56 protein-coding genes and 2 pseudogenes (1 of these 58 cut by a window edge) are annotated in these 54,487 nt (G+C 62.8%); 30 read left to right on the top strand and 28 right to left on the bottom strand.

What is annotated here, in order from left to right; all coding sequences use genetic code 11:
- Positions 1-105, top strand: a pseudogene (locus G7025_RS04750) (L-arabinose ABC transporter permease AraH); the annotation flags it as partial.
- 462 nt (positions 106-567) lie between these two features.
- On the opposite strand, the gene G7025_RS04755 reads toward G7025_RS04750, so the two are convergent.
- A complete protein-coding gene (locus tag G7025_RS04755) occupies positions 568-1,716 on the bottom strand; it encodes an aldose epimerase family protein (protein ID WP_181076971.1) in 1,149 nt (382 codons plus the stop codon).
- Between the two features lie 136 nt (positions 1,717-1,852).
- Here G7025_RS04755 and G7025_RS04760 point away from each other — a divergent pair, with 136 nt between their 5' ends.
- Positions 1,853-2,620 carry an SDR family NAD(P)-dependent oxidoreductase gene (locus G7025_RS04760; protein WP_181076972.1) on the top strand — a complete coding sequence of 256 codons (768 nt, stop codon included), beginning with the start codon at positions 1,853-1,855 and terminating at the stop codon, positions 2,618-2,620.
- 77 nt (positions 2,621-2,697) lie between these two features.
- On the opposite strand, the gene G7025_RS04765 is transcribed toward G7025_RS04760, so the two are convergent.
- Together G7025_RS04765 and G7025_RS04770 are read right to left on the bottom strand one after the other, a co-directional pair.
- Positions 2,698-3,294 carry a glutathione S-transferase family protein gene (locus G7025_RS04765; RefSeq protein WP_181076974.1) on the bottom strand — a complete coding sequence of 199 codons (597 nt, stop codon included), beginning with the start codon at positions 3,292-3,294 and terminating at the stop codon, positions 2,698-2,700.
- Positions 3,295-3,407: 113 nt separating this feature from the next.
- Positions 3,408-4,370, bottom strand: coding sequence for an AraC family transcriptional regulator (locus G7025_RS04770; protein WP_181076976.1), 963 nt, complete (start codon positions 4,368-4,370; stop codon positions 3,408-3,410).
- A 100-nt stretch (positions 4,371-4,470) separates the two neighbouring features.
- On the opposite strand from G7025_RS04770, the gene G7025_RS04775 reads away from it, so the two are divergent.
- Positions 4,471-5,706: an MFS transporter gene (locus G7025_RS04775; RefSeq protein WP_181076977.1), complete on the top strand. Its 1,236-nt coding sequence runs from the start codon at positions 4,471-4,473 to the stop codon at positions 5,704-5,706.
- Positions 5,707-5,750: 44 nt separating this feature from the next.
- On the top strand, positions 5,751-6,584 hold the full coding sequence (gene yghU, locus G7025_RS04780) for a glutathione-dependent disulfide-bond oxidoreductase (protein ID WP_181076979.1): 834 nt from the start codon (positions 5,751-5,753) through the stop codon (positions 6,582-6,584).
- Between the two features lie 506 nt (positions 6,585-7,090).
- On the opposite strand, the pseudogene G7025_RS04785 reads toward yghU, so the two are convergent.
- Positions 7,091-7,363: pseudogene (locus G7025_RS04785) on the bottom strand (undecaprenyl-diphosphate phosphatase); the annotation flags it as partial.
- Positions 7,364-7,634: 271 nt separating this feature from the next.
- Positions 7,635-8,507: an undecaprenyl-diphosphate phosphatase gene (locus tag G7025_RS04790; protein WP_181076981.1), complete on the bottom strand. Its 873-nt coding sequence runs from the start codon at positions 8,505-8,507 to the stop codon at positions 7,635-7,637.
- A gap of 177 nt (positions 8,508-8,684) precedes the next feature.
- Here G7025_RS04790 and G7025_RS04795 point away from each other — a divergent pair, with 177 nt between their 5' ends.
- On the top strand, positions 8,685-9,191 hold the full coding sequence (locus G7025_RS04795; RefSeq protein WP_181076982.1) for a GNAT family N-acetyltransferase: 507 nt from the start codon (positions 8,685-8,687) through the stop codon (positions 9,189-9,191).
- Here the strand turns inward: G7025_RS04795 and G7025_RS04800 are convergent.
- Entirely contained in the window at positions 9,169-10,113 is a 945-nt protein-coding gene (locus G7025_RS04800) for a GlxA family transcriptional regulator (RefSeq protein ID WP_181076984.1), read from the bottom strand. The genes G7025_RS04795 and G7025_RS04800 overlap by 23 nt on opposite strands.
- 173 nt (positions 10,114-10,286) lie before the next feature.
- Here G7025_RS04800 and G7025_RS04805 point away from each other — a divergent pair, with 173 nt between their 5' ends.
- The 3 genes from G7025_RS04805 to G7025_RS04815 all read left to right on the top strand — a co-directional run bounded on the left by G7025_RS04805 (position 10,287) and on the right by G7025_RS04815 (position 12,797).
- The gene (locus G7025_RS04805; protein ID WP_181076986.1) at positions 10,287-10,916 is read left to right on the top strand and encodes a TetR/AcrR family transcriptional regulator; all 630 of its coding nucleotides are present in this window, start codon (positions 10,287-10,289) and stop codon (positions 10,914-10,916) included.
- Positions 10,913-11,590: a type 1 glutamine amidotransferase domain-containing protein gene (locus tag G7025_RS04810; RefSeq protein ID WP_181076988.1), complete on the top strand. Its 678-nt coding sequence runs from the start codon at positions 10,913-10,915 to the stop codon at positions 11,588-11,590. The genes G7025_RS04805 and G7025_RS04810 overlap by 4 nt, the downstream gene beginning before the upstream one ends.
- An 82-nt stretch (positions 11,591-11,672) precedes the next feature.
- Positions 11,673-12,797: an alkene reductase gene (locus G7025_RS04815; protein WP_181076990.1), complete on the top strand. Its 1,125-nt coding sequence runs from the start codon at positions 11,673-11,675 to the stop codon at positions 12,795-12,797.
- Between the two features lie 61 nt (positions 12,798-12,858).
- Here G7025_RS04815 and G7025_RS04820 read toward each other — a convergent pair whose 3' ends face one another.
- Together G7025_RS04820 and G7025_RS04825 are read right to left on the bottom strand one after the other, a co-directional pair.
- The gene (locus G7025_RS04820) at positions 12,859-13,857 is read right to left on the bottom strand and encodes an NAD(P)H-quinone oxidoreductase (RefSeq protein WP_181076991.1); all 999 of its coding nucleotides are present in this window, start codon (positions 13,855-13,857) and stop codon (positions 12,859-12,861) included.
- Complete coding sequence (locus tag G7025_RS04825) at positions 13,854-15,086, bottom strand: YbfB/YjiJ family MFS transporter (RefSeq protein WP_181076993.1); 1,233 nt, start codon at positions 15,084-15,086, stop codon at positions 13,854-13,856. The genes G7025_RS04820 and G7025_RS04825 overlap by 4 nt, the downstream gene beginning before the upstream one ends.
- Positions 15,087-15,196: 110 nt before the next feature.
- Here G7025_RS04825 and G7025_RS04830 point away from each other — a divergent pair, with 110 nt between their 5' ends.
- Together G7025_RS04830 and G7025_RS04835 are read left to right on the top strand one after the other, a co-directional pair.
- The gene (locus G7025_RS04830; protein ID WP_181076994.1) at positions 15,197-16,072 is read left to right on the top strand and encodes a LysR family transcriptional regulator; all 876 of its coding nucleotides are present in this window, start codon (positions 15,197-15,199) and stop codon (positions 16,070-16,072) included.
- 79 nt (positions 16,073-16,151) lie between these two features.
- Positions 16,152-16,538 carry a DoxX family protein gene (locus tag G7025_RS04835; RefSeq protein WP_181076996.1) on the top strand — a complete coding sequence of 129 codons (387 nt, stop codon included), beginning with the start codon at positions 16,152-16,154 and terminating at the stop codon, positions 16,536-16,538.
- Positions 16,539-16,643: 105 nt separating this feature from the next.
- Here the strand turns inward: G7025_RS04835 and G7025_RS04840 are convergent, their stop codons facing one another.
- The 3 genes from G7025_RS04840 to G7025_RS04850 all read right to left on the bottom strand — a co-directional run bounded on the left by G7025_RS04840 (position 16,644) and on the right by G7025_RS04850 (position 19,836).
- Positions 16,644-17,462: an alpha/beta fold hydrolase gene (locus G7025_RS04840; RefSeq protein WP_181076998.1), complete on the bottom strand. Its 819-nt coding sequence runs from the start codon at positions 17,460-17,462 to the stop codon at positions 16,644-16,646.
- An 89-nt stretch (positions 17,463-17,551) separates the two neighbouring features.
- Positions 17,552-18,943 carry an alginate export family protein gene (locus G7025_RS04845; RefSeq protein ID WP_181077000.1) on the bottom strand — a complete coding sequence of 464 codons (1,392 nt, stop codon included), beginning with the start codon at positions 18,941-18,943 and terminating at the stop codon, positions 17,552-17,554.
- On the bottom strand, positions 18,940-19,836 hold the full coding sequence (locus G7025_RS04850) for a VOC family protein (RefSeq protein WP_181077002.1): 897 nt from the start codon (positions 19,834-19,836) through the stop codon (positions 18,940-18,942). Before G7025_RS04850 ends, G7025_RS04845 begins: the two co-directional genes overlap by 4 nt.
- Before the next feature lie 144 nt (positions 19,837-19,980).
- Here G7025_RS04850 and G7025_RS04855 point away from each other — a divergent pair, with 144 nt between their 5' ends.
- The 4 genes from G7025_RS04855 to G7025_RS04870 all read left to right on the top strand — a co-directional run bounded on the left by G7025_RS04855 (position 19,981) and on the right by G7025_RS04870 (position 23,232).
- Entirely contained in the window at positions 19,981-21,048 is a 1,068-nt protein-coding gene (locus G7025_RS04855; RefSeq protein WP_181077004.1) for an NAD(P)-dependent alcohol dehydrogenase, read from the top strand.
- Positions 21,049-21,145: 97 nt separating this feature from the next.
- Entirely contained in the window at positions 21,146-21,700 is a 555-nt protein-coding gene (locus G7025_RS04860) for a histidine phosphatase family protein (protein WP_181077006.1), read from the top strand.
- Between the two features lie 45 nt (positions 21,701-21,745).
- Positions 21,746-22,501 carry a precorrin-6A synthase (deacetylating) gene (cobF, locus tag G7025_RS04865; protein ID WP_181077008.1) on the top strand — a complete coding sequence of 252 codons (756 nt, stop codon included), beginning with the start codon at positions 21,746-21,748 and terminating at the stop codon, positions 22,499-22,501.
- 11 nt (positions 22,502-22,512) lie between these two features.
- A complete protein-coding gene (locus tag G7025_RS04870) occupies positions 22,513-23,232 on the top strand; it encodes an alpha/beta hydrolase (RefSeq protein WP_181077010.1) in 720 nt (239 codons plus the stop codon).
- A gap of 135 nt (positions 23,233-23,367) precedes the next feature.
- On the opposite strand, the gene G7025_RS04875 is transcribed toward G7025_RS04870, so the two are convergent.
- Together G7025_RS04875 and G7025_RS04880 are read right to left on the bottom strand one after the other, a co-directional pair.
- Complete coding sequence (locus G7025_RS04875) at positions 23,368-23,922, bottom strand: hypothetical protein (protein ID WP_181077012.1); 555 nt, start codon at positions 23,920-23,922, stop codon at positions 23,368-23,370.
- Positions 23,923-23,994: 72 nt separating this feature from the next.
- On the bottom strand, positions 23,995-25,803 hold the full coding sequence (locus G7025_RS04880) for a monovalent cation:proton antiporter-2 (CPA2) family protein (protein ID WP_181077014.1): 1,809 nt from the start codon (positions 25,801-25,803) through the stop codon (positions 23,995-23,997).
- A 293-nt stretch (positions 25,804-26,096) separates the two neighbouring features.
- Here G7025_RS04880 and G7025_RS04885 point away from each other — a divergent pair, with 293 nt between their 5' ends.
- Both G7025_RS04885 and G7025_RS04890 read left to right on the top strand, forming a co-directional pair.
- Positions 26,097-27,650, top strand: a complete 1,554-nt coding sequence (locus tag G7025_RS04885; RefSeq protein ID WP_181077016.1) for a DUF726 domain-containing protein — start codon at positions 26,097-26,099, stop codon at positions 27,648-27,650.
- A gap of 41 nt (positions 27,651-27,691) precedes the next feature.
- Entirely contained in the window at positions 27,692-29,011 is a 1,320-nt protein-coding gene (locus tag G7025_RS04890; protein ID WP_181077018.1) for an Nramp family divalent metal transporter, read from the top strand.
- Position 29,012: 1 nt separating this feature from the next.
- Here the strand turns inward: G7025_RS04890 and G7025_RS04895 are convergent, their stop codons facing one another.
- Positions 29,013-29,945 (bottom strand): LysR family transcriptional regulator, encoded by a 933-nt coding sequence (locus G7025_RS04895; RefSeq protein WP_181077020.1) that lies wholly within the window; start codon positions 29,943-29,945, stop codon positions 29,013-29,015.
- 117 nt (positions 29,946-30,062) lie between these two features.
- Here G7025_RS04895 and G7025_RS04900 point away from each other — a divergent pair, with 117 nt between their 5' ends.
- The 3 genes from G7025_RS04900 (at position 30,063) to G7025_RS04910 (ending at position 31,268) form a co-directional block, all read left to right on the top strand.
- Positions 30,063-30,551 carry a DMT family transporter gene (locus G7025_RS04900; RefSeq protein ID WP_181077022.1) on the top strand — a complete coding sequence of 163 codons (489 nt, stop codon included), beginning with the start codon at positions 30,063-30,065 and terminating at the stop codon, positions 30,549-30,551.
- Between the two features lie 4 nt (positions 30,552-30,555).
- Positions 30,556-31,008: a DMT family transporter gene (locus tag G7025_RS04905; RefSeq protein WP_181077024.1), complete on the top strand. Its 453-nt coding sequence runs from the start codon at positions 30,556-30,558 to the stop codon at positions 31,006-31,008.
- Positions 31,009-31,097: 89 nt separating this feature from the next.
- A complete protein-coding gene (locus G7025_RS04910) occupies positions 31,098-31,268 on the top strand; it encodes a metallothionein (RefSeq protein ID WP_181077026.1) in 171 nt (56 codons plus the stop codon).
- Between the two features lie 63 nt (positions 31,269-31,331).
- On the opposite strand, the gene G7025_RS04915 is transcribed toward G7025_RS04910, so the two are convergent.
- Both G7025_RS04915 and G7025_RS04920 read right to left on the bottom strand, forming a co-directional pair.
- Positions 31,332-31,604 (bottom strand): hypothetical protein, encoded by a 273-nt coding sequence (locus G7025_RS04915; RefSeq protein WP_181077028.1) that lies wholly within the window; start codon positions 31,602-31,604, stop codon positions 31,332-31,334.
- Between the two features lie 16 nt (positions 31,605-31,620).
- Positions 31,621-31,863, bottom strand: a complete 243-nt coding sequence (locus G7025_RS04920) for a DUF6555 family protein (RefSeq protein ID WP_181077030.1) — start codon at positions 31,861-31,863, stop codon at positions 31,621-31,623.
- A gap of 115 nt (positions 31,864-31,978) precedes the next feature.
- On the opposite strand from G7025_RS04920, the gene G7025_RS04925 reads away from it, so the two are divergent.
- The 3 genes from G7025_RS04925 to G7025_RS04935 all read left to right on the top strand — a co-directional run bounded on the left by G7025_RS04925 (position 31,979) and on the right by G7025_RS04935 (position 33,993).
- Entirely contained in the window at positions 31,979-32,743 is a 765-nt protein-coding gene (locus G7025_RS04925) for an AraC family transcriptional regulator (protein WP_181077032.1), read from the top strand.
- Between the two features lie 89 nt (positions 32,744-32,832).
- Positions 32,833-33,006, top strand: coding sequence for a DUF1427 family protein (locus G7025_RS04930; RefSeq protein WP_181077033.1), 174 nt, complete (start codon positions 32,833-32,835; stop codon positions 33,004-33,006).
- Between the two features lie 27 nt (positions 33,007-33,033).
- Positions 33,034-33,993 carry a quinone oxidoreductase family protein gene (locus G7025_RS04935; RefSeq protein WP_181077035.1) on the top strand — a complete coding sequence of 320 codons (960 nt, stop codon included), beginning with the start codon at positions 33,034-33,036 and terminating at the stop codon, positions 33,991-33,993.
- Positions 33,994-34,051: 58 nt separating this feature from the next.
- On the opposite strand, the gene G7025_RS04940 is transcribed toward G7025_RS04935, so the two are convergent.
- The 3 genes from G7025_RS04940 to G7025_RS04950 form a co-directional block, all read right to left on the bottom strand.
- Entirely contained in the window at positions 34,052-35,074 is a 1,023-nt protein-coding gene (locus G7025_RS04940) for a purine-nucleoside phosphorylase (protein WP_181077037.1), read from the bottom strand.
- Positions 35,075-35,088: 14 nt separating this feature from the next.
- A complete protein-coding gene (locus G7025_RS04945) occupies positions 35,089-36,036 on the bottom strand; it encodes a nucleoside-specific channel-forming protein Tsx (protein WP_181077039.1) in 948 nt (315 codons plus the stop codon).
- A gap of 172 nt (positions 36,037-36,208) precedes the next feature.
- Complete coding sequence (locus G7025_RS04950; protein WP_181077040.1) at positions 36,209-37,129, bottom strand: AraC family transcriptional regulator; 921 nt, start codon at positions 37,127-37,129, stop codon at positions 36,209-36,211.
- Between the two features lie 209 nt (positions 37,130-37,338).
- On the opposite strand from G7025_RS04950, the gene G7025_RS04955 reads away from it, so the two are divergent.
- Positions 37,339-38,664, top strand: a complete 1,326-nt coding sequence (locus G7025_RS04955) for an ABC transporter substrate-binding protein (RefSeq protein WP_181077042.1) — start codon at positions 37,339-37,341, stop codon at positions 38,662-38,664.
- Between the two features lie 16 nt (positions 38,665-38,680).
- On the top strand, positions 38,681-39,454 hold the full coding sequence (locus G7025_RS04960) for an L-iditol 2-dehydrogenase (protein ID WP_181077044.1): 774 nt from the start codon (positions 38,681-38,683) through the stop codon (positions 39,452-39,454).
- Between the two features lie 19 nt (positions 39,455-39,473).
- Here the strand turns inward: G7025_RS04960 and G7025_RS04965 are convergent, their stop codons facing one another.
- The gene (locus tag G7025_RS04965) at positions 39,474-40,166 is read right to left on the bottom strand and encodes an NUDIX hydrolase (protein ID WP_181077046.1); all 693 of its coding nucleotides are present in this window, start codon (positions 40,164-40,166) and stop codon (positions 39,474-39,476) included.
- A gap of 145 nt (positions 40,167-40,311) precedes the next feature.
- On the opposite strand from G7025_RS04965, the gene G7025_RS04970 reads away from it, so the two are divergent.
- Genes G7025_RS04970 through nadE form a run of 3 tightly spaced genes read left to right on the top strand, consistent with a single transcriptional unit; the run spans position 40,312 to position 43,005 of the window.
- Positions 40,312-40,959 carry a nicotinamidase gene (locus G7025_RS04970; protein WP_181077047.1) on the top strand — a complete coding sequence of 216 codons (648 nt, stop codon included), beginning with the start codon at positions 40,312-40,314 and terminating at the stop codon, positions 40,957-40,959.
- 11 nt (positions 40,960-40,970) lie between these two features.
- Positions 40,971-42,188 carry a nicotinate phosphoribosyltransferase gene (gene pncB / locus G7025_RS04975; protein ID WP_181077049.1) on the top strand — a complete coding sequence of 406 codons (1,218 nt, stop codon included), beginning with the start codon at positions 40,971-40,973 and terminating at the stop codon, positions 42,186-42,188.
- 1 nt (position 42,189) lies between these two features.
- On the top strand, positions 42,190-43,005 hold the full coding sequence (gene nadE, locus G7025_RS04980) for an ammonia-dependent NAD(+) synthetase (protein ID WP_181077051.1): 816 nt from the start codon (positions 42,190-42,192) through the stop codon (positions 43,003-43,005).
- Positions 43,006-43,634: 629 nt separating this feature from the next.
- Here nadE and G7025_RS04985 read toward each other — a convergent pair.
- Genes G7025_RS04985 through G7025_RS05015 form a run of 7 tightly spaced genes read right to left on the bottom strand, consistent with a single transcriptional unit; the run spans position 43,635 to position 50,071 of the window.
- The gene (locus G7025_RS04985) at positions 43,635-44,666 is read right to left on the bottom strand and encodes an ABC transporter substrate-binding protein (RefSeq protein WP_181077053.1); all 1,032 of its coding nucleotides are present in this window, start codon (positions 44,664-44,666) and stop codon (positions 43,635-43,637) included.
- 11 nt (positions 44,667-44,677) lie between these two features.
- Entirely contained in the window at positions 44,678-45,775 is a 1,098-nt protein-coding gene (locus tag G7025_RS04990; protein WP_181077055.1) for an NAD(P)/FAD-dependent oxidoreductase, read from the bottom strand.
- Positions 45,772-47,115 carry an FAD/NAD(P)-dependent oxidoreductase gene (locus G7025_RS04995; RefSeq protein WP_181077057.1) on the bottom strand — a complete coding sequence of 448 codons (1,344 nt, stop codon included), beginning with the start codon at positions 47,113-47,115 and terminating at the stop codon, positions 45,772-45,774. Before G7025_RS04995 ends, G7025_RS04990 begins: the two co-directional genes overlap by 4 nt.
- Positions 47,112-47,402: a (2Fe-2S)-binding protein gene (locus tag G7025_RS05000; protein ID WP_181077059.1), complete on the bottom strand. Its 291-nt coding sequence runs from the start codon at positions 47,400-47,402 to the stop codon at positions 47,112-47,114. Before G7025_RS05000 ends, G7025_RS04995 begins: the two co-directional genes overlap by 4 nt.
- A complete protein-coding gene (locus tag G7025_RS05005) occupies positions 47,402-48,196 on the bottom strand; it encodes an ABC transporter permease (protein WP_181077061.1) in 795 nt (264 codons plus the stop codon). The genes G7025_RS05000 and G7025_RS05005 overlap by 1 nt, the downstream gene beginning before the upstream one ends.
- Before the next feature lie 4 nt (positions 48,197-48,200).
- A complete protein-coding gene (locus G7025_RS05010) occupies positions 48,201-49,046 on the bottom strand; it encodes an ABC transporter permease (RefSeq protein WP_181077063.1) in 846 nt (281 codons plus the stop codon).
- Positions 49,043-50,071: an ABC transporter ATP-binding protein gene (locus G7025_RS05015; RefSeq protein ID WP_181077065.1), complete on the bottom strand. Its 1,029-nt coding sequence runs from the start codon at positions 50,069-50,071 to the stop codon at positions 49,043-49,045. The genes G7025_RS05010 and G7025_RS05015 overlap by 4 nt, the downstream gene beginning before the upstream one ends.
- 243 nt (positions 50,072-50,314) lie before the next feature.
- On the opposite strand from G7025_RS05015, the gene G7025_RS05020 reads away from it, so the two are divergent.
- From G7025_RS05020 to G7025_RS05030, 3 genes are all read left to right on the top strand, one after another.
- Positions 50,315-51,145, top strand: coding sequence for an IclR family transcriptional regulator (locus G7025_RS05020; RefSeq protein WP_181077066.1), 831 nt, complete (start codon positions 50,315-50,317; stop codon positions 51,143-51,145).
- Between the two features lie 223 nt (positions 51,146-51,368).
- Positions 51,369-52,568, top strand: a complete 1,200-nt coding sequence (locus G7025_RS05025; RefSeq protein ID WP_181077067.1) for a hypothetical protein — start codon at positions 51,369-51,371, stop codon at positions 52,566-52,568.
- 150 nt (positions 52,569-52,718) lie between these two features.
- The gene (locus tag G7025_RS05030) at positions 52,719-54,074 is read left to right on the top strand and encodes an MATE family efflux transporter (protein ID WP_181077068.1); all 1,356 of its coding nucleotides are present in this window, start codon (positions 52,719-52,721) and stop codon (positions 54,072-54,074) included.
- 148 nt (positions 54,075-54,222) lie between these two features.
- Here G7025_RS05030 and G7025_RS05035 read toward each other — a convergent pair whose 3' ends face one another.
- Positions 54,223-54,487 carry the 3' portion of a type II toxin-antitoxin system HicB family antitoxin gene (locus G7025_RS05035; protein WP_181077070.1) on the bottom strand. 98 nt of this gene lie beyond the right edge of the window, so the window shows 265 of its 363 coding nt (coding positions 99-363); its start codon lies off the right edge, out of view; it ends in the stop codon at positions 54,223-54,225.

Here is a 54,487-nt window from a genome sequence, read left to right on the forward strand (position 1 = left end):
GAGAACGCGATGAACCTGAAGAACATCGACACCTTCTACCAATATGTGATTCGAGGTTCGATCCTGCTGCTGGCCGTGGTCATCGACCGCATGAAACAACGCTGACTCCAGGCCATGTGAGGACTGAATGTGGGGGGCGCTTGCCCCCGATAGCGGTGTATCAGAGCAAAAATTGCAGCCTGACACTCCGTAATCGGGGGCAAGCCCCCTCCCACAGTAAGGCGGTTCGATGTGGTTGCTGGCAGCGGTGATTGAGTCCATGAAACAAAGCTGAGCCCTGGTCATGTGAAATCAAAAGGTGGGAGGGGGCTTGCCCCCGATAGCGGTGTATCAGAAGCAAAAATTGCAGCCTGACACTCCGTAATCGGGGGCAAGCCCCCTCCCACAGTACTGCGGTTCGATGCTGGTGCGGCAGCGGTGATCGAGCACATGAAACAAAGCTGAGCCCTGGTCATGTGAAATCAAAAGGTGGGAGGGGGCTTGCCCCCGATAGCGGTGTATCAGAAGCAAAAATGCAGACTGACACTCCGTAATCGGGGGCAAGCCCCCTGCCACGGTAAGGCGGTTTTAATCAGCGCTGAACTTGAAGACGGTGTTCTGGGTATACGTCTGCCCCGGATTCAGACGGGTCGAGGCAAACTTGGGCTGGTTAGGTGCGTCCGGAAAGTGCTGAGTCTCCAGGGTAAACCCACTCCAGTGCAGGTAGGTCTTGCCGGCCTTGCCCTTCACCGAACCGTCGAGGAAGTTGCTGGTGTAGAACTGCACGCCCGGTTCGCTGGTGTACAGCTGCAGGCGTCGGCCGGATTCGGGGTCGTGTACCTCGGCGGCCAGTTGTTTAACGTCACCCTTGTTGTCCAACGCCCAGTTGAAGTCAAAGCCGCCTTGTTTCGGCTCGGCGAATTTGAGTTGCGGATGGTCTTCCTTGATGTGCTCACCGATAGGTGTCGGTTTCAGGAAATCCATCGGCGTGCCTTTGACCGGTGCCAGTTCACCGGTAGGAATCAACGTGGCGTTCACCGGGGTGTAGTGGCTGGCGTGCAAGGTCGCGACCTGCTTGAGAATGTCGCCATTGCCCGCGCCGGCGAGGTTGAAGTAGCTGTGGTTGGTGAGGTTGAGCACCGTCGGTTTGTCGGTGCTGGCCTTGTAGTCGATGTGCAGTTCGTTCTTGTCGTTGAGGCGGTAAGTGACCTCGGTGGTCAGGTTACCGGGGAAGCCCATCTCACCGTCCTTGGACAAGTAGCTGAGCTTCACACCGACCGAGTCCTTGTCCTTGACCGATTCGGCTTTCCACACCTGCTTATCGAAACCCTGGGCGCCGCCATGCAGCGAGTTGGGGCCGTCGTTGAGGGGCACTTGGTAGCGCTTGCCGTCCAGTTCGAAAGCACCGCCGGCCAGGCGATTGCCGAAGCGTCCGATGGTGGCGCCGAAAAACGCGGTACCGCTCTGATAGCCTTGCACGTCGTCGAAGCCCAGCACCACGTCATCGACCTTGCCATGCTTGTCCGGCACTTTGAGCGATTGCAGCACGCCACCGTAGGTAATCACCGTGGCTTGCATACCGTGGTTGTTGCGCAGGATGTACTGTTCGACCGGCGTGCCGTCGTTGGTTTTACCGAAAGGTTTGTGCTCGCTGGACAAGCCGGTCGCCTGAGCGCCGCCACTGGCAATCAGCATCGACAGCGCCAGGCCGGAGAGCAGGTATCGAGGGTGCTTCATGATCGAACTTCCTTTTGTTGTTTTGAGTGGAATAGTTCTACTAATAGCGATATTTTGTCGTTGTGACAGCGAATTTATAGCCTTTAACCATCGTTTCGTAAAATAAAATAAGACTAATTAAGCGAGGCATCACTGTATGAGTACTGAGCACGCCGTTTACCCCGACCTCAAGGGCAAGACTGTACTGGTGTCTGGAGGTGCCTCGGGGATCGGCGAATTCATGGTGCGTGCGTTTGCCGCACAGGGCGCCAGGGTAGGTTTTGTGGACCGCGCGCAAAGCCAGGGCGAACGCCTGGCGGCGCTGTTGAGTTCACGCGGGCATGCGGTGGAGTTCGTCTGCTGTGACATTACCGACGAGATCGCCTACAAGGCCGCCATCGGTCGCTTTGAACAGTCCCTCGGCCCGATCACTGTGTTGGTCAACAACGCCGCCAACGATGTGCGCCATACCCTGGAAGAAGTCGACTCGGACACCTTCGACCGACTCATCGCGGTCAACCTCAAGCACGCGTTTTTCGCGGCCAAGGCCGTGGTGCCGATGATGAAAAGCGCAGGCGGCGGCTCGATCATCAACCTGGGTTCGGTGGGTTGGATGATGGCCTCCGCCGGTTACCCGGTATACGCCGCCAGCAAGGCCGCCGCCCACGGTATGACCCGCGCCCTGGCCCGCGAACTGGGCCCGAACCGCATCCGCGTCAACACGTTGGTGCCGGGCTGGGTGATGACCGAAAAGCAACTGGCCATGTGGGTCGATGACGCCGCCAAGGACCTGATCGCGCGCAGCCAGTGCCTGCCCGGCAGCGTACTGCCCGAACACATCGCCAATATGGCGTTGTTCCTGGCCTCCGACGCGTCGGCGATGTGTTCGGCGCAGAACTTTATTGTCGATGGCGGCTGGGTCTGAGCCGAACACCTTCAGTTCAGGCAGCCCAGATTAATGTGGGAGGGGGCAAGCCCCCTCTCACATTTGAACTGCGGCGCTTAGGCGATCGGGTAACGCTTGAACGCCGGATGCTGCTCCAAGCGCTCGGCATGCCGTTGCAGATGGGGAAACGCATCCGCCTTGACCACCGAGGCCACAGTGAACTGACTGAACGACCAGGCGACGGCGGCTGTGATCGACGCCTGGGTCAGCGCTTCGCTGTCGCCCAACTGTTTGTCCAGCAACCCATAGGCCGCGAGCAACTGCCCGCTGACGCGTTCAAGCCACGGCGCGTGCAGTTTCTCGGCCGGGCGCAAGTTGTGCTCATAAACGATCTGCACGCTTTTCTCACAAGCTGCCAGGGCCAAGCCAAGGATGTGCAGGTCGCGGGCAAGTGCGCCAGGCTTCTGGGGCAACAGCTTCCTGTCGGCAGGGGCCAGGGTTTCGAGGTATTCCAGGATCAGGCTGGAGTCCATCAACACCGTGCCATCGTCCAGCACCAGGGTCGGCGCCTTGGCCACCGGGTTGATCTGCGCGAATTCATCGAAGGTGCGGAACACGGACAAGGGCTCGTGCACAAAATCCACCCCATATAACTCCAGGGAAATAGCCACGCGGCGCACGTAGGGCGAGTCCAGCATGCCGATCAGTTTCATGAAGCCTCCATTGCTGTCAGGGTGAGGGATTCAGAGATTAAGGTTCCTCGGTCGCGCCGCGCAATGGCTGATCGGCCTCTATCCACCGCTCAACAGCTCGACGGGTCGGGCCTTTATGCCGGGCTTCTGAATCCCTGGCGGCTGGCGCCCGGCGGTTGCCCGGTGATGCGTTTGTAGGCGCGGCTGAAAGCGGCCTGTGAGGTGTAGCCGAGGCGGTACGCCACTTCCTCGATGGGCAGGCGCTCCAGGGTCAGCCACTGGCTGGCCAGGCGCATGCGCAGCTCGGTCACGTAACGCAGCGGTGGCACCCCCAGGGTGGCCTGGAAACGATCGGCGAACACCGAGCGCGAGGTATGACAGTGCGCCGCCAGTTCGGCCACGCTCCAGTCGCGGCCCGGTTGCTGGTGCAGGGCGAGCAGGGCGCCCGCCAGGCGGTTGTCGCGCAAGGCGGCCGCCAGGCCCGACGCGTTGGCGCAAGCGCATTCGACCCAGCCGCGCACGATCATCGCCGCCACCACATCGGCCAGACGCGCCAGGATGCCGGCATACCCGACGCGCGCGCTGGAGACTTCGCGTTCCATCACCGCCAGGATCGGCATCAGGCCGGGGTAACGCTGGCCTCCCGCGTCGATCAGCATCAAGGCCGGCATCAGGTTGCCCAGGCCCTGGATACTGTCGAGTTCGAACTCCATGCAGGCGCTGAACAGCAGGGTATTGGCAGGCTCGTCGGGCGAGGCATTCACGGCACACACGGTATCGCCCAGCGGCGCGGCGTCGAAGCTGGCGATGTCCTGCACGGGGTCAGCCGGTTTGGATAACAGCGCATGCGCGCCACCGTGGGCGATAAACACCGCGTTTCCCGCCGACAGCTCAAAGAGGCTGCCGTCTTCCATTCGCAAGGTCGCGCAGCCGGCAGCCAGGAAATGGAAATACGCATGGCCCGGCTTGGCCGCAAAGCCGATGCCGAACACCGGCCCGGCCTGGATGCGCCGGTACTGCACGCCGCGCAGGCGCATGCTGCGCAGCAGTTCGTTGATCAGTTCAGAAGACAGCGTGAACGCAGTGTCGGTTGGCATGCTCGGGGTTTCAGTCAAAAACTCAAGGGTTTGAATCATAGATCATCCAGGTAGTGAAACCTAGACTGGCCGTCACGCTAATACCTGAGGATGGTTTGTGATGAATGATTGTGTGTGCCATGCCCCTGCCCATGACAGGGTCGAGCCGACCACCCCGGCCTGGATGGCGGTGTTTTCCCTGGCGATGGGCGTGTTCGGCCTGCTCACGGCCGAATACCTGCCGGCCAGCCTGCTGACACCGATGGCCCTGGACCTGGGCGTATCGGAAGCGCTGGCCGGCCAAGCCGTCACGGTCACGGCGGTGGTGGCCTTGTTCGCCGGGTTGCTGGTGCCCGGCCTGACGCGCGGCATCGACCGGCGCCTGGTGCTGTTGGGGTTCTCCACGCTGATGATTGCGTCCAACCTGCTGGTGGCGTTCTCGTCCAGCCTCGTGGTGCTGTTGTTGATGCGCATCCTGCTGGGCATTGCCCTTGGCGGTTTCTGGAGCATGGCGGCGGCCGTTGCCATGCGCCTGGTGCCGGCGGCGTCGCTGCCACGGGCGCTGTCGATTATCTTCAGCGGCATTGCAGTGGGTACCGTCGTCGCGGTGCCGCTGGGCAGCTACCTCGGCGGCCTGTATGGCTGGCGCAGCGCCTTCGTGGCTGCGGCCGCCGTCGGCGTGGTGACCCTGGCGTTCCAGCTGTTCACGCTGCCGCGCCTGGCACCCAGCGGCACCGCGCGGCTGCGCACCGTGCTGGACGTACTGCTGCGCCCCGGCATTGCCATTGGCATGTTCGGCTGCGTGCTGGTGCACACCGGGCACTTCGCGCTGTTTACCTACATTCGTCCGTTTCTGGAAAGCACCACCGGGGTCGGTACTGAAGGCCTGGCCCTGATGCTGCTGGGGTTCGGCGCGGCGAATTTTGTCGGCACGCTGTTGGCCGGCTGGTGGCTGGTGCGCAACCCGCGCGGCACGTTGGTGTTGATGCCGGCATTGGTGGGGGCGGCGGCGTTGGCCCTGGTGTTGCTGCCCGCGTCGCTGCCGGGCCAGGCATTGCTCCTGGCGTTGTGGGGCATGGCGTTTGGCGGCGTGCCGGTGGCGTGGTCGAACTGGGTGGCTCGTGCAGTGCCGGATCAGGCGGAAAGTGCCGGTGGCATGGTGGTGGCGTCGGTGCAATCGGCCATCGCGGCGGGTGCGGCCGGCGGGGGCGCGATGTTCAGTGCCACGGGCATCGACGGAGTGTTCCTGGGCGCAGGGTGCCTGATGCTGCTGGCGGCACTGTTGATCGCGCTGCGTGTGCAGGTGCCTCGGCATACGTCGGCAGGGAGTGTGACGCACGCCCGGTCTTTGGTTTAGTCTGAAGCGCTCAGCTGTTCGCAAACGCCTCTGGAGTAGTAAGCATGACCGATTACGTACCCCCTAAAGTCTGGACCTGGGACACCGAAAGCGGCGGCACCTTCGCCAGCATCAACCGGCCGATTGCCGGCCCCACACACGACAAGGCGCTGCCGGTTGGCAAGCATCCGTTGCAGCTGTACTCCCTGGCCACGCCCAATGGGCAGAAGGTCACGATCCTGCTCGAAGAACTGCTGGCCCTGGGGCACACCGGTGCGGAATACGATGCCTGGTTGATCAAGATCGGCGACGGCGACCAGTTCGGCAGTGGCTTTGTCGACGTCAACCCGAACTCGAAAATCCCGGCCCTGATGGACCACAGCGGCGCCACGCCGATTCGGGTGTTCGAGTCCGGCGCGATCCTGCAGTACCTGGCCGAGAAATTCGGCGCGTTCTTCCCCACCGAACCGGCGGCCCGCGCAGAGTGTTTGTCATGGTTGTTCTGGCAGATGGGCAGCGCGCCGTACCTGGGCGGTGGTTTCGGGCATTTCTATGCGTATGCGCCAAGCAAGATGGAATACCCGATCAATCGCTTTGCCATGGAGACCAAACGCCAGCTGGATGTGCTGGATAAGCGCCTGGCCGTGAGCGAGTACATTGCCGGGGACGAATACACCATCGCCGACATCGCCATCTGGCCCTGGTACGGTGGGTTGGTCAAAGGCCGCTTGTATGGGGCGGCCGAGTTTCTGGCGGTGCACGAGTACCCGCACGTACAGCGCTGGGCCGAGGCGATTGAAGCACGCCCGGCAGTGCAGCGTGGGCGGCGGGTGAACCGGGTCTCGGGCGAGCCCCATGAGCAGTTGGCTGAGCGGCATGACGCAAGTGATCTGGATTGAACCGCCGATGATCGTTCCCACGCTCTGCGTGGAAACGCCTCCTGGGACGCTCTGCGTCCCGCCGGCCGCTGCAAGTCTTGGCGGCTGCGCACAGGTGACGCAGAGCGTCACGGGCTGCATTCCCACGCGGGAGCGTGGGAACGATCTTTGATAGCGGTGGATCAGTCACAGATGTATCAACTGACCCACCCTTATCGGGGGCAAGCCTCCTCCAACATTGTCTAACCGTGCTTCAGGCAGTTGATAGAGCGATCCACCGTGGTCTTGATCGTTCCCACGCTCTGCGTGGAAACGCCTCCTGGGACGCTCTGCGTCCCGCCGGCCGCTGCAAGTCTTGACGGCTGCGCACAGGTGACGCAGAGCGTCACGGGCTGCATTCCCACGCGGGAGCGTGGGAACGATCTTTGATAGCGGTGGATCAGTCACAGATGTATCAACTGACCCACCCTCATCGGGGGCAAGCCTCCTCCCACAGGAGATTTATGCAGGTTTTAGAACGAGTTATATCAACTCAGCAGCCCGGTGCTGACCGCCACGATCAGGAACACCCCCAGCAGCGCGCGGTAGATCACGAAGGGCCAGGTGGAGAAGCGCTCCAGGAATTTCATCAGGCCCCAGATGGCAAAGAACGCCGAGACGCTGGCTACCACCAGGCCAAACAGCAGATGTGACCAGGCGTGGGCGGGCAGGTCGGCGTGCAACAACACCCACAGCTCCTTCAAACCGGCAAGGGCGATGGCGGGTAACCCCAGCAGGAAGGAAAAGCGTGCGGCTTCTTTGATCGTTCCCACGCTCTGCGTGGAAACGCCTCCTGGGACGCTCTGCGTCCCGCCGGCCGCTGCAAGTCTTGGCGGCTGCGCACAGGTGACGCGGAGCGTCACGGGCTGCATTCCCACGCGGGAGCGTGGGAACGATCTTTGAACGTCCTGCAATTAAAAGGGACCGGCCTTGCTGGCCCTTTACAAAGCATGACAAAACGCCACCCACCCAACAATGGAACGCGGTCAATGTGGGAACAGGAGATTTATGCAGGTTTTAGAACGAGTTATATCAACTCAGCAGCCCGGTGCTGACCGCCACGATCAGGAACACCCCCAGCAGCGCGCGGTAGATCACGAAGGGCCAGGTGGAGAACCGCTCCAGGAATTTCATCAGGCCCCAGATGGCAAAGAACGCCGAGACGCTGGCTACCACCAGGCCAAACAGCAGATGTGGCCAGGCGTGGGCGGGCAGGTCGGCGTGCAACAACACCCACAGCTCCTTCAAGCCGGCAAGGGCAATGGCGGGTAACCCCAGCAGGAAGGAAAAGCGTGCGGCTTCTTCGCGTTTAAAGTTGAGGAACAGCGCGGCGGTCAAGGTAGAACCGGAACGTGATACGCCTGGAATCAAAGCGCCAATCTGTGCGACGCCCACGATCAACGCATCACGCAGGCGCATCTGGCTGACCTCGCGGGTATGCCGCGCACGCAACTCGGCTACCGCCAGCAACACCGCCATGACGACGCAGGAAATACCAATCACCGTCAACCCGCGCAATGGTGAGTTGCAGGTATTCAGTGTCGACGACAAGGCCAGCCCGGCAATCCCTATCGGGATGGTCGCCAATACAATCGCCACGGCCAGCTTGAACCATTGATCGTTATAGTCACCCCGGCGCACCGCATCGATGCTGCCCGTGGTCACCTGGCGCACATCGCGCCAGAAATAACTCACCACCGCTGCCAGCGCCGCCAGCTGCATGGCTGCCGAAAATGCCGAGCCGGGGTCCTGCCAGCCGAGCAGGGCGGGTATTACGCGCATATGGGCGGTGGAGGAGACCGGCAACAGTTCAGTAATGCCCTGGATCACGCCCAGGATGAAGATCTGCAGGTAATCCAGGGAGGCGAAGCCCACATCCAGGCCGGCGGTACAGACGTTGCTCAAAGTGCGTGTCCTTGAAAAAGTGGCGAACCGGCGAAGTTTATTCGAAATGTTTCAAGAATTCGGCCGAGGCCATGGCTAACTGCAATCCGTTCAGCCAGTAGAAAGGTTCGCCGCGCTCTTGGCCGCTGCCGGTGTTTTGTGAACAATGGCGCCCTGTTTTTTCTGATCGAGCGCCCCATGCCTGAAACCACCGTGGAATTGATCCAGACCGGCCCCGAAGAAGCCGAGCTGATCCGCAATCTCTACCAGTACTACGCCTATGAGTCTTCGGACTGGGAGCAGGAAGACGTCGAGGCCGACGGCCGCTTCTACATCCACGACGAACACCTGGCCCGCTACTGGCAAGACCCGCAATGGAGCGCCAACCTGCTGCTGGTCGACGGCTATATCGCCGGCTTCCTGCTGATCGAAGGGTGTGAGTTACCGGGCATCGAGGCCCTGGAACTGGCCGACCTGTTTATCCTCAAGCGCTACCGCCGCAAAGGCATCGGGCGCGCCATTGCCACCCAGGTGCTGTGCAGCGGCGAGGCGGATTGGCTGGTGCGGTTTTATGATCAGGACGAAGTGTCCCAGGCGTTCTGGCGCGTGGTGCTGGATAACCTGCCGCGTCCGGTGCAAGCCCTGGAGCTGGCGGATGATCCGCAGTTGATGAGTTACCGGGTTACGCGGGCGGTGCTGCATTAAACGTTTGTTGCATCACCTGCGGCGGCTGTCCGAACGCCCTTAGAAATGCCTGGCGCATGCGCTCGCGATCACCGAAGCCGGTCTCGCGCGCCACCACTTCCACCGGGTGCCGGCTGGTTTCCATCATTGCCCGGGCGGCTTCCACCCGCAGAGCTTCGATGGCCTTGGCCGGGGTTTGCCCGGTTTCCTCGCGGAACACCCGACTGAACTGACGCGGGCTCAACCGTGCAACCTCGGCCAACGCCTCCACGGACAGGTCGTGGGTCAGGTTCTCGCGGGCGTAGGCCAGGGCCAGTTGCACGCGGTCGGATTTGGGGTCCAGTTCCAGCAGCGCCGACAACTGCGACTGCTCGCTGCCACGGCGCTGGGCGATCACCAGCTTGCGTGCGATGCGCCGGGCGAGGTCGACGCCCAGATCGTTCTCCACCATGGCCAGGGCCATGTCGACGCCGGCGCTCATGCCGGCGCCGGTCCAGACCTGGCCGTCCACTACAAACAGTTTGTCGTCTTCCAGGCGGATGTCCGGGTAGCGTTTGCGAAAGGCCGGCGCGTGAATCCAGTGCGTGGTGGTGCGCTTGCCCGCCAGCAGGCCGGCCTCGGCCAGCACGAAGATGCCCATGCACAGCGAGGCCACGCGCCGCGATTGCGCGGACGCGGCCTTGACCATGTCCAGCAGATTGGCCTCCGGCAGACGGAATTCCAGATAACCGCTGACGATCAGCGTGTCGTAGCCCTGTGCCCGAATCGGCGAGGTATTTACCGAAAACCCCTGGGAGGTCATCACCGCGCCGCCGCTTTCCGATACCAGATGAAATTCATAGGCCGGCTCGCCGCGCAGCAGGTTCGCGCACTCGAACACCGAGCCCAGGCTGAGGCTCAGGGACTGGAAGTTCGGGTAAACCATCAGCGCAACGCTGTGCATCGTTATTTCTCCAAGGGGCGCGGGAGGTGGGATTGTCGGCGTGTGCCGGGTAAACGGCAACTGGCGCAGCGCTATGTCCGAAATCCTTGCGGATCTGACATTGTGAGCCGCCGGCCCGCCTCCTACCATGGCTCCACGCACTAGACGACTGGTCTAATCGCAAGGAGCCAAGCATGCACAACCCAAGTAAAAGCGCGCGCCGCACGATTCTGGAGACCGCGCAAGCGATCGTCGGCCGTAAGGGTTTTTCCGCGGTTGGGCTCAATGAAATCCTGCAGAGCGCCGACGTGCCCAAAGGCTCGTTCTACCACTACTTCGGCTCCAAGGACGCGTTCGGCGTGGTGTTGCTCGACACCTACTTCGACCACTACGTGCACGGCATGCAGCAGTTATTCGACCAGCCGGGGCTTAGCCAGCACGCCAAATTGATGCGCTATTGGCAAGCCTGGATCGACAACCAGACCGGCTGCACCGATGCGGGCAAATGCCTTGCGGTCAAACTCGGCGCCGAGGTGTCAGACCTGTCAGAGCCGATGCGCCTGGCGTTGCAACGTGGCACGTCACGCACCATCGCGTTGCTGGCGGTGGCGCTGCAACGCGGGATTGACGACGGCTCCCTGAGTTTCACACAGCCCCCGCAGCACCTGGCCCAGCGTCTTTATGCGCTGTGGTTGGGCAGCAGCGTCATGAGCAAGATCACCCGTACACCGGCGCCGTTCGACGAGGCGCTCTGGCTGACCCAACAGCTGTTGGGCGGCCCCGAACACACCGATAACCACACCGATCGAGGCACTGGAAAATGAAAGTATTAATGGTACTGACCTCCCACGACCAGCTCGGCGATACCGGGCGCAAGACCGGCTTCTGGCTCGAAGAGTTTGCTGCGCCGTATTACGTGTTCAAGGACGCCGGCGCCGAGCTGGTGCTGGCATCCCCAGCCGGTGGCCAGCCGCCGCTGGACCCGGTCAGCGATGCGCCGGATGCACAAACCGAGCAGACCCGCCGCTTCGCCGCCGACCCCGCCGCCCAACAGGCGCTGGCCAACACGGTCAAGCTGGACTCGGTCAATGCCGCCGACTTCGACACGGTGTTCTACCCAGGCGGCCACGGCCCGCTGTGGGACCTGGCGGAGTCGCCGACCTCCATCGCGCTGATCGAGGCCTTCGAGCGCGCCGGCAAGCCCATCGGGTTCGTCTGCCATGCGCCGGGTGCGTTGCGCCACGTCAAGGCAGTCAATGGCGAGCCGCTGGTCAAGGGGCGTCGCGTCACCGGTTTCTCCAACTCCGAAGAAGCTGCCGTGGGCTTGACCGAGGTGGTGCCGTTCCTGATTGAAGATGATTTCAAGAAGCTCGGCGGCCGCTACGAGAAGGGGGCCGACTGGTCATCCTTCGTGCTTGAAGACGGCCTGTTGATCACCGGCCAGAACCCGGCCAGCTCCGCCGATGTGGCCAAGGCCCTGCTGAAACTCACCGCTTAAGTTAACCCCCCTCACGCTGTATTCATTGGCGACTCCAACGAGTCGCCAATGTTTGTGTTCGCCTTGAATTTGGAATATCGCAATGACTGACAGTCTCTTGAACACCCCGGTAAAGCTCGGGCATCACACGTTGAACAACCGCGTCGTGCTGCCGCCCCTGACCCGCCAGCGCAGCGCGCAACCCGGCGACATTCCCACCGCGCTGATGGCCGAATATTACCGCCAGCGTGCCGGCGCCGGATTCATGGTCAGCGAAGGCACCCAGATCGAACCACGCGGCCAGGGCTATGCGTGGACGCCGGGTATCTACTCACCGGCCCAGATCGATGGTTGGCGCAAGGTGACCGATGCGGTGCATGCCGACGGCGGGGTGATCTTCGCCCAACTGTGGCATGTAGGGCGTGTGTCCCATAACGCCTTGCAGCCGGACGGTGCGGCTCCGGTGGCCCCGTCCGCGCTGCCGGCCTTGCAGGCCAAAGCCTTTATCGAAACCGCGCCGGGCGTCGGCGAGCTGAAGCAACCGCCGGTGCCGCGCGCCTTGAGCGTGCTGGAAATCGAAGCGTTGGTCGGCCAGTACGCCCAGGCTGCGCGCAACGCGCTGGATGCCGGTTTTGATGGGGTGGAGATCCACTCGGCCAACGGTTACCTGGTCAACCAGTTCATCTCGGCCCATTCCAACACCCGTGACGACGAATACGGCGGTTCGCTGCACAACCGCCTGCGCTTCCTGCGCGAGATCGTCGAAGCAGTGTGCAAAGTCGTCGGCCCGCAACGCCTGGGCGTGCGTTTTTCGCCACTGTTCAGCGGCACCGATCAAGACCGTGTGTACATCGGCCTGGTGGAAGAGGATCCGCATCACACCTACATCGAAGCGATCAAGGTGCTGGAAGAGTCGGGGATTGCCTACGTGTCCATCGCCGAAGCCGACTGGGACAACGCGCCGGACCTGCCTGACACGTTTCGTGAGGCGGTGCGCAGCACCTTCAGCGGCCGCATCATCTACGCCGGGCGCTACACCGCCGAACGCGGCGAGCGCCTGGTGCAGGCGGGGCTGGCGGATTTGATTGCGTTCGGGCGGCCATTCATTGCCAACCCGGACCTGCCCCAGCGCCTGTTCAATGGCTGGCCGTTGAACCCGCTGCGGGAAGAGGGGATGTACGGTGGCGGTGAGGCGGGCTATATCGACTATCCCACCTATTGCGAATAATCACGCAATCAATGTGGGAGGGGGCAAGCCCCCTCCCACATTGATTTGTAGTGTTTTTGAATCAGGCGACCTGCAACACGATCTTGCCGATATGATCGCCGCCTTCCATCCGCGCATGGGCCTGGGCGGCGTCGGTGTAGGGGTAGACCTTGTCGATGATCGGCAGGCAACGCCCGGCGCTCAGGACCGGCCAGATGTATTCACGCAGTTGGTCGGCAATGGCGGCTTTTTCGGCCCCGGTGCGCGCGCGCAGCAGCGAGCCGGTGATCACCGCGCGCTTGCTGAGGATGCTCAGCAGGTCGACATCATGGGCCTTGCCGCCGCCAAGGAAACCGAGCATCACCAGGTGCCCGTCCATGGCCAGTGACTTGAGGTTATTGTTCAGGTACGAGGCGCCCATGATGTCCAGGATCACATCCACGCCATGGCCGTCGGTCTGCTCGGCGATGACGTCGGCAAAGTCCTGTTCGCGATAGTTGATCGGTTCGCCGCCGAGTGTGGCGATGGCCGCGCATTTATCGGCGCTGCCGGCGGTGGCGAAGGCCTGGATGCCGAACTCGCGGCACAGCATCAGCGCGGTGGTGCCGATGCCGCTGGTGCCGCCGTGGATCAGCACACGCTGGCCGGTGTGGGCGTCGCCCAGGCCGAACAGATTGGCCCAGACGGTAAAAAAGGTTTCCGGTACGGCGGCGGCCTGGATCCAGTCCATGCCTTCGGGGATCGGCAAGGCCTGGCCGGCCGGCACGGCGCAGAACTGCGCATAACCGCCGCCGTTGGTCAGGGCACAGACCCTGTCGCCCAAGGCGTATTCGGTCACGCCGTCACCCAGGGCGGCCACTTCACCGGCCACTTCCAGGCCTGGGAGCGGATTCATGCCGGGTTTCATCGGGTACTTGCCGGCGCGTTGCAGGGCATCGGGGCGGTTGACCCCGGCCGCGTGCACGCGAATCAGAATCTCGCCGGGGCCAGCCACCGGCACCGCCGCCTGGCGTGGTTGCAGCACCTCGGGGCCTCCGGGGGTGGTGATTTCGATAAGGGTCATTTCGGTGGGAAGCGTCATTTGAAGTTACCTGCAACGATGAGCGTATGGGTTGGGACCGCATCAGGCGGTTTGCGGTTCAGCAGGAGCATGCCAAGTTCCAGCAGCAACGCGATCACAATGGCGCCGGCGGCGATCGTGAACAGCACTGCATGTTGACCGCCGCTGGCGTTGAACAGCGCGGAATAGGCAAACCCCGCGACCGCCTGGAACGTCGCGAAGGACACCGTAGCACGGCTCCACGCTACCTGTTGTTGGTGATGAGTGGGGATCAGTTCGTGAACCCGCGCCAGCGCCAGCGGCACGATACCCGGCGGGAATGAGCCGAGGATCACGGCCAGTACGGCCAGCGCCGTAAACGAACTGGAGACGGCCAGCAAGCCGACGGCAATCGCCTGCACTGCCAGCACCAGGCGGATACTCACCCGAGCACCGAGCTTGTCGGCCAGGAAACCGTACGTGACCGGTCCCACAATCGAGCCCAGGCCGTACATCACCCAGATCATCGCACCTATATGGGCCCCGGCGCCCAGCCCTCGGGCGACGTAATCCACCAGAAAGACCATGGCCGGTACCAGGCCCGCGGCCATAAAAGCGTATTGAGCAAACAACAGGTACACCCCCGGCGGCGTTGGCACCGCCGTGGCCGATTGCGCCGGGGCTTCGTACAGCGTGCCTGTGGGCCAGGCAAACCAGCTGGCGGCGGTCAGCCCCAGCGCCAGCAGGCCCAGGCCGAACCAGGTCTGTTGCAGGCCCAGGCTCAACAGGGGCGGCACCAGGGTGCCGGAACCGGCGATGCCCAGCCCGATACCGAGGAAAATCGCACCACTGGCCACGCCTCGACGCGCGGCCGGAACATGGGGCAACACGGTCGCCGCCACCAGCACCATGATTGCGCCACCGGCTATCCCCGACAGCAGGCGCCAGATGAAGAACCACACCACCGACAGCGGGAAGCCGCAGGCAAAGAACGCCAGGGTCACCGCCACCATCATGCCGCGCAGCGCCGTCGTGTTCGAGGTGTGCCGGGCGAGGGGCCGCCCGATCAGCGCGCCGACCAGGTAACCCACAAGATTGGCCGCACCGAGGTACACCACGTCATTGGCGCTGAACCAGTGCGCCTGGATCAGCGACGGAATCAGCGGCGTGTAGGCAAACCGCGCGAGGCCGATACTGACCAGGCTGGCACACAGGCCGGCGAAAATCGCCAGCCATGAAGGGCTGCGGGAGGGAAGGTGAGTGTCGAGCATGATGACAATCCTGGGTATTTTGTCCGGCGCCCAGCATATCCAGATTTATCGATGCAATAATGCAGCGATTACACGTCATAATGATGCATATATGCAGCATGGGAGCGCACATGAATTGGGATGATGCACGCGTGTTCCTCGCGGTCTGCCGTGAGTCGACCCTTCGCGCAGCCGCGCGGGTACTGGGTGTCGACCAGGCCACCGTGGGGCGCCGGGTCAATGCCCTGGAAAAATCCCTGGGTGCAACCCTGTTCCTGCGCACCTCGGAAGGCTATGCCCTGACCGCCGTTGGCGAGGCCGCCTTGCACTCGGTGGAAAAAATGGAGCGCTCGGCCCTGGAGCTGGAGCGTCAGATCCAGGGCCTGGATGATCGCCTGACCGGCACCGTGCGGGTCAGCACCACCGACTCCCTGGCGATCGATTTCCTGATCCCGGCGATTGCGCGGCTGCACGACCGGCACCCGGATGTGCGCGTGCAGCTGGACGCGTCTACCCAGCTCCTGAGCCTGGCCAAACGTGAAACCGATATCGCCGTGCGCAACACGCGCCCGGACAACCCCGACCTGATCGCTCGTCGCATTGCACGCTGGCCGGTGGGGCTGTTTGCTTCCCAGGCTTATATCGATCGTCATGGCTCGCCGCAGCCGGGCGGCCTGTTTGAAGGGCATGACCTGGTGGTCTATCAACCGTACCTGCACAGCCAGAAAGACATGACCCTGGTCTGCGAACCCCTGGGCCGTGGGCGCATCGTCGCGTCCCTGAGTTCCAGCCTGTTGGTACGTCGCTCCATCGCCGCCGGGATCGGCATCGGCGAGATCCCCATCCTCACCGGCGAGCGCGACGGGCTGGTGCGGTTGTGGCCGGAGCGCACCCGGCCGCTGCCCTACGATGTCTGGCTGGTGACCCACGCCGACCTGCGTCACACCGCGCGCGTGCGGGCGGTGATCGATGAAATTGTCGTGGGGTTTGCGGGAACGGGAGACTAGTCAGCACAGGCTTGCAAGCGTGCGTGCAGCGCTGCCCGGACAATGGATGGCGTTAGAGGCCATCCAACAGGGAGCACGCATGAACGAATCAAAATGTCAGGATTTGGGGCTGTTGTTTTTGCGCGGCAGCGGGGCGCTGTTCCTGCTGTGGGTGCATGGTTTGCCCAAACTGCTCGACTACAGCGGGCAATTGAAGCTGATCGAAGACCCGTTTCACCTGGGGGGCCAGGTCACTTTGCTGCTGGCGATTTTTGCCGAGGTGCTGTGCCCGCTGCTGATCATTGCCGGCGTGTTGGTGCGCCTGGCGTGCCTGCCGATCCTGGCGGTGCTGTTGATCGCCATGGTGGTGGTGCATCCGGAGTGGACGTTGTTTGAGGGGCAGTTCGGTTGGCTGCTGCTGGTCATTTTTTCCAGCGTGCTGATCGCAGGGCCTGGGCGCTTGGTGCTGAGCCGGCGTTTTGCCTGAGCAAAAAAACGGCCGGGCAAGCCCGGCCAAAATAAGGAGAGGGTGATTCACGGGTGATGATCGCTTGCACGCAGAACGTGCAAGCGATCATCAGGTGCGGGTGTTTCAGCGATTCAGGAAGGCCAACAGGTCTTCGTTCAACTGCTGGGTATGGGTGGCCGCGAAGCCGTGAGGTGCATCCTTGTACACCTTCAGTTCAGCGCCCTTGATCATCTCGGCCGCCACCTTGCCGGTGGTTTCGAACGGCACGATCTGGTCGCCGTCGCCGTGGATCACCAGGGTCGGTACATCGATCTTGGCCATGTCCGGGCGGAAGTCGGTTTCGGAGAACGCGGTGACGCAGTCGACCGTTGCCTTGAGGGAGGCCAGCAGGGCGATTTGCAAGGTCTGGGTCTGCACGCCTGCGGATACGCTCTGGCCCTTGTTGAGGCCATAGAACGGCGTATTGAAATCGCTGATGAATTGCGCGCGATCCTTGAGCAGTTCGGCTTTGAAACCGGCGAACACGTCGAGCGGTACGCCCTGCGGGTAATCGGACTGCTGGCCGAAGATCGGCGTCACGGCGCCCAGCAACACCAGGCCGGCCACCCGTGCGCTGCCGTGGCGTGCGATGTAGCGCGCGACGTCTCCGCCACCCATGGAGAAACCCACCAGGGTCACGTCCTTGAGGTCCAGGTGCTCGATCAACTGCGCGATGTCGTCGGCAAAGGTGTCGTAGTCGTTGCCGGTCCACGGCTGGTCCGAACGGCCAAACCCGCGACGGTCGAAGGCGATGGTGCGAAAGCCGCGGCTGCTGAGGTACTCCATCTGGTATTCCCACATGTCGGCGTCCAGCGGCCAGCCGTGGCTGAACAGCACGGGCTTGCCGCTGCCCCAATCCTTGAAGTAGATCTGGGTACCGTCTTTGGCAACGAATGTGCTCATTGAAAACTCCTTGATTGAGGGACTGAAAAACCCGCCTCACTATTGCCCGAAACCGGGCCTGGGGCTTGTACGGGTGTGCTTGCCTGGGTTCACCAGCTGAACTTGAGTTCCACCCCCAGGTAATTGCTGTCATCGCCGCCGGCGTCGCGCAAGGTACGGCCCACGGCGTAATGCACTGCTTCAACGGCGCCGGTGAGGTTCGGTGTAAACACATAGTCGGTACGTAGCTGACCATAGGCACCGGTCCAGCGTTCACCCTGGCCTGCGGTGCCGGCGACCGGCAGATTCGGTTGCGTGTACACCGCGTCGCTGGTGGTCTGGCGCCACAGCAGACCGACGGCGGTCTGCACGCTGAGCTTGTCGATGGGCTTGACGGTGATCGACGGTTTGACGTGAATCAGGTTGCTGTAGCCCGTATAGCCGGCCAGGGAAAAGTAGTAGCCGTTGGGGAACAGCGGATTGAACGTGCCGACTGTGCCGTCCCCGGTTTTGCGGTCGCCCGAGGCGATGTCCAGTTGCAGGCCGATGCGCGGTTTCCAGGCCAGGCTGTCGAAGGTGTAGCCGGTGCGACTGCCGCCGGCCCAGGCGCGAATGTCCTTGCTGCCCACCGAGCCGCTTTGCAGCATCGTTTCGATGTCCCAGTCAAAACCCATGGCCGCGCCGCCCAGGCGTGCGTCGAACAGGTGGCGGGTCTCGTCGCCGTCTGCATCCAGATAGTGCGCGGCGCTGCGTTCATACACACCGTAGTAGGCCGACAACTCGTTCTTGCCGCCCACCAGGCGCTCGACCCTCAGCATATGGAAGCGCGCGTCACTGTTGGACTTGTCGTCGAAATGCCGGCCGTCCTGATACTGCACCGGTTGGCTGGCGATCCCGATAAAGCGCCAGTCAGACGTCTCCCAGTCGGCCCACAACGCATCGAATGACTGACGCACATTCGGCCCGTCGCGCGATGAGATGAAGCGCTGCAGGTCGAAGGCGAAATCCTGGCGCCCCGCGCGGGCCTTGAGCGTGCCGCTGTCGAAGGTGTTGACGTACTCGGCGAACGCCAGACGCAGATCGACACGGTTCTGGTCAGCGCCGCCGACCGTGGTCTTGTCGTAGGCGCGCACGTCCTCAAGCTGGGTGAACACCCGCCAGTGCTCGTTCAGGTGCAGGTCGGCGTGGACCTGCAAGCGCTGGATCAGGTAACGATCACGGTCCACGTTCTTCACACCGAAGCCACTGGCGTCGTTCATTTCGAAGCGCTCGCGCAAGGTCGCTCCCAACGACAGATAGGTGAACGGGTTGGCGCTGGACAACGGCAGGTACTTGAGGTTGTCCAGCGGCTGCGTGCGCAGCGCCGGGTCCTTGAGTACCGACCAGTCTTCCTGCCAGCGATTGGCCTTGATGGACGGGCGCGTCCGCTGCTCGTCGGCGTGGACGCCGCCTACGAGCAGCGGCCACAGCACGGCCAGGCTCCAGCCTGTGCAACGAATCATTGGGCCGCGTTGAGTTGGTGGATCTCGGCGACGTAACCGCCGGGGAATTCAACCAATGCACTGCGACGGCCCTTGCTGTCGAACGTCGGCACCAGCACTTTGGCCCCTGAGCCGGTGGCCTTGCCCAGGGTGGCGTTCAGGTCGGCGACCTGGTAGCCGGTGGTTTCATGGCCGAAGGGGTAGGGCAGTTGACCGTTGGTGACCAGCACGGCCATGCGGCCGAACGAAGACTCGATGTCCACGCGACGGTAGGTGCCATTGCCTTGCCCTACGTCCACGCCGGGTGCCTGTTGGTTGTCGGCCAGGATTTTGCCGTGGGAAAACCCCAGGAAGGCCTTGATAAACGCATCGGCGCGGTCGGCTGACAGGTACACGCGGTTTTCCGGCACGGTCTGGAACGCGGCGTAGTCCGGGGTCTTGGTGTGCCAGTAGAGCTGCATGTTCACACCGCCCGGCCATTGCACCACCGCATCGCGCCCGATGGGGTCGGGGAAGTCGCTGACGATCACCGCCGCGCCATTTTCGCGGGCGGCCTTGAGCGCCACGTCCATATCCTTGACCAGATAGCCGTTACGTTCCTGGCCGAACGGGTGCGGGATCGGCGTGGTAAAGCCGAACAGCGACACGGTGCCGGCCGGCGTCTGCAGCAATTGCGAGGTGGTGCTGCTCGGCACCGGCAACACGTTGACCACCACCTGGGGTGTACTTTTGCCGCCAAAGGTAGCGAGGAAACTCTGGGCAAACCGGTCGACATCCGCCGGAGCGACATACACGTGGCTGGTGTCGTACTGCGGGGCCACCGCTACGCTCGGTGTCGCCGCGACTGCAGTGCCCATCACCGCGCCGGCCAGCAGCGTCACTGCCAGGCTTACCCTGATTGCTCTGTTAACCATGCCTGCTCTCCGTGTTCCAGATGATCGAAAGTCGTGAGGTTAGGCGGCGTGGCGCGAGGGGAATTGTACGGGCGTGCTCGGTTGAACGTTTCAGCGTCTATGCTGGTCCACTGACCTCAACGTCAGATCACACAGGTGAACGAAATGGCCAAGACTTACAGCTACGCCGCTCGGGACTCCAAGGACTCGCTCAAGCCCTTTACCTTCGAGCGCCGCACCCCAGGGGCGGATGACGTACAAATCGACATTCTGTATTGCGGCGTCTGCCACTCCGATTTGCATACCGCGCGCAACGAGTGGAACAACACCCTTTATCCATCGGTGCCGGGGCACGAAATCGTCGGCCGCGTAACGGCGGTGGGCGCCAATGTGAAGAAATTCAAGGTCGGCGACCTGGCCGGCGTCGGTTGCATGGTCGACAGTTGCCAGCACTGCGCGTCATGTGCCGAGGGCGAAGAGCAGTACTGCGAGAACGGCTTTACCGGCACCTACAACGGCCCGGTGTTCGGCGGTGAAAACACCTACGGCGGGTACTCGGACAACATCGTAGTCAAGGAGAAGTTCGTGCTGCGCATCTCCCACGATGACAGCAACCTGGCCGCGGTGGCGCCGCTGCTGTGCGCCGGCATCACCACCTATTCGCCGCTGCATCACTGGAAGGTCGGGCCGGGCAAGAAAGTCGGCGTAGTCGGCCTTGGCGGCCTGGGCCATATGGCGGTGAAAATCGCCCATGCCATGGGCGCCCATGTGACCTTGTTCACCACCTCGCCCAACAAGCGCGAAGACGGCCTGCGCCTGGGCGCCGACCAGGTCGTGGTGTCGAAGAACCCGGATGAAATGGCCAAGGTTGCCAACAGCCTGGATTTCATCCTCAACACGGTCGCCGCGCCCCACGACCTGGATGCGTTTCTCAACCTGCTCAAGCGCGACGGCACCATGACCCTGGTCGGTGCCCCCGACAGCCCGCACCCATCGCCCACGGTATTCAACCTGATCTTCAAGCGCCGCAGCCTGGCCGGTTCGCTGATCGGCGGCATCCAGGAGACCCAGGATATGCTGGACTTCTGCGCCAGACACGGGATCGTCTCGGACGTGGAAATGATCGACATCCAGGGCATCAATGAAGCCTACGAGCGCATGCTCAAGGGCGACGTGAAGTACCGCTTCGTGATCGATATGGACAGCTTGAAGAAAGAAAGCCACGCGGCCTGACGCCGGGCGGTGTGAGGGTGGCTTTGTCAGGCGTTGCATCGTTGCGCCAACTGCGCCAGGCTTACGGGCCTCGACTGCTGCGTTGGAGCGACCTGCGATGCGGGCCACCCGTTTGACCCTGATCTGCCATGCCGTCACGCCCCTGCAAAAGCAGGGGCGTTTTGCCGATGACGAATCGGTAGCGATGGACTGGCAGGGCGCCGCGCTGTCACTGGCCGCTCGTTACAAGCCAGGCGCGCGGCTGCTGAGCGGGCCGGAGGCGCGGACCCGGCAAACGGCGCGGTTGTTCGGCGCCCATGCCGAGATCGACGAGACGCTGCGCGACATTGACCTGGGCCAATGGCGGGGGCGCGATATCCGCACACTCGACCCTGCCGCGCTGGACCGCTGGCGTGCCGACAGCGCCAGTTCGCCCCACGGTGGCGAGTCGGTCGATCAGCTCTGCGCCCGTGTCGCGTTGTGGGTGAAGTCTCTTGAGTGCCAGCCGGGCCATAGCGTGGCGATCACTCATCCTTTTGTGATCCGTGCGGCGATGCTGTGCGTCATGCAGTTTCCGGCGGCGATGTTCTACCGCATAGACGTGGAGCCGCTGTCCGCCGTCGAGTTGCGCTTCAACCAGGTGTGGCGCCTGCGCCTGGAAACTCACGCTTGAGTGGGTGAACATGGCAAAATCCACGGCCCGCACTGAGAGCACCCCATGAAACGCATCCTGATCATCGGCATTGGCGCCGGCAACCCTGACTACATCACGATGCAGGCCGTAAAGGCGCTGAACTGCACCGACGTGTTTTTCCTGATGGATAAGGGCCAAAGCAAAGACAAGTTGATCGACCTGCGCCGCGAGATCTGCCAGACCTACATCACCAGGCCCGGCTACCGCTTTGTCGAGGCCGATTGCCCCGAGCGCGTGCGCGGCGATATCGACTACACCACCGCCGTGCAAGACCTCAACCGCGACAAGCAAGCCACCTTCGAACGCATGATCAACGAGGAAATGGCTGACGGCGAAGTCGGTGCGTTCCTGGCCTGGGGCGACCCGGCGTTGTACGACAGCACCATTCGCATCCTGCAGGCGATCCTGGCCAGTGGCCGTTGCGTGTTTGAATTCGAAGTGATCCCCGGCATCACCAGCGTGCAGGCCCTGGCGGCCCAGCATAAGGTCGCGTTGAATCGCATCGGCAAGTCTGTCGAGATCACCACCGGGCGCCGTCTGGCGGCAGGGCAGGCCGGCGACGCCGATACCCTGGTGGTGATGCTGGATGCTGAAGATTCCTACCGCAGCGTGGCCGATCAAGACCTGGAGATCTACTGGGGCGCTTATTTGGGCACGCCGGATGAAATACTGATCAGCGGCAAGGTCGCCGAAGTCGCGGACGATATCCAGCGCGTACGCAAGGCGGCGCGCCAGGCCAATGGCTGGATCATGGATACTTATTTGCTGCGCAAACCCTGAGGTAACGCCTGATGTTCAAATGGTTCGCTCTGACGCTGACACTGGTGGCGGGTGCCGCGCATGCCGACACTGCGTTGCACACTGATTTGCCGCTGGCCTACCTGGAGCAGGCCCGGAGCGAGTCGCGTAACCAGCCGCTGGTGATCTTCCTGCATGGGTTCGGCAGCGACGAGCAAGACTTGTTCGGCATCAAGGACGCGCTGCCGTCGACCTGGACCTACCTGTCCGCACGCGCCCCGATGCCGGTGGCGCCCAGCGGTTACCGCTGGTTCACCAAGACCCCGGGGGATGGCGAATACGACGGCGAGCCCGCCGACCTGCAGCGCAGTGCCGGGTTGATCAAAGACTTTGTGAGCCAAGCCACCACCAAATACCACACCCGCAGTGACCGGGTGTTCCTGGTCGGGTTCAGCCAGGGCGCGATCATGACGTACGAAGTAGCGTTGCGTGACCCGCAACTCGTACGGGGCATCGCGGCGTTGAGCGGCAGCGTTTTGCCGGCGCTCAAGGCCGAGCTGAAACCGGATCCGCGCTTGAATCAGCTGGCGATCTTTATCGGCCACGGCACCCTGGATCAGGCGCTGCCGTACGCATCGGCGACGCGGGCGAACGAGGTGTTGAGCGGGTTGGGGCTTGAACCGACGTTTCATGGCTATCCGGGGATGCCGCATACCATCAGCGAAGCAGAAGTGCAGGACATTAAGGTTTGGTTGGAAGACAGCCTGAAGTAATGCCTGATCCAACTTTTGGGGCGCAATTCACACCGCCATCGGGGGCAAGCCCACTCCCACGGTAGACCGGAAATGTGGGAGGGGGCTTGCCCCCGATGGGTCGATACTCATCTTCTGCACAACTAGCGAGTCGGGTTATCTGCCGCCGGTAATCTGCTTGACCAGCGCCGCGTGACCCTTGACATCGTCCGCCCGCGAGATGGCCTGGATCACCAGCAAGTGATTGCCTGAACCGCCAAGGAACGTGGAGTTAAGCGTCTTGCCGCCGCCCTGGGTGGCGGTGCTGTCGACCTGGCGCAGGCCGAGGCCCTTGAAGGTGAGTTTTTTCTCGCTCAGTTTCTTGAAGTCGGGCAGGGCGGCGCTCTGATCCTTGACGAAACCGGCCACGGCGCCATCAAGGAACTGCGCGTCGTTGTCCTGGACGTCGATGCCATCGTTGCGCACGGTTTCGGCGACGATCACCACACTTTTGCTGGTCTGGTTGGCGTACATCGTGCCTTGGGTGACACCGGTGCCGTCCTGGGCCTTGTCGACCGGCAGGGTGTCGGCGACGTAGGCCTTGGGCAGCGTGAAGTTGAATTTGCCGCCCAGGGTGGTGATGGTTTGCGTGGTCGGCTTGGCGGCGGCGAATACGCTGCCGGCGGTAAGCGCAAGGGCCAGCAGGATGGCGGTCTTGGTGAAGGTGGCCATGAAGCGCTCCAGGGATAAACGAAATTGCGCCGTATTCTGTCAGAAATTTCGCAATATCGTTCATCCCTTACCTCACACCTTGTCGGACTCTTCCTCAAGTCGGTCCATCTCAAACAACCGCGCCAGCTCCGTCCGAGCTTCCTGGGCGGTCTGCATCACTTTGGCGGCGTCGTCGTACACCGCGTGTTGGGCGGCGAGCACTTGCTGGTCGTGGTTCTTGAAGCGCGTGATGCGTGCATCGGCCTGAGCCTGGCTGAGCCCCAGGCCGACCAGGGCGCGGCGGCTCATTTCCAGGCTGGAGTAGAAGGTCTCGCGCACCGGCGAGGCGTCCAGGTCCACCAGGCGATGGACGTGCTGACGGTTTCGGGCGCGGGCGATGATCTTCATGTGCGGGTAGAGGTTGCGTACCAGCTCGGCGGTCTTGATGTTGATCTCCGGGTCATCCATGGCGATCACGAAGAATTCGGCCTGATCCACCTTGGCCGCGTGCAGGATTTCCGGGCGCTGCGGGTCGCCGTAAAACACCGGCATGCCGCCGAAGCTGCGGGTCAGCTCGATGGTTTCCACCGAGGTGTCGAGGGCAATGAAGGAGATGTTCTGTGCACGCAGGATACGGGCCACGATCTGGCCCATGCGGCCCATGCCGGCGATCACCACGCGCGGCGCGTCGCTTTCGATGGCGCGGTACTCTTCGGGCACTTCCACCGGTTTGACCTTGGGCCTGAACAGCTTCGGGCACACCAGTAGCAAGAGCGGCGTGACGGCCATGGACAAGGTGATGGTCAGCACCAGCACATCGTAGAGGTGCGGCTCGAACAGGCCTTGGTCGCGGCCGATCTTGAACACCACGAACGCGAACTCACCGCCGGCCGCCAGCACGACGCCCAGGCGCAGGGCGCTTTCGCGATTGAGATCGCCCACCAGCCGACCGACTGCGTAAAGCAGCGGCAATTTCAGACCGATCAACAGCAGGGTCAACCCGATCACGATCAACGGCGAACTGAGCAGCAGACTGAGGTTGGCACCCATGCCCACGCTGATAAAGAACAGCCCCAGCAGCAGGCCCTTGAACGGTTCGATCTGCGCTTCCAGTTCGTGGCGGTATTCCGAGTCCGCCAGCAGCAGGCCGGCGAGGAACGCGCCGAGGGCCATCGACACGCCCGCCAGCTCCATCAGCCACGCGGTGCCGATCACCACCAGCAGCGCGGTGGCGGTGGACACTTCGCGCAAGCCGGTCTTGGCGACGATGCGAAACACCGGCCGCAGCAGATAGCGTCCGCCGATGATTACCACGGCGATGCTGCCCAGGATCTGCAACACATGCTGCAGGCCCTGAGCTTCGGTAGTGGGGTGATCGCTGCCGGCCAGCAGCGGCACCATGGCGATCAGAGGGATCGCGGCGATGTCCTGGAACAGCAGGATCGCGAAAGCCAGACGACCGTGGGGCTGGTTCAGCTCCTTGCGTTCGGCCAGGCTCTGCAGGCCGAACGCGGTGGACGACAGCGCCAGGCCCAGGCCCAGCACGATTGCGCTGTTCCACGGCTGGCCAAATAGCCACAGTGCCACCACGCCCATCACCAGGCCGGTCAACAGCACCTGAGCCAGGCCTACGCCGAACACCGCCTTGCGCATCACCCATAACCGCTTGGGCGACAGTTCCAGGCCGATGATAAACAGCAGCAGCACCACCCCCAGTTCCGAAAACTGCGCCACGCTTTGCGGATTGCCGATCAGGCCCAGCACCGACGGGCCGATGATCACCCCGGCGAACAGATAGCCCAACACCGCGCCCAACTGCAGGCGCTTGGCCAGGGGCACGGTGAGCACGGCCGCCAGCAGAAACACCACGGCCGCTTGTAACAGGTTGCCTTCATGGGGCATTGCGAACTCCAAAATCTTCAAAGCCAATCAACAGGCGGGTATTAGAGCGCTTTTTACAGGATGAGAATTGTGTTTTTGCTGCGTGGCAGGTCGCGATCTTCCCCGACGGGCAGGTGAAAATCGATAACTTCGCCGGTTGAGCGTTTTGCCATCGCCCGAGCCTGTCTCGGGCTTATGCGTTGAGGCCGAGCATTATGCCTTTACCTGGAGACTGCCACGCCGGTCAGGATTCACCTTGCCGTCGCTCACAGTTTGTTACTATCGGCGTCCCTCGTTACCCGGAGTCCTTGCCCATGCAGCACCAGTGGGATGATATGCACCGCACCCGCAAGCCCACGTTTCTGCTGTGCGGCGAACCCCAGGGCGAGGTGCTCAATCTCTACGTGCATGGGTATTCGGCATTCTTCAACCGGCAGCAATTGGGCAATTTCAAGCAGCAGTTGGCCGGTATCGAAGGCTCGACCAACCTGATGCTGTTCTGGCCGGCGGGGCATTTTCTGGAAAACCTGTTTGCGCCATTCAAGGACGTGATCGCGGCCATGCTCGGCGGCGGCAGCCTGGGCGCGGCGACGGTTGGGGTGGGTAAGGCAATCGCCTATTTCCTCGACCACTACAAAAGTGTCGAAGCGCGGGTCGATGAAGTGGCCAAGACCTTGCTGCCCGAATTGACCAGCTACCTGCGGCAGGAGTCGCTGCCGGTGCGACGTATCAACCTGATCGGCCATTCCCTGGGCGCACGGATTCTGGTCAAGAGCCTGCTGGCCAACCCCGGCACCGCCCGCCAATTGCCGCTGGACAACCTGCTGCTGATGGGCGGGGCGATCTGCACGTCGAGCCCGTGGGAAGAGGTGTCGGCCCTGCTGAGCGGCCGGGTGATCAACTGTCATTCCAGCAAGGACTGGGCCCTGGCGATAAAACCGGACACCGAGCGATGCATCGGCCGCTATCCGATCCCGGTCACGCCGGCGCTCAAGGCCAAGGTCTGTAATGTGCACCTGGCCACCTTCGATCACGCGGCCTATTGGCCGCAATTGCAGACGGTGGTGCAGTACACCGACCTGCTGCACGAGCGGCGCGGCATGATCCGCGCCGACCAGCGCAGCAGCGAGGTGCGGTTTGCCGAGGAGGACGTGGATCTGTTTGCGGCCCTGGTGCAGGCGCGGCCGGAGGAATTGAAGTTTCTGGCCGAGCTGATGGCGCAAAAACGCAGTGCCTCGATCGACGCCACCGTGCGTGAACCGCTCAAGCTGACCATCGCGTTGCAACGCATGGGCGGTGACAGCTTGATGAACCTCGCCCGTGGTCACGGCGTCACCTACCGGCAGATCGCCGAAGATGTGGCGCGGCGATTGGGCCTCACATTTGACGCGCCGCTCGAAAACCTGGCGTTGGCAGACCTTGAGGCTCTGATCGCGGAAAAACTGATCGAGCAGTACAAGGGCAAACTCAGCAACGCCGACCGGCTGGTGTTCGATGCGGAACTCCAGGTGGCCGCGCAGAAAGAGCAGGGCGTCTTCCGTCGTTTCGACAAGGGGCGTTCGGCCACCGCAGCGTTGAGCGGCACTGCGCTGGCCGGGTTGACCGGTTTTATCCTGCGCCGTGGCGCCGCCTCGGCGATCCCGGTAGTAGGCCAGGCGTTGGCTGCCGCGATGTTGCTGGTGACCGGAGTGCGGGCGTTTTCCGGCCCGGCGTATTCAGTCACCACCCTGGCGGTGCTGGTGATCGGCGCGATTCGCCAACGCATGGAGCGTGAGGCGCTGAACCAGGAAATGGACTTGGTGGTGCAGGTGGTGGAAGCCTTTGACCTGCCACGGGAGACGGTGATGCGCACGGTTGCATCCGACTGATAAGCTGCGTGCCTGTCGAGTGTGTTTGCCTGGGATATCGCGTGAAATTCAGCCTGCCAAAAATCGCTACCGCCCCGTTCTGCCCGCCGGAAGTGGCCGGCTCCGTCATCGTTGACCCCAAGGCCTCGTTCTTCAAGCGCGCCCTGATGTTCGCCGGTCCCGGCCTGTTGATTTCCATCGGCTATATGGACCCGGGCAACTGGGCCACGGCCATCGAAGCCGGTTCGCGTTACGGCTACAGCCTGTTGTTCGTGGTGTTGCTGGCCAGCCTGGCGGGCATGGCGGTGCAGTGCCTGTGTTCGCGGTTGGGCATCGCCACCGGCAAGGATCTTGCGCAACTGTGCCGCGAACGCTACAGCCGACGCTCGGCGCGCACCCAGTGGGTGCTGGCGGAAATTTCCATCATCGCCACCGACCTCGCCGAAGTGCTGGGCTGCGCCCTGGCGTTTCATTTGCTGCTGGGGGTGTCGCTGACCACCGGCATTGTGATCACCGCGTTCGACACCTTACTGGTCCTGGCCCTGCAAAATCGTGGTTTCCGTCGCCTGGAAGCGATCATGCTGGCGTTGGTGGCGACCATTGGTGTGTGTTTCTTTGTCGAGCTGGTGCTGATCAAGCCCCATTGGCCCGAGGTGTTCAGCGGCTTTGCGCCGTCACTGTCGGCCATCAGCGATGCGGCGCCGCTGTACTTGGCCATCGGCATCCTGGGCGCCACAGTGATGCCCCATAACCTCTATCTGCACAGTTCCGTGGTGCAAACCCGCCTGATCGGTAAGGACCTCGCCAGCAAACAGGATGCGGTGAAACTGGCGCGCATCGACACCATCGGCTCCCTGGCCCTGGCCCTGCTGGTGAACGCCGCGATTCTGGTATTGGCTGCCGCTGCGTTTCACCAGACCGGCCATACCGATGTGGTGGAAATCCAGGACGCCTATCACCTGCTTGACCCTCTGGTCGGCGGTGCCTTCGCCAGCGTTCTGTTTGGCATCGCCCTGCTGGCGTCGGGCCAAAGTTCAACCTTTACCGGCACCATCGCCGGGCAGGTGATCATGGAGGGCTACCTCAACCTGCGGATTCCCTGCTGGCAACGTCGCCTGATCACTCGCGGGCTGGCGCTGATCCCGGCGTTTGTCGGCGTGTGGCTGATGGGCGATGAGGCGATCGGCAAGCTGCTGGTGCTCAGCCAGGTGGTGCTCAGCCTGCAATTGCCGTTTGCGCTGTATCCGTTGATTCGTATGACCGGTGATAAACAACTGATGGGGCCGTTTGTGAACCGGCTGCCGACGCGTTTGCTGGCGTGGATGTTGTTCGCCCTGATCAGTGGTGCCAACGCGTGGTTGATTGGACAGTGGTTGTTTTGAGTCAGCGATCCCAATACGGCACGGTGCCAAAACACTCCACAAAGTAATCGATCACCGTACGCACCTTCAGCGACAAACGCCGGCTGCCCGGCCACAACGCCGCGATCTGCTGGGGCTCCAGTGTGGTCGCTACGTCGTAGTCGGTCAGCACCGCCTGCAAGGTGCCGGCGCGCAGGCTGTCGCCAATCAGCCAGGAGGGAAACACCACCAGCCCCAGGCCTTGTTCGGCGGCGTGGGTCAGGGTGTCGGCGTGGTTGCCGGTGATGGGGCCTTTGACACTGTAGGGCGTCCAATCGCCCTGGGCGCGGCGGAAGAACCAGCGTTGCTGGCCGGTGACGCCTTTATAGGCCAGGCACTGGTGTGCGGCCAGTTCGTCCGGGTGACGGGGTGTGCCATGTCGGGCCAGATAAGCGGGGCTGGCGGCGATGCGAAAGCGTTGCGGCGCGAAAATGCGCGCCTGCATGCTGGAATCGTTGAGCACGCCGATGCGAAACAGCAGGTCGGTGCCGTCCTGTAATGGGTCGACGTAGGTGTCGGTTTGCTGGATATCCAGTTGCAGCTTCGGGTAACGCCGACATAACTCGCCCAGCCACGGTGATAAGTGGCGCTGGCCGAACACCATCGGCGCGTTGATGCGCACCAGGCCGCTGGGTTCGCTGTCCTGCTCCTGCAGGGCCTGGCCAGCGGCTTCCAATTGCTCCAGCATCAGGCGCGCGTGCCGTCCGAGCAGGCGCCCGGCCTCGGTGGGGCTGACCGCGCGAGTGTGGCGATACAGCAACTGTTGCCCGAGGGCGTGCTCCATCAATTGGACCTGGCGCGAAATCGAAGAGGGCGCCAAACCTTCGCGGCGCGCTACTTCGGAAAAGCTGCCGTAGTCCAGCACCGCCACAAACAGGCGCAACGCCTTGAAACTCAATTCATTCAAACCCTGCATTTCGGCTCCATGCTGTGCGCATTGCGCAAAGGTGTTGTCCGCATGCTGCCATTTATCGCACAGCACAGCTACCGGATAATGCGCGCCATTCTTCCAACGTTGAAACGCAGGTGATGTATGCAGGCAAGTTCCATTGAGGGCGTGGCGCAGGCCAGGCCGAAAAGAAATCTGTTGCGCTTGCTGCTGTTGCCGCTGGTGATCCTGGCCGGCATGGGCTTATCGGTGGAAGCCGGTCTGCTTGGGCCGCTGGGGGTTCAGGTGGGGCATTTGTGGGCGACCTTGAGCATTTTCGGCGTAGGTTCGGCGATTCTGTTCCTGTTGCTGTTATTCAGCGGTCCGCAAAAGGGTCCGGCGCTCACCGATTTGCCGCGCTGGCAGTTGATCGGCGGGTTCCTGGGGCCGATGTATGTGGTGGTGCTGACCCTTGCCACGCCGCACATCGGCATTGCGATGACGATGATCGCGATCCTGTCCGGGCAAGTGGGCAAGAGCGTGCTGATTGACCATTTCGGCTGGTTCGGCACGGCGCGCAAGCGGGTTAATGGCGAGCGCTGGATCGCGCTGGCGTTGATTGTGGCGGCACTTGTTCTGATTGCACGAGGGTAAGGCGATGAATCTGATTTTTTTACTGATAGTGGTGATTGCCGCCGGCGCGGTTCTCAGCGTGCAGGCGGCGATCAATGGCCGCCTGGGGCAGACAGTCGGCGTGCTGCGCAGCAGCCTGTTGACCTTCGCGGTCGGTGCATTGACCACCGCGCTGTTGATTTTCTTCTTTGAGCCGGCCCAGGCCGTAAGCCTGCTGGACGTGCCCAAGTGGCAACTGACCGGGGCGTTGTTCGGGGTGGTGTACATGATGGTGATGGTGGGCGCGGTGCCGGTGGTCGGCACGGCGGTGGCCACCGTGGCGGTGATCGTCGGGCAGTTGGGCATGGGCATGCTGATCGATAATTTCGGCTGGTTGGGCAACCCGGCCATCGAATTGTCGGGCAGTCGCCTGGTGGCCATGGTGTGCCTGGCCCTCGCGCTGGTATTCATGTACCGCAGCAATACGCGCAGCGACTGAAGGTTTGAACGATCGGCGCAGGCTCGCAGTCAGTGCTAAAGGTGCCGGCGCTCGCCGCACCTTGACGACCATGAACGAGGAGTCTGACCATGCCAGATCAAACCTGTGCCTGCCCGCACTGCAAATGTGTACTGGGCGTCGATGCGGTAATGAAGGACGGTAAGGGTTATTGCTGCCCGGGCTGTGCCGAGCACCACGCTCATGGCGAGCCGTGTGCTTCGGCCACGGGATGCGAGTGCGCCAAGTCGGCTAAAAGCTGAGGTAGGGCAAGCGCGGGCGTTGTGGCGGGCAGGCCGGCCCGCCACACGCTTCTTCAGTACGGGTTACTGCGCTTCAAGCTGCAGTTGCAGGCTTTGGTCGGCCAGGCGCCGGCTGTCTCTGACGACCGCACTGGTACGTCGGCCTTGCAGCGCAAACACTACGGTCTGTGCATCCTGCAAATCTTCCGGCAGCGGTTGGAACACCTTGAGCACCAGCCGCTCGGACGTGTGCTCCAGGCTCACTTGACATTCGGCCTGCTTGGCCAACGGCCCGAACAAGGTGTTCTGGGTATAGTCGATGTGTGCCTTGCCAGTGACGTGTACGGGTAAAGCCATGCTGTTTTCTCCTCTTTCATGCCTGCGCGCGTGCGTCCGAGCGGCGCCATTGCACGTTCTGGATGCCGTACTTTTCGGCCTGGGCCGGGCTGGTCTTTTTCACCTGCTCGCGTGCGAAGCGCCCAATACGGCCGACGCCCGCGTCGCAACTGGCCCAATGCCAGGCTTCCAGAGTGTCGAGTTTTTCCAGACGAATAATGAATGACTTGGCTTCGCCATGAAGGGTGTAGTCGATTACAAACAGTTTTGCGTTAGTCATGGGGCCATCGTCCCTGGTGGTATAAGCAAGTGATCCCCGGCGGCGCTGAAAATTCACTCGGATTGTCGAGCGGTGCTTATTACCATGGCCGCTCATCCACCCAAGACGACCGCCCATGGCCCTGGCAGCGCCCCCCGACCTGACCGATCCCGCCGTCCCCGTGCAGCCCCTGGCGCGCACGTATCCGCGCGGGCTTTACATCGAGCCCCATCGCCATGACTGGGGCCAGTTGCTCTACGCCATGAGCGGCGTGATGTGGGTTGAAACCCCGCGCGAGGCCCTGGTGGTACCGCCCCAGCGCGCGGTCTGGCTGCCGCCGGGGGTGGAACATGGGATTCGCGTGGTGTCGGATTTGCAGATGCGCAACATCTACCTGCGCCCGGCACTGGCGGCCACGCTGGATGCCGAGGTGCAGGTGATCGATGTCGGTGGGCTGCTGCGCGAGCTGATCGTCACGCTGGTGGAGCAGGGCGACAGCGACGATGGCGCCTACTACGACGCGGTGGTCGGCCTGGCCCTGCTGGAGTTGCACCGTGCGCGCCGCTCGTCGATCCGCATCGCCATGCCGGTGGGCGCCGACCGCCGGCTGATGAACGCGTGTCAGGCGGTGATGGCGGCGCCGTCCCTGGCGATCCCGTTCGAGCAGCATGCCGAAGCGGCCGGTGCCAGCGTGCGCACCCTGGCGCGGCTGTTCCAGGGTCACCTGGGCATGGGTTTCGCCGAATGGCGGCGCCAGGTGCAATTGGCCACGGCGGTGGCGGCGCTGATCCAGGGCCAGTCGGTCAGTGGCATTGCCCGCGCACTGGGTTATTCGCCGAGCAGTTTCAGCGACATGTTCCGCCGCGAGCTGGGGGTAGCACCGTCGCAGTACGTGGGTTGAAGGGTTGGCCGATATCCTGAAGCTCTTGGCCGATGTCGGCGCGGCGCGCTGCCTAGACTGGCGCTCTCAACTGACACGGCGTAACCCCCATGGATTATCTGATTTCCCTGGCCATCGGCCTGCTGGTCGGCGTGCTCTACGGCGCCCTGGATTTTCGCTCGCCCGCACCGCCGGCCATCGCCCTGGTGGGCCTGATGGGCATGCTGCTCGGCGAAAAACTCTGGCCCATGGGCCGGCAACTGGTCAGCGGCTGGCTGTCCTGAACCCTTTTTTTCTGCGGGAGAGCACGCATGAACGCATTGCAATTTTCCACCACCGGCGACCTCGCCGCGCTGCGCCTGGTTGACGTCCCCACGCCGGTTCCGGCCTTGGGTGAAGTGCTGGTGCAGATCAAAGCCGCCGGCCTTAACCCCAGCGACGTCAAGAACGTGCTCGGGCGTTTCCCCTACACCACGTTGCCGCGTATTCCCGGCCGCGACTTTGCCGGCGTGGTGGTGCAGGGCCCCCAGGCACTGCTCGGCCAGGAAGTGTGGGGCACCGGTCGGGACCTGGGCTTCTTCGCCGACGGCTCCCATGCGCAGTACCTGACCGTGTCGGCCAAGGGCGTGGCGCGCAAACCCGCGCAATTGAGCTTTGCCCAGGCGGCCAGCCTCGGGGTGCCGTACACCACTGCATGGGATGCCCTGGAGCGCAGCGGTGTGGGCAGCGGCACGCGGTTGCTGGTGATCGGTGCCAATGGCGCGGTGGGCAGCGCGGCCCTGGCCCTCGCGAAAATTCGCGGTGCCCAGGTGCTGGCGGCGGTACGCCGCGCTGAGCAGGTCGAGTCGTTACAGGCCGAGGGTTTCGCCGCGATTGCCCTGGGCCAGCCTGAAACGCTGGGCGCGCAGGTGCATGAGGTGTTCGCCGGCGGTGCGGATGTGGTCTTCGACACCACCGGCTTCTGGTTGCCGGCGGCCGTGGCGGGGCTGGCGGCGTTCGGGCGCATCGCGATCATCGCCGCACCGGTGGACGGCCACGTGCAACTGCCGGCCCTGGCGCTGTATCGCAAGGGCGGCTCGGTGGTGGGCATCAACTCATTGCTCTATGACTGCGAACAATGCGCGGCGATGCTGGAGCAGTTCGGGCGTTTCTTCGATGAAGGTTCGCTGCCGCTGCCGACTGGCCTGCGCGAGGTGGCGCTGGCCGAAGGGGTCGGGTGTTATGAAACGGTGAACCAGGGCAGCGCGGATAAAATCATTCTGGTGCCCTGATAGGTGCAGAGGGGCGCCTGCTCAGCACGGCAAGCGCCCCGTCGCAAGCCTCATGGTCTCAGGCGTCCGGCACCCCGTTCTCCCACGCCGACCAGTTGTTCAGGATCGCCTGCACCAACGGGTTGCCCGTGCGATACAGGTTCTCCAGCGCCGGCACGAAGCCGCCCTGATCGGCGTACTTGAGCAGGTTATCCACTTCGCTGTAGCCAGGGTAAGGACGGTCGAAGTCCGAGCCGGCGCGCACCACCGCCAGGCGCTGGATATCCACCAGACCTTCGCGGCTGGCGCGCAGCAGCGCTTCGTAGGTGGAATTGTCTTCCTGTTGAGTGGTGCAGTACTCGCCTTTATTGTCGGTCAGCAGCTTGGTCCACACCTCGGCGCGCTCGCTCAGCCGCGTGCCGGAGAACCAGGTATTGCCGGCCAGCGTGTCACAGCGAGTGACCCGCGGCGGCTGGTTGGCGGGCGCGGCGGGGTAGTGTTTGCGCCAGGCGGCCGACTCCTTGCTTTCGCTGAGTTCGACCTGGTGCGACAAAGCGAAGGCCTTGGCCTGCAATTTGGGGTTGAGCTCGAACACCTCGGTTTTGTAGTCCAGCGGCGGTTTCTCGTTGGGCCCCTTGGTGTTGATGCCCAGGTAACCGGTCGGCCATTGCTTGGGCGCATCCCGCGAATCCAACTCCCACTGCGTGCCGAACTCCACCAGATAATGAGCCCACGCAGCGGTGCCGAGGGTGCCGTGCTTGGGGCTGATACCGGCGATGCCCGCGACCAGAAAGTAGCTCTGGCGCAGATCGAACTGCGGTGACAACGCCAGGGCCAGGGTGGATGCGGCGGCATTAGTCTGGCCCATGCCGGTGACCAGCAGGCACACGTCCTGGGTGTTGCAGCGGATTACCGGGTACTCGGCGGACAGGCCCGGCACGCGCACTTCCTGCTTGAGCGCCAGGCGGTCTATCCAGGTTTGCGCCTCGGGGGCGAACATGGTGACCAGCATTACCTTGGGCTTGATCGGCGCCTGTGCCAGCGCCACGTGGGGCAGCAGGGCGAGGCCGATGGCAATCGAAAGACGGTTGAATGCGTTCATCTGTTGCTCCTTGATCAGAATTGGTAGCCCACGCCGGCGTAGTAACCCCAGCCGTCGGAGCGCGCGCGGAAGTTGCCGTCGCCGAAATTCAACTCGCTGCCGTCTTCCCAGTTGCCGCCGTTGTGAAAGTAACGGCCAACCAGAGTGAAGCGCAGGTGCGTGAACGAATACAGCAGCACGTTGGTCGCGACCAGGGCGTTGGCGGTACGCGCCGGGTTGTCCTTGTGCAGGTCCGAGCCAAAATCGTAGTTGGTGAAGCCGATGTAGGTCAGCGAGGCACCGTTGTCGAACTTGCCGATAGGCACGATGTACTTCATCTGTGCACGGTAGCCATCCCAGGAATACTCGTTGCTCGCCCCGTAGTTTTCCCACTGGTAGCGTCCATAGAAGTTGGCCGACAGGTTGACCCGCGAGTGGGTCTCGATGTCGGTGCCAAGGCCGCTGTACAGCGTATTGGCGCGGTTTTCCTTGTTGCTGCCGTGATCGTAGATCCAGTCGAACGCCACGTACCATTCCTTGAATGGCCCGATGGCCAGGCTGCGTCCGGCCAGGTAGTCGATGGAAATGCGCGGTTCATGCTCCATGAACACCGGCGAGCCATGGTCCCACACGCCTTTGTCATTGCTGTTACCGATGGTGAGGATCTTCGGCACATCGATATAGCCGTACAGCTCGAACGGGCCCTTGCGACCGAAATACTCGTATTCCAGGTAGACATCGTCCTGTGGCTTGGGGCCGAAACTGATGTCTTTGCTGCCGATCAGCGTCAGGTCCTGGTTGAACCACTCCGACAGGTACGCGCCTTTCTTCGGCGGGCTGGCTTCGGGGGCGAGGGTTTCGCCCTGTGCTGAGTCATCGGATGGCGTGGTCTGCGCCAAAATGGGTGCGCTGAGTAGTCCCGTAACGGCGGCCAGTAGCACGGAAACAGCAAAGGGGGCGGGGAGCCTGGAGGTGGGTTGCATTGAAAATCCCTGTTCTTACGCGGTTTAAACCCGATTGCTCGGGCAGCGAGGAGCTTGGCTGGCAAGTTCGTATCGCAAACGTTTGCACAGGATGTACCAACTTCGTTTACAGGACTGAAATGGCTGGAAAATTCAGCCAATAGTCGACCCATTGATCAACATTGGCTGGGTGTCATTTTGTGCTGCGGGTGAACAGGTGAATCGCCGTCTCGCGTCGATATTCGCTCGGCGTCTGCTGCATCTCGATGCGAAAGTGTCGGTTGAAATTCGACAGGTTGGCGTAGCCCACTTCAAAGCAGATATCCGCCACCGACATCTGGCTGTGCAGCAGCAAGCGGCAAGCGCGCTGCACCCGGAATTTGCGCATCAAGTCGATAAACCCATGGCCGGTGTTGCGCTTGAAGAAACGTGAAAACCCCGGCTCGCTCATGTCCAGCTGGCGGGCGATCTCCGACAGGCGCACATCGCCGGTCAGTTCGCGCATCAGGTAGTCGAACGCCTTGTTGATGCGCTCGGCACTGCGCGCATCCAGGGTGGGGGCGTAGCACGGGCTGGCCAGGGCCTGGGCCTGCGAGGGCGGGGCGTTCTTGAGGGTGTCGAGCAGCTGCAGGAACAGGATCAGCCGCTGCAGGCCCTGGGCGCGACCGATGTCTTCCAGCAGGCTCGCGGCCCGCACGGCGGTGTCGCCGCTGAAAGCCAGGCCGCGCCGCGCCTGTTCGAACAAGCGCTGCAAGTCGCCGAGTTCCGGCAGGGTATTGCGCAGAGCGAGCAGGGCGGCGCCGTCGAATTGCAGCACCACGTCACGGCCGGCCAGGTACTCGCCGGGGGCGAGGTCGCCGATCCAGTCGTGGGGCAGGTCGGGGCCGATCAGTGCGACGTGCCCGGCGCTGAACGCGCCAATGTAGTCGCCCGCCACCAGCTTGCCGCTGCCCTGGCGGATCAGGTGGATCTCAAACTCGGGATGGTGGTTCCAGCGTGCCAGGTCATAGGGATAGTCGTGTTCGAACCAGCGAAAGCAGTGGTCGGGCTCGGGCAGGATTACTTCGCGCTCGGCAGGGCGGTGTTCGAACAGAGCGGCGCGGCTGACGGGCATGGCGATGCCTCTTGTCGTTGTGGGAACGCCTAAAAATACGCCGCTGAGCACCCGCGCGCTACCCGCGCTTGCGCCCGCCGCCGATACTTTTTTGCAGCGTTGCCAAGGGTTAAAAAAGTACCAGTGGCGCATCCGCCACGGGTTTGTGAGGGCGTAACCAAGCTGCTGTAATCGGCGCTCAACAACAAAAACAACAGGTGGAAACCGTCATGCTCCCAACCTGCAAAACCACGCTTGCACACGTGCTGTTCGGGCTTACCGGTCTGGCCTTGGCTTTGCCCAGCCAGGCCGCCGACACCGTGACCATCGCCACGGTCAATAACAGCGACATGATCCGCATGCAACGCCTGTCCAAGGTGTTTGAGCAACAGCACCCGGACATCAGGCTCAACTGGGTGGTCCTCGAAGAAAACGTCCTGCGCCAGCGCCTCACCACCGACATCGCCACCCAGGGCGGGCAGTTCGATGTGCTGACCATCGGCACTTACGAGACGCCGCTGTGGGGCGCCAAGCAGTGGCTGGAGCCGCTGACGCAACTGCCGGCCGATTACGACGCCGACGATATCTTCCCGTCGGTGCGCCAGGGCCTGTCGGTCAACAACACCCTGTACGCCTTGCCGTTCTACGGCGAAAGCACCGTAACCTACTACCGCACCGACCTGTTCCAGCAGGCCGGCCTGAGCATGCCCGCGCACCCGACCTGGAGCCAGCTTGGCGAATTCGCCGCCAAACTCACCGTCAAGGACAAGGGCCAATACGGTATGTGCCTGCGCGGCAAGGCCGGTTGGGGCGAAAACGTCGCGTTGCTCAGCACCCTGGCCAACGCATTCGGGGCGCGCTGGTTCGACGAACAGTGGAAGCCTGAGCTGACCAGCCCCGAGTGGACGGCGGCGGCCAACTTCTACGTCAACACCCTCAAGCAATACGGCCCGCCGGGGGTGTCCAGCAACGGCTTCAACGAAACCCTGGCGCTGTTCAACAGCGGCAAGTGCGCGATCTGGGTCGATGCCAGCGTGGCCGGCTCGTTCACGACCGATAAGAGCCAGAGTAAAGTCGCTGACAGCGTCGGCTTTGCCGCGGCCCCGACCGAAGTCACCGACAAAGGCTCCTCCTGGTTGTACGCCTGGTCGCTGGCAATCCCGGCCACCTCCAGGCACAAGGATGCCGCCAAGGCCTTTATCGCCTGGGCCACGTCCAAGGACTACATCCAACTGGTCGCCGACAAAGAAGGCATCACCAACGTACCGCCGGGCACACGCCAGTCCACCTATAGCGCGGCATACCTCAAGGCTGCACCGTTTGCCCAGGTGACGCTGGAGATGATGCGCCATGCCGACCCTGCGCACCCATCGCTCAAACCGGTGCCGTATGTGGGCATCCAGTACGTGACCATCCCCGAGTTCCAGGCCATCGGCACCTCGGTCGGCAAGTTGTTCTCGGCCGCGCTCACGGGCGGCATGTCGGTCGATCAGGCCCTGCAGCAGGCGCAGACCAGCACCGAGCGCGAGATGAAGCGCGCCGGCTATCCCAAATAATCCTCAGGACATCACCATGAAACGACTCGACGGTAAGAGCGCGCTGATCACCGGATCGGCGCGAGGCATCGGCCGTGCCTTTGCCCAGGCGTACATCGCAGAAGGCGCCACGGTGGCCATCGCCGATATCAACCTGCAAAAGGCTCGTGAAACCGCCGCCGAGCTGGGGCCCCAGGCCTACGCGGTAGCGATGGATGTGACCGACCAAGGCTCCATCGACGCCGCGATCGATGCGGTGGTGGCCCACGCCGGCAAATTGGACATCCTGGTCAACAACGCGGCGTTGTTCGACCTGGCGCCCATCGTCGACATCACCCGCGAAAGCTTCGAACGGCTGTTCTCGATCAACGTCGGCGGCACGCTGTTCACCTTGCAGGCCGCTGCGCGGCAGATGATCCGCCAGGGCCACGGCGGCAAGATCATCAACATGGCCAGCCAGGCCGGTCGACGCGGCGAGCCGCTGGTGGCGGTGTACTGCGCGACCAAGGCGGCGGTGATCAGCCTGACCCAATCAGCGGGATTGAACTTGATCAAACAGGGCATCAACGTCAACGCCATCGCCCCCGGCGTGGTGGACGGCGAGCACTGGGACGGCGTGGACGCGCTGTTCGCCCGGCATGAAGGCCTGGCGCCGGGCGAGAAGAAAAAACGCGTAGGGGCCGAGGTGCCGTTCGGGCGCATGGGCACCGCGCAGGACCTCACCGGTATGGCGATCTTCCTGGCGTCCAAGGAAGCTGACTATGTAGTGGCCCAGACCTACAACGTCGACGGCGGTAACTGGATGAACTGAGCCCTGCCGGGCAGCAAGGCTACTCGGCAAAACTGCGATCGAAAAAATACACCGACCCAGGCTTCAGCTGTTCCAGCGTGGCCTGGGGCCGGCCGCCTTCACCCGGCTTTTTACGCCCGGTCTCGCGCAGGTATCCCGCCTCGGTCAGCTTCAATAGACGCTGACGAATACTGGTCTTGAGCACCGGCCTGCCCAACACCAGGGAAAAGATCGACGTCGCTTGCGGCGCGCTGAATTCATGCCCGAGGAACATCAACGGCAAGCTGCTGTATAACGACTTGGACAAGAGCCGCTCGAGCACGGATGCAACGATCAGGTTGTGATCGAACGGCAGCCTGATCCTGCCATCCGCCACGGCATTCAACGAGAACCAGCCCTGACGCTCCCCCAGGCTCACTTCCTGCGCCACGATTGCCAGGTAATACGTCGACGACGACCAGCAGCGCGGGTCGCGGAAGGCATCGCCCACCGTGCCGACCTGTTCGCACCAGGCCAGCTCCAGGCCGACCTTGTCACTGGCGCGCAATCGCTCCACCGCATCCTTGAGGCTCAGATCTTGCACGCCGCCATTGACCACCACCCCCGGCAGTGCCCAGTGACCGGCGAACGGTTGCGCATCGCGCTGGTTGAGCAGCAGTTTGAGTTCTCCCGAGGCGCGGCAGTAAAACAGCACGCACAGATCGACGGTGTGCAGGTACGGGCTCAGTGACATGGGACATCCTTCCTAACAACGATGGGTACAGTCTAACGGATCGAAGCGATATGTCATGTACTCGCGTTGGCACATATAAATAAATGTTTCTTGCTTTGAAAGTACATGACGTGTACTTTTGTTTCCAGGCCACAGGAGAAACGCCATGACCCTTTCGAAAACTGCCATTGCTTCATTCGACGTCGATGCCCAGAAGAGCTTTACGCCGCTGTGCCCCAACGAGTTGCCTGTGGCCGGCGGTGACCGGATCGGCGCCGAACTCAACTACATGGCCAGCCTGGCCGGGCACCGCATCGGCAGTAAAGACGCGCACACCCCCAACGCTCCGTGGGTGGTTCGGGAGCAGGCCGAGATGATGCAGGCCACCGGCCTGGTCCACGCCGATCTCACCTGGGTCAGCCACTGCGTGCCGGGCACCGAAGGGTTTACGTTGCTCGACGAACTGCCCACGCCCTATGACTACGATTACTTCGTCTGGAAAGGCGTCGAGCCTGACCTGCACCCCTACGGCGCCTGCTACCACGATCTGCACGACAAACTGTCCACCGGCGTCATCGAGTATTTGAAAGCCCACGGCGTGCTGCGAGTCATCGTCGGTGGCCTGGCCCTGGACTTCTGCGTCAAGACCACTGCCTTGCAACTGCTCAGGGCCGGCCTGGAGGTGGTCCTGCACCTGCCGGCGTGCCGCGGGATCAGCGAGGAGGGCGGCGAGCAGGCCGTCAATGAGTTACTCAAGGCCGGTGCCGCTGTCAGCCGCACCCGCGAAGAACTGGCCGCGATGGCCACGCGTTAAGGAGAGACACCATGGAAAGTGCATACGACTACCAAGCCCCGGTGATCCAGGGCCTGCTCGACACCGATTACTACACCTTCACCATGATGCAGGCGGTGTTGCACCAGCACCCCAACGTCGATGTCGAGTACAACTTCATCGTGCGGTCCAAGGAAAAACTCGGCCACCTGATCCCTGAACTGCGCGCCGAGCTTGAGAAACTCGCCGACCTGCAGATGCGCGAGGGCGAGCTGCGCTTTCTGTTCAACCCGCGCTTTCGCGAGTACCTCTCCCCGGATTACGAGCGCTTCCTCGGGCTGTTCCGCTTCAACCTGCGTTATATCCACGTCAGCGAAGTGGACGGCCAGCTCAACGTCCGCGTGATCGGTCCGATGCTGCACTGCATCATGTTCGAACAACCGGTGCTGGCGCTGGTCAGCGAACTGCGCAATCGCGATAAATACCCCGACGTGACCCTCGAAGACGTCACCCGCAAGCTCTATCAGAAATTCGACTGGCTGGAGAAAAACCTCAGTCGCGACGAACTTGCCGATTTGCGCGTCTCGGACTTTTCGACCCGCCGGCGCCTGTCGTTCAAGGCCCAGCGCGAAGTGGTCGACATCATGCGCCGCGATTTCCCCGGCCAGTTCATCGGTACCAGCAACGCACACCTGGCCTATGAGTTCGACTTGCCGCTGATCGGCACCATGGCTCACCAATGGCTGATGGTGCACCAGCAACTGGGGCGCCTGCGCGAGAGCCAGAACGCCGCCCTGGAAAACTGGGTGCGTGAATACCGGGGACGCCTCGGTGTCGCCCTGACCGATTGCATCAGTACCGATTTCTTCCTCAAGGATTTCGACCTGTACTTCGCCAAACTCTACGACGGCCTGCGCCAGGACTCCGGTGACCCCATTGTGTGGGCCGACAAAGTGCTGGCCAGATACAAGGAACTCGGCATCGACCCGATGACCAAAGACCTTATGTTTTCCGATGGGCTGAACTTCGAAAAATGCGTGCCGATCCTGCGCCACATTCGCGGCAAGGCACGGTTCGGTTTCGGCATGGGCGCCAGCCTGGCGTGCGATGTGGACGGCGTGGAGCCGCTGAGCATCGTGATGAAACTGGTGCGGGTCCATGGCGAACCGGTGGTGAAGTTCTCCGATGACCCGGTGAAAAACGTCTGCGAAGACGCCTCGTTTTTGCAGTACGCCGCGCAAGTCTTCAACGTTGGCAAAGTGGAGGTGTGACATGCAAACCCAGGACCGCATCGCTCAGGAACTGAACATCAACCGCGCGCTGGGCAAGGGCGGCGAGCCCCAGGAAATCCAGCGGCGCATCGATTTCATCAAACACACGCTGCGCCAGTCCGGCTGCACAGCGCTGGTGCTGGGCATCAGCGGCGGTGTCGACTCGCTGGTCGCCGGCCGCTTGTGTCAGCTGGCCGCCGAGCAACTGCGTGACGATGGCTATGCCGCGCGTTTTATCGCCATGCGCCTGCCTTACAAGAGCCAGGCCGATGAACACGATGCCCAGGCCTCCCTGGACTTCATCCAGCCGGACCAGATCGACACGCTGAACATCGCCGCCAGTGTCGACGGCTTGATGGCCAGCCTGGAGGCCAGCGAAGCCAGCGCCGCGCAGGTGGATTTCATCAAAGGCAACGCCAAGGCCCGCGCCCGCATGATCGCGCAGTACGCCGTGGCTAACCTGCACAACGGGCTGGTGGTGGGCACCGACCATGGCGCCGAAGCGCTGATGGGGTTCTTTACCAAATTCGGCGACGGCGCCTGCGACCTGGCGCCGCTGTCCGGTCTGACCAAGACCCAGGTACGCCTGCTCGGCACCGCGCTGGGCGCGCCGGCCAACCTGGTCAAAAAAGCCCCCACCGCCGACCTCGAAGAACTGGCGCCGGGCAAACTCGACGAAGTGGCTTACGGCTGCACCTACGACGATATCGATGCCTACCTGATGGGCGAACCCGTCAGCGAGCAGGTACGCACGATAGTGGAGAACGCCTACCACAAGACCGCACACAAACGCGCGCTGCCCATCGTTCCCGTCTAACCTCGCACCCTGTCCGGGACGAGTGGGCTTGCTTATGGTGAACAGGCTCGCAGGTGGTGAGCGAGCCCGCTCACCACGAGAACCTCATCTTCTCAGGCTATGTTTCACCGAAGATGTGCAGCCACCAACCCTAACCACGATGCGAAGCGAGCCGCTCTTGCTCTCGCTTTTGCTTTTGATCTCAGGCGCCCCGTTAACCACGCTGGCCGGAATTCGGCATTGATTTGGAGGGTAAACCGGCAGGGATGCCGGTTTAGCCGCCCCGCGCCATGGATGGCGCGTGGCGGCGGCCCTCCAAATCAATGTCGGATTACGGGTACACCGAGCCTAGGCGAGGTGCCGAGTGGTGGGGCAAAGCGTTTTTGGTTACTTTTGGCGCTCTTCCAAAAGTGACCCGCCGTAAGGGCGGAACCCATAGCCGCCGTAACCGCAGCAACGGATATGTACTCGGTTTAATCCAACATTCTGGTCGGCTGTCAGGCCGCCATCGGGGGCAAGCCCCCTCCCACATTTAAAATCCTCTGGGCCACCCCACGGCAACTCGGTGAATCTGGCCCCGATAGCCATAGATATCTACACACGTTTCAAAGGCTGAAATAACTCCGTGGTGAGCGGGCTGGCCCCGCGCTCTACCGCTCAATCGACCGGCTCCACCGCGCATTCCACTCCGGCCGCGCCTGGTTCACCTGGTCCCAGTCAATTGAAATCGCCGACTGCAAATACCCCTGCATCGCTTCCACCCGCGCGCGGGTCTTGTCGGTGGTCGGCGTGGTTGGGTTCGAGGGGATCTGGTCACCTTCCTCCAGCGCCGGTGCCTGGGCCTCGGCGGTCAGCAGGTAGGCTGCGAGTTTCTGCGCCAGCTCCGGCTGGTCGTTGCGGGCAATTACGCATTCGGCGACGTTCAGCACCACCGCGCCTTCCTTCGGTTGCGCATATTCCATCGGTACGCCGAGCAGTTTCTGCGTGGCGACCTGGGTTGGAGTGAGGGGAAAGATCGCGGCTTCGTCGGTCTGTACCATCTCGGAGATTTTCGCCGAGCTGGCGATGTATTCCAGCACGTTGGGCCCGATGGTTTTCGGCCAGGCCTTGAAGCCGGGGTCGACGTTGGTCTCGTCGCCGCCCTGCAAACGGTTGAACATCAAGAAACCGTGCAGGCCGAAGGTGGAGGAGGCCAGGGACTGGAACACCACTTTGTCCTTGAAACGCGGGTCGGCCAGGTCCATCCATGAAGTGGGCGCGGCCCAGCCTTTTTCCTTGAACAGCCTGGCGTTGTAGCCAAGGCCGGTGACGCCCAGAGTCACGGCCACCGCTTCGTCCTTGATTTTCGCCTTGGGCGGAATCTGCTCCAGGGTCGGGCTGGGGGCCAGTTTGTCGCACAGGCCCATGGAAATGACGCGGTACATGATGCCGTCGTCCAGGAACATCACGTGCATCTGCGGGTTGTCTTTGTTGGCCTGGACCTTGGCGAGAATGTCCGACGAGGTGCCGGGCACGATCACCACCTTGACGTTGTTGGCCTTCTCGAACGCAGGCAGCACTTTGTCGGCATACACCCGTTCCATGGTGCCGCCGTTCATGCCCAGGTACAGCGTCGGCGCGGCATGGGCGCCGGCGGCGAACAGGGCGAGGGTCAAGCAGGACAGCGCATTGCGTGGGTTCATGGTTGTTCCTCTCAGGCTTGGAAACGACGGATGGAAAACGCTTCGATGGGCTGGCGGCTGCGGCCGGAGCAGACGAGCTCTGCCAGGGCTTCGCCGACGGCGGGACCGAGCTGGAACCCGGCGCCGGCAAAGCCGAAACCGTGGAGCAAACCCGGTGTGGTGGTGCTGGGGCCGATCACCGGTTCGTGATCGGGCAGGTAACCTTCGGTGCCGCTCCAGGTGCGGATCGCCTGGGCGCCCTGGAGAAACGGGTACAGCTCGGCGGCATTGCGCAGAATCTCCAGCACCGCCGCCTGTCCGGGGCGAGCCTGGCGCGGGCCCAGGGCAAAGCCGCGCCCGCCACCGAGGATGCAATTGCCGCGCGCGACCTGGCGCGCGTAGATTCCGCCGCCTTCAACGCCGGTGCTGACGTTCATCACCACCGGCAGCGGCTCGGTGACCAGCATCGCCGGGTGCGCCGAGGTGATCGGCACCGGCTCGCCGAACTGTGCGGCCACGCTGCCGGCCCAGGCTCCGGCGCAGTTAAGCAACCAGGGTGCGCGTAGCTGCAGGCCGTTGGCGCAGTGCACCTGGAACGCCTGCCCGTCATGCTCGATGTGCACCACCTCAGCCTGCTCGTGCACCGCCGCGCCGTGCCGTTGCGCGGCGCGGGCAAAGGCCGGTGATACCAGGCGCGGGTTGGCATGCCCGTCTTCCGGGCAGAGCGAGGCGCCGACCGCCACGTCACCTACCCATGGGAAACGCGCGCGCAGTTCGACGCGGTCCAGCAGTTGCAGGCCCAGATCAAACTCGCGGGTGCGCTCGGCGTAGGCGTGCAGCGCGTCGAAATCGGCGGCGCTGCGGGCCAGCTTCAAATGCCCGCAGCGCACGTATTCGCCGTCGATGCCGATCAGCCCCGGCAACTCGCCCCACAACTGATGGGCGCGTTGCGACAGCGGCAGTTGATGCAAGGGCCGACCCTGGCGGCGCACGCCGCCGTAATTGACGCCGCTGGAATGCGAGCCGCAAAAGTCGCGCTCCAGCAGCGCCACGCGCTGGCCTTTATGGGCGAGCATCATTGCCGCCGAAGCGCCGACAATGCCGCCGCCCAGTACGATCACATCGGTCATGGCTGCACCTGCACGCCGAACGGCAGCGGCTTGATGGGGGCCTGGCCACGCAGGCGGCCCACGTCTTCAACGTTGCGGCCGCTGCGCTCGGCGACAATCTCCGCTGCCGCCAACCCGCACATTCGGCCCTGGCAACGGCCCATGCCGACCCGGCAGTGGGCTTTGACCCGGTTGATCTCCCAGTGCCCCTCATCCACCACCGCGCGAATATCGCCGGCGCTGACTTCTTCGCAGCGGCACACCATCAAGCGGTCCGGCGCCTGCGCCGCCCAGTGTTCAGGAAAGGGGAATGCGCTTTCCAGGCCCTGGCGAAAGCGCTGGATGCGCGCCAATTGGCGTTCCAGAACGGCGGGGCGTTGTTGATCGATGGCAATACCGGCGTCCTCCAGCAACGCCAGCGCCGCGCGTTCGCCGGCCATTTGGGCAGCATCCGCGCCCATGATCCCGGCACCGTCGCCCGCCAGGTAGACGCCTTCCACGTTGCTGCGCCCGGCGCTGTCGCGGGTGGGCAGCCAGGCACGGTTCAAGGGGTTCCAGGCGAAAGCGCAACCGAGCAGGTCCGCCAGTTGGGTTTCGCTGCGCAGGGCATGGGCGAAAGCGACCGCGTCGCAGGCGAGGGTGTGCGTGCCCCAGCGAATGCCGCTGACGCGTTGTTCACCGTCGATCTGCGCGAGCGTCGCGCCTTGGTGTACGGGCACTCCGTGAGCCGTCAGCCAAGCGCGGTAGTACAAGCCCTTGGCCAGGGTCGCCGGTTGCCCGAGCAGCGCCGGCAACGCCCGGCATTGAGCACTGAACGGCGCGCTGTCGAGCACCGCCACCACCGTTGCGCCGGCCTTGGCGTATTGATACGCCACCAGATACAGCAATGGCCCGCTGCCACAGAGCGCCACCCGCTCACCGATGGCGCAGCCCTGGTACTTCAGGGCGATCTGCGCCGCGCCCAGGCTGTACACGCCGGGCAAGGTCCAGCCAGGCACCGGCAGGATACGGTCGGTGGCGCCGGTGGCGACGATCAGCCGTGAGTACTCGAGGCTGTCGGCGTGGTCATCCGTGAGCAAGTCCAGGCGCTGGTCCTCGGCATTCCACACCAGGGTACGTGGCCGATAGTCGATCAACGGCGCCAGTTCATCCAAGGTGCGATGCACGGCTTCGGCCTTGCTCGCTTCGAAGCCATAGAGTTGCCGGGCGGTGCGCTGGAAGCCCTCGGGTTGGCGCCGATAAATCTGCCCGCCACCGCGCAGGCCTTCGTCCACCAGGCAGGCTCGGATGCCATGGTCGAGCAGGGTGCGCGCCGCGCTGATCCCCGCCGGGCCTGCGCCCACAATCACTACCGGCTTCATGCTGTGCGCCCCGGATCGCGGCGGATCGCCTGGCCTGCTTCCAGCAGCGTCGAACAGGCGCGTACGCGCCGACCGTCTTCCAGCCACACCCAGCAATCCTGACAGGCGCCCATCAGGCAGAACCCTGCACGGCGTTCGGCACTGAAGTCGCTGCCGCGCAGATGTTCACCGCAGGTCAGCACGGCGGTCAGCAGCGTGTCGCCGAGCAGGGCGCTGGCCGGTTGACCGTCAAGCGTAAACGCGATGGCAGGGCGTGCGGTGTCGGCCAAGCGTTTGAACAGGGCCATCAATGTTTCCCCACCAGCACGCGGTCCAGGCCGTAGACCCGGTCGAGCAGAATCATGGTCGCCGCCGTCAGCGCGATCACCAGCGCCGACACCGCCGCCATCATCGGGTCGATGGATTCGGTGGCGTACACGTACATGCGCACCGGCAGGGTTTGCGTGGCCGGCGAGCTGACAAAAATCGACAAGGTCACTTCATCGAAGCTGTTGATGAACGCCAGCAGCCAGCCACCGGCCACGCCGGGCAGGATCATCGGCAGGGTGATCAGGCGGAACAGCGTAAAGCGACCGGCCCCCAGGGACTCGGCCGCCTGTTCGGCGCTGCGGTCGATACCGATGGCCGCCGCCAGCACCAGCCGCAGCACGTACGGGGTGATGATCACCACATGGGCCAGCATTAACCAGGTGAAGCTGCCGTTCACCCCCATCAGGGCGAACAGGCGCAGCATCGCCACCCCCAGTACCAGGTGCGGGATGATGATCGGCGACAGGAACAAGGCACTGAAAAAGTTGCGTCCCACAAACGAGTAGCGACTGATCGCCAGCGCCGCCGGCACCGCGATCAGCGTGGCCAGGGTCGCAGCGCTGAACGCCAGGATCAGGCTGTTGTAGAACGCCAGGATAAAGTCGGCGCGCTCGAACACCGCGCGGAACCAGCGCAGGGAGAACCCCTGGGTAGGCAGGCTCAAGGTGTTCTCCGGGGTGAACGCCACCAGGCATACCACCACCAGCGGCGCCATCATGAACAGCACCACCAGGCCATGGAAGCCGAGCGCCAAAGGACCGTTTCTGGACATGTGTCTAAACCCCCAGGGACTTTTTGTAGCGACTTTCGAGCAGGCGGTTCCAGCTCAACATGATCAGCAGGTTGACCAGCAGCAACACCACCGCGATGGTCGCGCCCATAGGCCAGTTGAGTTCCGAGAGGTACTGGTCGTACACCACGGTGGCGACCATTTTCAGACGCCGCCCGCCGAGCAGGCCGGGGATCGCAAACGAACTGGCGGCCAGGCCGAACACAATCAGGGTGCCGGACAGCACCCCGGGCATCACTTGGGGCAACACGATCCTGCGCATCACCGTGGCCTGGCTGGCGCCGAGGGACAGCGCCGCCTGTTCGGCCGACGGGTCGAGTTTTTGCAACGAGGTCCACACCGGAATGATCATGAACGGCAGCATCACATGCACCAGCGCGATGATCACCGCGAACGGCGTGTACAACAGCTTCACCGGGCGCCCGCCGAGCACTTGGATCAACTGATTGATCAGGCCGTCGGCGCCGAGCAGCAGGCTCCAGCCAAACGCGCGCACCACCACTGAAATCAGCAGTGGGGTGAGGATCAGGATCAGAAAGATCGAGCGCCACGGCGTGCCCATGCGGCTGAGGATGTAGGCCTCCGGTACGCCGATCACCACGCACAGCAGGGTGACCAGCGCGCTGATCCAGAAGGTGCGCCAGAAGATTTCGTAAAAGTACGCGTCGCTGAAAAGCGCCAGGTAATGGGCCAAGGTCCACTCGCCGGCTTTCACCCCTACCTGATAATCGAACACGTTGAACGACAGTACCAGGGTCAGCCCCAGCGGCAGGATCAGCAGCCCGCTGAACAGCAGCAGCGCCGGCAGCGACAGCAGGTAGCCCCGACTCATGGGCGCACCTCGTCGGTGGCCAGCACGCGCAGCAGCTCGGCCGGCCATTCCAGGCCGACCACCGCGCCGTTGGCCAGCGGCGCGCTGCCGTCGTTGGCGCGCACCACGGTGATTTCACCCAACGAAGTGTGGATGCGGTAAAGCCATTGGCTGCCAAAGAAGAAGCGGTCGAGCACCTGGCCTTGCAGGCGCCCGCTGCCGGCGTCCACCAGTTGGATTTTTTCCGGGCGCAGACTGAGGGTCAGTTCGCCATCGCCGCTTTCATGCCGCACTTGCGGCGTGCCGAGGGCGTCGTAATCGCCGGGCAACAGGTTGGCCTTGCCTACGAAGTCAGAAATAAAGCGTGTGCGTGGGTGTTCGTAGAGGGTGTAAGGCGCGTCGATCTGGGTCACGCGGCCGGCCTCCATCACCACCACGCGGTCGCTGATGGACAGCGCTTCGGCCTGGTCGTGGGTGACCATCAGCGTGGTGATGCCCACGGCGCACTGAATGCGGCGGATCTCGAACTGCATCTCTTCGCGCAGGTTGGCGTCGAGGTTGGACAGCGGTTCGTCCAGCAGCAACACCGGCGGTTCGATCACCAGGGCGCGCGCCAGGGCCACGCGTTGGCGCTGGCCGCCGGACAGCTCACGCGGGTAGCGCTCGGCATGGGGGGCCAGGCGCACCAGATCGAGCACGGTCTTGACCTTGCCGGCGATCTCGGCGGCGGGCACGTTGCGCATCTTCAGGCCGAAGGCGACGTTGTCGCGCACGCTCATGTGCGGGAACAGCGCGTAGCTCTGGAACACTACGCCCAGGCCACGGCTGGCGGGCTTGGCATGGGTAATGTAGCGCCCATCCAGCAGGATCTGGCCGCTGGTCACCTCGACGAAGCCGGCGATCATTTGCAGGGTGGTGGTCTTGCCGCAGCCCGATGGGCCGAGCAGGGAAACGAACTCGCCTTTTTCCACGGCCAGGTCGGTGGCAACCACTGCGTCGACGGCGCCGTAGCGTTTGCTCAAGGCGATGAGTTGGAGAAATGCCATGTCTGCGTTCCACCTTTTTCAGTCGCGTCGAAACGCGCTTTTTTTGTTTTGGGCAGATGCGAAAAGAATGTTGCGGGTGCGTTGGCGCTCGATCTCAAGTCGGCTGCCGTGTGTTGTTCGTTTTCGCCCCTGTGGACGCAGATTAGGACGAAGACTAGGATGCGTGGAAGATGGAATTTCACTGAACGGACTACTTTTTTCAGTTTTATTCACTCACCAGAATTAAAAGAGAGAACAGGCGATATGGATTCCACTGAGCGGAATGAAAACCTCAAGGAAGTCGGTGCTGGCGGCGTATCACGGTTGTTTGCGCTGCTGCGCACGTTGGGCGAGGTTTCGCAAGACGGCGAACGTGTGACCCAGCTTGCGCAACAGGTCGGCCTGTCCCAACCCACCACCCACCGCCTGCTGCGCAGCCTGATGGAGGAGGGCATGGTGGAGCAGGACGCGCGCAGCAAGCGCTATCGCCTGAGCCTGGAGTTCTTCGCCCTGGCGGCCAATGCGGGCAAGACCGGTAACCTGCGCGACTTGGTACGACCGAGCCTGTTGCGCCTGAGCGCCTCCTTGGGCGATTCGCTGTTTTTACTGGCGCGCAGCGGCTTCGATGCGATCTGCCTGGACCGCAGCGAAGGCCCGTACCCGATCCGCACCTTCACCGGTGACATCGGTGGGCGCGTCGCTCTTGGCGTGGGTCAGGGCAGCCTGGCGATCCTCGCGTTCCTGCCGGAGGAAGAGCGCGAAACCGTGATCCGCTACAACCTGCCTCGGCTCAAGGATTTTCACCTGTACGACGAAGTGCTGCTGCGTTCGGAAGTGGAGAACGTGCGCACCCTGGGCTACGCGGCGCGTAACACCGGGGTGCTGGAAGGCATGGCGGGCCTGGCGGTGCCGATCCTCGATCGCGATGGGCACGCGGTGGCCGCATTGAGTGTGGCGACCATCAGTGACCGGTTGGGGCCGAGTCGCCTGCCTATGGTGGTGGAATTGCTCAAGCGCGAAGCCGCGGCCATCGGGCCGAGGATCAATCCGTTTGATCCGACGTTGCGCAGGCCGTCGAAGACGTTTGGCGATTGACCTGGGGGCTGAATCGGAGGGCAAGGCCTACTTTGGCGGGGATACTTTTCTCACTGCGTTCGGGCCGTGGTCCGAGCGTGCAAATGTCATGTTCTTTCAGGAGGTTGTACTGTTACTGCGGGGTGCTGGAACCGTTAAGTCGTAGGCCGCCACACAGGGAAAGTGATCCAGTGCAGGGTTTGCCTGGGTTGACAGTGTAGGACTCCATTAACGAGGAATGATGATGAGCATGTTTTATCCGCCTGCGCCAAATTGCATGAGAAACGAGGCTTCCTATAACGCGATGCCAGTCAGCCAAGGTCAGTGGCGTGGTGCAGGTCAACCTGCACTGAGCGGTGGAGCGCTTCCTCCTGTGCGTATTTTGGGAGAGTTTGCAAACAACTTCGACTATTTCAGAACCCCAGGTTCTCCTTTCGTTTCGCGTGACACGCTTGAGCATGTGGCCGAACGTCCCATGACCGGCGACCCTTACCATGACCGGATGACCATGCTCGCCAGGGAGATTTCCCGCAATCCTGAAATGGCTGACATGCTGGATGGCATCACCAATGGTGGTCAGCAGGATGGTCTTATCAGTCCGGACGATGTGCTCGAGAGTATGGCGGTGTACGGCGCCCCAAATACGTCCTCTCTTATGAACACAGACGATCAGCTCGCGAATACGGTTCTGTCCAGCGCGCGAAACGCGTCCACCGCCTTCTCGTCAGCCATGCGGGAGGTCGGTCCTGCAGGCATGCCCGGGGGAATGCGGCAACAACGAATGAACCAGGTTTTTGCGCCGTGGCCTTCCTCTACAGGCGACACCTTGGGCGGTAAGGCTTCGGAATATGACGCCAAGCCTTATGCCAACGACAGCAACGAAGCCCTTTCCAATAAAGTACTGGCCCGTTTCAGCGCGCTAGAAGATCCGGATGCCCCAGGGTTTATCACCGATAAATCACTGAGTTCCGTCGCCGGCGGCTTTCACTTGGATGGGCGCCCAGCGACCCGGGATGAAGTGGACATCGCCAGGGAGGTGCAGAATCGGGGTGACTTGTTCAAGTCGCTCGACCGTGGTCAAAGCGGTTCGGTGGATGGCCGTTTCTCCCGAGACGACCTTGTTTACCTCTCCGATAACGATAAGGGAATGAGCGATTACGACCTGCTTAAAGGTATCAAGGATAACTTCAGGCAATATACGGCGGGCGCCAACGACAGGTTCATCAACGTCTCCGAACTGGAAGAGGCAGCAGGTAAGAGGCCATCAACTCGAACGTTCACTCCAGAGGCGCGCCAACTGGCGGCTGAACTGCTGAGACGCCCAGGCTTGTTGCGTGAAACGGATATCGGCATTGGCGACAACGGTCCGGGCGCTGAAGACCGCCGATTCGATATGATCAACATCGACTACATGATGGGAAAACGAAAGCCGGACGCCAACTGAGATCGCGTGGTCTGGTCAGCTCGAGCCGCTATGGCGGTTAGCAAGGCAGCTCGGCTGATCATCATCTCGATAAAGGACAAACCTCGGGAAGGTCGGATCCAATTACGGTATAACCCTCGAACGCTTTTGTGATCCGAGGCCCCGTTTTTCATGCAAAGCCCTTTGCAACGCCCGCTGTGGCAGGTCTACCTGATCTTTCTCGCACCCATGGTGCTGTCCAACTTCCTGCAGAGCTTTTCCGGCACCCTCAATGGCATCTATGTCGGGCAGATGCTCGGTACCCAGGCGTTGGCAGCGGTCTCGGGGATGTTTCCCATCGTGTTCTTTTTCATTGCCCTGGTGATCGGCCTGGGCGCTGGCGCGTCGGTATTGATCGGCCAGGCCTGGGGTGCCCAGGAAACGGGCATGGTCAAGTCGATTACCGGCGCCACGTTGACCCTGGGCGCACTGGTGGGGTTGATTGCGGCGGTGCTTGGCAGCCTGTTCGCGCGCTCGGCGTTGCAGGCACTGGGGACACCGCTGGATGTGCTCGACGATGCGGTCGGCTATGCGCGGATGATGATGCTGATCATGCCGTTGCTGCTGGTGTTTATCCTCTACACCCAACTGTTGCGCGGGGTCAGCGACACGATTTCACCTTTGCTGGCGCTGATGGTCTCGACCCTGGTCGGCTTGCTGCTGACTCCGGCATTGATACGCGGCTGGCTCGGCCTGCCACCGCTGGGCATCCAGAGCGCGGTGTACGCCGGCCTGGTGGGTAACGCTGCGGCGATGCTGTTTTTGATCCTGCGCCTGCGCGGTAAAAATCATGTAATGGCACCGGACCGCGAGTTGCTTGCAGCGTTACGCCTGGACCGCGCGATTCTCGGCAAAGTCCTGCGTATCGGCTTGCCCACCGGCCTGCAGATGGTGGTGTTGTCGTTGTCGGAATTGGTCATCCTGGCCCTGGTCAACGGCCACGGCTCCCAGGCCACGGCGGCTTATGGCGCGGTGACGCAGATCGTCAACTACGTGCAGTTCCCGGCCTTGTCCATTGCCATCACCGCCTCGATCCTCGGCGCCCAGGCCATCGGCGCCGGGCGCCTGGAGCGCATCGGGCCGATCCTGCGCACCGGGCTGCTGATCAATACCTGCCTGACCGGCGGGTTGATTGTGCTGGGTTATGCACTGTCGCACTGGCTGCTCGGTCTGTTCATCACCGACGCGGCGGCACGGGTCAACGCCGAACACCTACTGCACATCATGTTGTGGAGCATCCTGGTGTTCGGCTTTCAGGCGGTGGTGGGCGGCATCATGCGCGCCAGCGGCGTGGTGCTGATGCCGGTGGCGATTTCGATTTTCTGCGTGCTGTGCGTCGAGTTGCCGATGGCCTACCTGTTCAATGCCCATTTCGGTCTGGAAGGGGTGTGGATGGCGTTCCCGGTCACCTACTTGGCGATGCTCGGGCTGCAGACCGCGTATTACCGGTTGGTATGGCGGCATAAGCAGATCAAACGGTTGGTGTGATAGAAAAAATGCGCACATTCGGCACCGGCGGCGTCTGAGTCATGACAAACCCTTACGCGAATTTACTTCAGGTTCCCGGCGCCCGCGCCTTTGTGCTGGCGGGCATGCTTGCGCGCATGACTGGGGTGTCGGCGGTTGGGGTAGTTTGCTATGCGCTGGGGTGAAGTTCTGCGAAGTGATGTTGCAGGAACTCATTCAGCGCCTGACGCGTCAGGTCATTGAGCGTGACTTTCCTGCGGGTCGCCGCCAGCGCCGCAGCTAAATGCAGGTCATGTCCGACCCGCACATTGAAAGATCCCTTGCAGGGTTTTTCCGGGGTTTGACCAAGGTTCTGGCACGTCACGAGATAGTCGTCCACGGCCTCCTGAAAAGCGGCATCCAAATCAGCCACGGTTTTTCCTTCGTAGCTGATC

The organism is Pseudomonas lurida (genome assembly GCF_013522705.1).
Lineage (GTDB): Bacteria > Pseudomonadota > Gammaproteobacteria > Pseudomonadales > Pseudomonadaceae > Aquipseudomonas > Aquipseudomonas quebecensis.

Bases quoted from the DNA above. Each gene is read 5' to 3' on its own strand.
- G7025_RS04915 (WP_181077028.1), bottom strand. From the start codon at position 31,604: ATGGCTTTACCCGTACACGTCACTGGCAAGGCACACATCGACTATACC.
- G7025_RS04930 (WP_181077033.1), top strand. From the start codon at position 32,833: ATGGATTATCTGATTTCCCTGGCCATCGGCCTGCTGGTCGGCGTGCTC.
- G7025_RS04905 (WP_181077024.1), top strand. From the start codon at position 30,556: ATGAATCTGATTTTTTTACTGATAGTGGTGATTGCCGCCGGCGCGGTT.
- cobF (WP_181077008.1), top strand. From the start codon at position 21,746: ATGAAACGCATCCTGATCATCGGCATTGGCGCCGGCAACCCTGACTAC.
- G7025_RS04845 (WP_181077000.1), bottom strand. From the start codon at position 18,943: ATGATTCGTTGCACAGGCTGGAGCCTGGCCGTGCTGTGGCCGCTGCTC.
- G7025_RS05030 (WP_181077068.1), top strand. From the start codon at position 52,719: ATGCAAAGCCCTTTGCAACGCCCGCTGTGGCAGGTCTACCTGATCTTT.
- G7025_RS04990 (WP_181077055.1), bottom strand. From the start codon at position 45,775: ATGACCGATGTGATCGTACTGGGCGGCGGCATTGTCGGCGCTTCGGCG.
- G7025_RS04910 (WP_181077026.1), top strand. From the start codon at position 31,098: ATGCCAGATCAAACCTGTGCCTGCCCGCACTGCAAATGTGTACTGGGC.
- G7025_RS04900 (WP_181077022.1), top strand. From the start codon at position 30,063: ATGCAGGCAAGTTCCATTGAGGGCGTGGCGCAGGCCAGGCCGAAAAGA.
- G7025_RS04850 (WP_181077002.1), bottom strand. From the start codon at position 19,836: ATGGTTAACAGAGCAATCAGGGTAAGCCTGGCAGTGACGCTGCTGGCC.
- G7025_RS04760 (WP_181076972.1), top strand. From the start codon at position 1,853: ATGAGTACTGAGCACGCCGTTTACCCCGACCTCAAGGGCAAGACTGTA.
- G7025_RS04795 (WP_181076982.1), top strand. From the start codon at position 8,685: ATGCCTGAAACCACCGTGGAATTGATCCAGACCGGCCCCGAAGAAGCC.
- G7025_RS04935 (WP_181077035.1), top strand. From the start codon at position 33,034: ATGAACGCATTGCAATTTTCCACCACCGGCGACCTCGCCGCGCTGCGC.
- nadE (WP_181077051.1), top strand. From the start codon at position 42,190: ATGCAAACCCAGGACCGCATCGCTCAGGAACTGAACATCAACCGCGCG.
- G7025_RS04885 (WP_181077016.1), top strand. From the start codon at position 26,097: ATGCAGCACCAGTGGGATGATATGCACCGCACCCGCAAGCCCACGTTT.
- G7025_RS04880 (WP_181077014.1), bottom strand. From the start codon at position 25,803: ATGCCCCATGAAGGCAACCTGTTACAAGCGGCCGTGGTGTTTCTGCTG.
- G7025_RS04835 (WP_181076996.1), top strand. From the start codon at position 16,152: ATGAACGAATCAAAATGTCAGGATTTGGGGCTGTTGTTTTTGCGCGGC.
- G7025_RS04945 (WP_181077039.1), bottom strand. From the start codon at position 36,036: ATGCAACCCACCTCCAGGCTCCCCGCCCCCTTTGCTGTTTCCGTGCTA.
- G7025_RS04875 (WP_181077012.1), bottom strand. From the start codon at position 23,922: ATGGCCACCTTCACCAAGACCGCCATCCTGCTGGCCCTTGCGCTTACC.
- yghU (WP_181076979.1), top strand. From the start codon at position 5,751: ATGACCGATTACGTACCCCCTAAAGTCTGGACCTGGGACACCGAAAGC.
- G7025_RS04985 (WP_181077053.1), bottom strand. From the start codon at position 44,666: ATGAACCCACGCAATGCGCTGTCCTGCTTGACCCTCGCCCTGTTCGCC.
- G7025_RS04815 (WP_181076990.1), top strand. From the start codon at position 11,673: ATGACTGACAGTCTCTTGAACACCCCGGTAAAGCTCGGGCATCACACG.
- G7025_RS05025 (WP_181077067.1), top strand. From the start codon at position 51,369: ATGAGCATGTTTTATCCGCCTGCGCCAAATTGCATGAGAAACGAGGCT.
- G7025_RS04840 (WP_181076998.1), bottom strand. From the start codon at position 17,462: ATGAGCACATTCGTTGCCAAAGACGGTACCCAGATCTACTTCAAGGAT.
- G7025_RS04995 (WP_181077057.1), bottom strand. From the start codon at position 47,115: ATGAAGCCGGTAGTGATTGTGGGCGCAGGCCCGGCGGGGATCAGCGCG.
- G7025_RS04950 (WP_181077040.1), bottom strand. From the start codon at position 37,129: ATGCCCGTCAGCCGCGCCGCTCTGTTCGAACACCGCCCTGCCGAGCGC.
- G7025_RS04855 (WP_181077004.1), top strand. From the start codon at position 19,981: ATGGCCAAGACTTACAGCTACGCCGCTCGGGACTCCAAGGACTCGCTC.
- G7025_RS04800 (WP_181076984.1), bottom strand. From the start codon at position 10,113: ATGCACAGCGTTGCGCTGATGGTTTACCCGAACTTCCAGTCCCTGAGC.
- G7025_RS04960 (WP_181077044.1), top strand. From the start codon at position 38,681: ATGAAACGACTCGACGGTAAGAGCGCGCTGATCACCGGATCGGCGCGA.
- G7025_RS05020 (WP_181077066.1), top strand. From the start codon at position 50,315: ATGGATTCCACTGAGCGGAATGAAAACCTCAAGGAAGTCGGTGCTGGC.
- G7025_RS05000 (WP_181077059.1), bottom strand. From the start codon at position 47,402: ATGGCCCTGTTCAAACGCTTGGCCGACACCGCACGCCCTGCCATCGCG.
- G7025_RS04765 (WP_181076974.1), bottom strand. From the start codon at position 3,294: ATGAAACTGATCGGCATGCTGGACTCGCCCTACGTGCGCCGCGTGGCT.
- G7025_RS05015 (WP_181077065.1), bottom strand. From the start codon at position 50,071: ATGGCATTTCTCCAACTCATCGCCTTGAGCAAACGCTACGGCGCCGTC.
- G7025_RS04820 (WP_181076991.1), bottom strand. From the start codon at position 13,857: ATGACGCTTCCCACCGAAATGACCCTTATCGAAATCACCACCCCCGGA.
- G7025_RS04895 (WP_181077020.1), bottom strand. From the start codon at position 29,945: ATGCAGGGTTTGAATGAATTGAGTTTCAAGGCGTTGCGCCTGTTTGTG.
- G7025_RS04775 (WP_181076977.1), top strand. From the start codon at position 4,471: ATGAATGATTGTGTGTGCCATGCCCCTGCCCATGACAGGGTCGAGCCG.
- G7025_RS04810 (WP_181076988.1), top strand. From the start codon at position 10,913: ATGAAAGTATTAATGGTACTGACCTCCCACGACCAGCTCGGCGATACC.
- G7025_RS05010 (WP_181077063.1), bottom strand. From the start codon at position 49,046: ATGAGTCGGGGCTACCTGCTGTCGCTGCCGGCGCTGCTGCTGTTCAGC.
- G7025_RS04825 (WP_181076993.1), bottom strand. From the start codon at position 15,086: ATGCTCGACACTCACCTTCCCTCCCGCAGCCCTTCATGGCTGGCGATT.
- G7025_RS04805 (WP_181076986.1), top strand. From the start codon at position 10,287: ATGCACAACCCAAGTAAAAGCGCGCGCCGCACGATTCTGGAGACCGCG.
- G7025_RS04920 (WP_181077030.1), bottom strand. From the start codon at position 31,863: ATGACTAACGCAAAACTGTTTGTAATCGACTACACCCTTCATGGCGAA.
- G7025_RS05005 (WP_181077061.1), bottom strand. From the start codon at position 48,196: ATGTCCAGAAACGGTCCTTTGGCGCTCGGCTTCCATGGCCTGGTGGTG.
- G7025_RS04925 (WP_181077032.1), top strand. From the start codon at position 31,979: ATGGCCCTGGCAGCGCCCCCCGACCTGACCGATCCCGCCGTCCCCGTG.
- pncB (WP_181077049.1), top strand. From the start codon at position 40,971: ATGGAAAGTGCATACGACTACCAAGCCCCGGTGATCCAGGGCCTGCTC.
- G7025_RS04770 (WP_181076976.1), bottom strand. From the start codon at position 4,370: ATGCCAACCGACACTGCGTTCACGCTGTCTTCTGAACTGATCAACGAA.
- G7025_RS04965 (WP_181077046.1), bottom strand. From the start codon at position 40,166: ATGTCACTGAGCCCGTACCTGCACACCGTCGATCTGTGCGTGCTGTTT.
- G7025_RS04830 (WP_181076994.1), top strand. From the start codon at position 15,197: ATGAATTGGGATGATGCACGCGTGTTCCTCGCGGTCTGCCGTGAGTCG.
- G7025_RS04755 (WP_181076971.1), bottom strand. From the start codon at position 1,716: ATGAAGCACCCTCGATACCTGCTCTCCGGCCTGGCGCTGTCGATGCTG.
- G7025_RS04940 (WP_181077037.1), bottom strand. From the start codon at position 35,074: ATGAACGCATTCAACCGTCTTTCGATTGCCATCGGCCTCGCCCTGCTG.
- G7025_RS04955 (WP_181077042.1), top strand. From the start codon at position 37,339: ATGCTCCCAACCTGCAAAACCACGCTTGCACACGTGCTGTTCGGGCTT.
- G7025_RS04860 (WP_181077006.1), top strand. From the start codon at position 21,146: ATGCGGGCCACCCGTTTGACCCTGATCTGCCATGCCGTCACGCCCCTG.
- G7025_RS04870 (WP_181077010.1), top strand. From the start codon at position 22,513: ATGTTCAAATGGTTCGCTCTGACGCTGACACTGGTGGCGGGTGCCGCG.
- G7025_RS04970 (WP_181077047.1), top strand. From the start codon at position 40,312: ATGACCCTTTCGAAAACTGCCATTGCTTCATTCGACGTCGATGCCCAG.